Source organism: Bacillus sp. 16GRE42, assembly GCF_019837435.1.
In the GTDB taxonomy this organism is placed as follows: domain Bacteria; phylum Bacillota; class Bacilli; order Bacillales; family Bacillaceae_G; genus Bacillus_A; species Bacillus_A wiedmannii.
The window spans coordinates 288,357-346,027 of sequence record NZ_JADAXF010000003.1; the positions used below are offsets into that span (position 1 = coordinate 288,357).

The window sequence follows — 57,671 nt, forward strand, 5'->3', positions numbered from 1 at the left end:
AACTGTATAAGGATAATATTGCTCAAAAAGGTGAATTTAAAACATTACAAGAAAAAGCTAGAAAAAATAAAGAGATTGAAAAACTTTATGGTGCGGCTCATTTTTATTTTTGGAATCAAAATGGTTTGTCTGACAGTAACATAAATTGGCCGAAGATAAGAGAACAAATAAATAGTCCTGTGTTTAGTCATATAAAAGGGCTTATTCAAAAGAATAGTTCGGAGCCTGGAGAACTGAGTGTGTTTGAGCAAGTAAGTAAACAAGATTTCATTGATAAGTACCAAAAAAATGTTATTTTGCGTTATGTAAATGAAGTATTATCAATGAAGGAATTGTATAAAAAGGATATTTTCCAAAATGTTGATCAGAAGGCTAGTGAGTTATTAAACAAAGGGGTAGATCACTTATCGAAGATGGAGTTATATAACTTAAATAAGCATGTATTAAAGTCGGCGCTCGGTGATGCGGTTGAAGAAGTAAGTAAATGGGGTAAGGCAGATGGAACGGATATTATAAAGGAAATGAAAGAATCAGGAATAGACAATGCATGGATTGGGCTACCGAACTGGGAACAAGGGTATATGCAGCCTGATTTCGTGACAGAAGCTAAGAAAATAGGATATTTAGTTGGTCCGTATGATTCTTATCATTCTATTCACGAAAAAGCTGACAAAAATTGGAATACAGCTTCTTTTCAGGATTCATCGCTATATGAAGAGGCAACTGTGACGAAGAAAAATGGAGAAAAAGTGCAAGGATTTTTAGGTAGAGGGCGAAAATTAAATCCAACTTTATCTCTTCCTAGTGTAAAAGAGCGAATGAACGAGATATTACAAAATGGACCTAAATATAATTCATGGTTTATTGATTGTGATGCAACAGGTGAAATTTATGATGATTATTCGGCCAAACATATAACGACACAAGAACAAGATTTAAAAGCAAGGTTGCAACGAATGGATTATATTGCGCAAGAAAAAGGTATGGTAGTTGGCTCAGAAGGCGGAAATGACTTTGCAAGTAGCACGATTGCATTTGCTCACGGCATTGAAACGCCTGTTATTAAATGGGACGATGAAGATATGAGGAAAAATAAAACAAGTCCGTATTATGTGGGCGGATATTGGTCGCCGAATCAAAATGTTCCAGAAAAATATGCAAAACAAGTACCGTTAAAAGAAGAATATAAACAAGTATATTTAAATCCAGTATATTCGGTACCGTTATATAAATTAGTATACAACGATTCTGTAATTACAACGCACCACTGGGAATGGGGAAGTTTGAAAGTAAAAGATGAGGTAGGAAACCGAATGTTATATGAGTTATTGTATAATGTGCCTCCGTTGTACCATTTAGATGAAGTAGAGTGGAATAAACATAAACAAGAAATTACGCAGCATCTAAAAGTTTGGAATGAAGTTCATGAAAAGGCAGTAAAAGAAGAAATGACGAACTTTGCATATTTGTCAGAAGATAAATTAGTCCAATCTGCCTCATATGGAAAAGATATTAAAATTATTGTGAATTTCTCAAATGAAGAGATAGAAATAGATAAGGTGAAACTAAAAGCAAAATCCGCTTTCATTTATAATCATGGGAAGAAAACAATGTATACACCGTTCGAGAAAAAATAAAATGCAATGTATTGTTGCATTGCTGATTTTTTAGGTGAAAATTGAAGGATTCGAAACGGATAAATTTATAAATCTGTAATTTCGGATGTTGCGAAGTGTTAAATATTTGAAGTTGGAAAATAGTGACTTGCCAAAAATAAGCACGAGAGTATAATGTGAAATGGAATACATATTGGATTCATCATGTAACCTTACAAAAATGTAAGGTGTTTGAAAGGAAATTCAATATGAAGAATACTAGACATACATTATACTAGGGAAAGAGAAAGAGAGGCGAATGAAGATGAGCTCTGAATTAGAACAAAATACGAGAAGTAATAAAAAACGTTCTAAAAGAAGGTCAATAAAATGGTTCATTTTAATTCCATTTTTCCTACTTATTTTTGGAGGAGTAGGATATGGATCATTAATATATAATAAAGCAAAAGCTGTTGTAAGTGATGCGTATGCACAAATTGATAAGTCATCGAAGCGTGATAAAGAAGTTGAACCTTTAAAGGATAACATTTCAATTTTAATCATGGGTGTAGATGGTAGTGAAATGCGAAAAAGTCAATATGGTGAAGCTGTTCGCACAGATGCACTTTTATTAGCAACAATTAATAAAGATGATAAATCAGTTAAATTAGTAAGTATTCCGCGTGATTCACGTGTATATATCCCATCTAGAAAGAAATTAGATAAAATTACACACGCACACGTATTTGGTGGTGTTGAAAGTACACGAGATACAGTGGAAAGATTTTTAAATGTTCCTGTTGATTATTATGTGAAGTTTAACTTTGAATCATTCGTACAAATTGTCGATTCACTTGGTGGTATTGATATTGATGTACCTGTTACTTTCACAGAGCAAGATAGTAAAGACCAAGCGGGTATGATTCATTTAGAAAAAGGCTTCCAACATTTAAATGGAGAACAAGCACTTGCACTTGCAAGAACGCGTAAAATTGATAGTGACGCAATGCGTGGACAAAGACAACAACTTGTAATAGAAGCAATTGCAAAAAAAGCGATGTCTGTGCAATCAATTAGCAAAATGGGCTCTTTACTTGATGCGGTTGATAAAAATATGAAAACGAACTTAACTTTCGATGATATGCTTGCAATTACAAAAAATATGGCAGGATCTAATTTGGAAATGGAAAAAATGCAAATAGAAGGTACGGATAAACGTATCGGAGGTATTTATTATTACATTCCAAACGAAAAAAACGTAAAAGATATTTCGAAAAAATTAAATGAGCATTTAGGTGTAACGCCAAAACCAGTTCGAAATGAATAATAAAAAAAGATTGGCTTTCGCCAATCTTTTTTTATCGGAATGGATTTGTAACTTTTCTGTAACGATTTTTTATTTTAGAAAAATTATACTCATATGTATGAGAATATTGGAGAAGCAAAAAGTAAAGAGAAATAATGAAAATCTGTAATAAGGAAAGATATCATATGCAGAAATGGATAGGCATTATGGGAATCATTTTTATGTTGACTGGATGTAAAATGTCTGAAGCTCCAACAAGTTTAATGAGTGCTCCCGCCAATGAAAAATGGATTAATGAACTAAAAGAGCAAATAGATAAAGATTTGCCTGTTAATTATCGATTGCTTACTCCAATGTCTAATAAAGATAAACAGATGATTTGGTCAATGGATTTTAAACAAGATAATAAGAAAGAAGCCATCTTATTTTATAAATTACCGAATGAAGATCATAGCGTATATTTAGCTGTCTATGAAGAAATTGGAAATTGCTGGAAAGTAAAGTCCACGCATAGATTTGATGGTGGAGATGTAGATATCGTTGAAGTCGGTGATTTTACAGGGAACGGGAAGCGAGAGTTATTAATCGGAATTTCTGTAAGTCGTGAATCGTTAGAACATGTTATGTATGTTTTTTCGGAAGAAAATGAAGATATGAAGGAAATATATAATCGAAGTTATACGAAGTTATTCATAGAGGATTTAAATAAAAATGGACTGAAAGATATAAGCCTTGTTACGTATGAAAAAGATGAGAAGTTGACAGTTGAGTTTATGGAACAATTTAAAACTTTATCTGAAGCATCATTCGATCCATTTATAAATAGCATTCAAAGAATACAAATGGGCCGCATTTCTGAATCACTAAAGGCGGTTGTAATTGACGCAGGTGTTGGCGCTCATTCAGGGATAACATATGTAGCAAAATTTGATAAGGGTCATTATGAGGTATTGCCTATAGATGGGAAAGAAGATTTGTTCAATGAATATGTTGTAGAAAGTAAAGATGTTAATGAAGACGGCATTATTGAATTTGTTCGTACAGTGCGTCCGCAAGGTTGGGAAGATAAATCACATGGTGATAGTCCGCTTTTTGAACGTTACATACAGTGGAGTGAATCTGGAATTAAACCAATTGAAGAAAGATATATCGATATAGAAAAAGGATATTATGTGAAAATTCCTGAAGAGTTAATTGGAAAAATTACGATACCAGATGAGCAAAAGGAATCAAATTCTCAAAAGTTTTTGGAGACAAGTACAAATGAACTATGGCTTGAAGTCCATATATTTAAGCGGAAAGAATGGTTCAAAATAAAAGGATACGAAGCAACAGTTAAAACAGCTTCTCACGTATATGCTGTACCGAAACAATCACATTTTGAAAAAGTGAAAGCATATGTAAAACCGCTAGCGGATTATCAACAAGAGTAGGGAGGTGGAAATTATGCCAACAATTTTAGTTTTAGAAGATGAAATGCCTATTCGTAGTTTTATCGTCTTGAATTTGAAACGTGCTGGATTTTATGTGTTAGAAGCTAGTACGGGAGAAGAGGCGTTACAGATTTTATGTGAACATACTGTTGATGTAGCATTACTTGATGTAATGTTACCAGGAATTGATGGTTTTCAAGTTTGTAAATCCATCCGGGAAGAAAATAAGAAAATAGGTATTATTATGTTAAGCGCACGCGTACAAAATGAAGATAAAGTACAAGGACTAGGAATTGGTGCAGATGATTATATCGCAAAGCCGTTTAGTCCAGTGGAACTAACTGCACGTATACAATCGTTACTAAGAAGAATAGAAGTACATGATGAAAAAGCGAATACGATCATATCTGGCCCGTTTTCGTTAAATGTTATAGAAGAAAGATTATATAAAAGTGGACAGTTAGTTGATTTAACCCCTACAGAGTATATGATATTACAGTATTTGATGAATCAGGCTTCAAAGCCGGTTTCACGTGATGAAATTTTAAATATGATTTGGGGAACGAATTATGTAGGTGAGACGAAAGTAGTAGATGTAAATATGAGGCGGTTACGCCAAAAGATAGAATGTAATCCATCAGAACCTGAATTTATTCTTACTGTGTGGGGAAAAGGATATGTGTGGAAGGAAAGTATAAGATGAAAAGAAAAGTGACTTTATATTTTATGACGGTCATTATACTTATGCTTGTATTATTTGAAGTCGTATTTTCAGTCTCCATTTATCGATATTATTATAATGGTATTGTGCAATATATAGAATCTCATGCGAAGACAAGTACACGATTTTTCTCTGAATACAATTCCCTATACTTTATTCGTTTGCAAGAATACAGCGGGGATATAATTGAGAGCTTTCAGTTAGAAGGAACTGAATTACAATTAATTGATCGACATGGTACGATTATACAATCGTCAAGTGGACAAAAGGTAGAAGGTAAAGTAGTTATTCCGTATTCGTTACTAGAAGGAGAAATGTATCATCAAGTGACTGCTACGAAAGAAAATGTGAAACAATTAGAAGTGATTAGTCCACTTATTCATCAAGGACAAACGATAGGTGTTTTGAAATATACGACTGTTTTAACGAGTGTAAATGCAAAGATTATTGAAATTATTATGTTTACTATTTCAGTTGGAATTGTCATTTCTGGTATCGTATTCTTAATCAGTAGACGATTAGCGAATTCGTTTGTTAAACCTATCGAATCTATTATTCATGCTTCTTCACAAATTGCAGAAGGTACATTAAAGAAGAAAATTAAAGAAGATTATCCAGGTGAATTAGGTGAGTTAGCATATAGTTTAAATCATATGTCTAATAAAATAGAAAAAGCGGAACAGATGAAAAATGAATTCATTGCTTCTATTTCTCATGAAATACGAACGCCTTTAACTGGAATTAAAGGTTGGAGTGAGACGTTAAAAACGGTAGATCATTTAACAGAAGAAGAGATAAAGCAAGGCATGGGAATTATTTCAGGTGAGACAGACCGATTGATTCATTTAGTAGAAGAATTGCTAGATTTTTCAAGATTACAATCAAATCATTTTAATTTATATAAACAAAATGTACAAATGTACGATATACTAGAGGAGACGATTTGGCAATTAACTCCTAACGCTGAAGAGAAACAAATTCAATTTATTAATACGATAGAAAGAATTGAATTGATGGGAGATCGAAATAGGCTAAAGCAAATTTTCTTGAATATCGTTCAAAATGCTATTAAATATTCACATGAAAAAGGTACAATTCATATTGAAGCGACTAAAAATGAAGGACAAGCAGTGATCAAGGTGAAAGACGAAGGGATTGGAATTGCTAAAGAGCATTTACCGTATATAGAACAGTCATTTTACCAGATTAATAACAATGCTACAGGTGCAGGTCTCGGTTTAGCCATCGTTAAAAAAATGATAGAGCTTCATGGAGGCACACTTAATTTTATAAGTAAAGAAGGAATAGGAACAACCATTTTGATAAAACTCCCACTATAATACATATATAGGTCTGTTTATATAGTGTAATAAAATAAATAGATGTATAATTATATTGGGTGATTTATATATAAGATTAATAGGGAGAGGAATTCGATAGAATGGAAAAAGCTTTTAAAATTAAACGAGTAGTAGTCGTTTTAATAGCGATTGCAGCAGTAGCTATTGGGTATTTCATGTTTCAATCCATTACTTCACCAGCAAAGGCTGTTGCAAAACAAGAAAACGTAGTACAGCTTGCAAGTGAACAACCGAAAGTAGAAATGAATAAAACGGCACCAAGTCGTTTTAATGGAAAAGAAAGAAAAGTTGCTTATCTTACATTTGATGATGGCCCAGGGAAATATACGGCTGAATTGTTAAATATGTTAAAACAGCATGATGCGAAGGCGACGTTCTTTTTAATTGGAGCGAATGTAAAAGAATTTCCGGATTTAGTGAAACGTGAAAATGCAGAGGGTCATTATGTAGGTATGCATAGTATGACACATAATTTTGCGAAGTTATATAAAAATGGCGAGTATGTAAATGAAATGAAAGAAAATCAAAGCTTAATCGCAAATATTATTGGAAAATCACCTAAATTAACACGTCCACCATACGGTTCGAAGCCTGGATTAAATGAAGGTCTTCGAAATAAAGTGGTAGAGGGCGGTTTTAAAGTATGGGATTGGACAATTGATTCATTAGATTGGAAATATAACAAAATGCAAGTTGATGCAGCGGCAGCACAAATTGCTCAAAACGTATTAACAAATGCAACAAAACCACAGGAAGTTATTTTAATGCATGACATTCACCCACAATCAGTTGCTGCTGTGCCAGCAATTTTAAAAGGGTTAAAAGAAAAGGGTTATGAGTTTGAAGCTTATCATGAAGAGAGTCACTTTCCAGTGAATCTTTGGCATGATAACCGTATGTAATGGAGGAATGAACGTTGAAGTATGGAAAAGTAGCAGTAGTTGGAGCACTATCAGTAGGACTATTAACAGGTTGTTTCGGTGAAAAACCAGAAGAAAATCTATACACAGCTTTTGAAACAGCAGCGACACAAGAAAAATCATTAGTTGATGAAGCGAAGAAATTAGAGAAATTAGAGAATGAAGGTCAAGAGCTATATTCTCAAATTTTACAAGAAGGTAAAGATCATAATGACGCTGTTATGAAGAAAATAGAGCAAGCTACTGCAAATGTAGATGACCGTGAAAAAGTATTGAAAAATGAGAAAGAAATGCTAGAAAAAGCTCAGAAAGAAACAAAATCTGTTCAAGGAAATATAGAGAAGCTTGAAGATAAGAAGTTACAAAAACAAGCGAAAGCGGTAGAAGAGTCGTATAAAAAACGTTATGATGCATTCCAAAAGATGAATGAAAATTATACGAAGGCGTTAGCGACTGAAAAAGAACTGTATGAAAAATTAAAAGTAAAAGAAACGAAATTAAAAGAGATTGGTGAAAAAGTTAAGGCTGTTAATGAATTAACTGTGGAAGCACAAAAATCAAAAGAGCAATTTAACAATTTTACAAAAGAGTATAATGACAGTAAATTAGCATTCTACAAAGATGCAGAGATTAAGATTAAAGATCAGAAATAAAGAAGAATCTTAAGCATAATAAAAAGCCGGAGAAACATCGTTACAAATGTTTTTTCGGTTTTTTACGTTGAATGAATAGAAAAGACTGGAATTGATATCATAAAAGAGTTATAGTGAATTATTCCAAGGGAAATATTGTAAAGTAAGGAGAATGGAAATATGTCATATGAATTTTTACTCAAATTAGGTTTAGCACTCTTTTTAGGATTATTCATCGGGATAGATAGGCAGCTAAAGAATAAACCGCTTGGTGTGAAAACAAGTATGGTTATTTCTGTAGCAAGTTGTTTAATTACGATGGTTTCAATTGAAGCCGTACATGTATATTCTGTTCCAGGGCATACAAATATGGATCCAATGCGTCTAGCTGCTCAAATTGTGAGTGGGATTGGTTTTCTTGGGGCAGGTGTTATTTTACGAAGAAGTAATGATGTTATTTCTGGATTAACGACAGCTTCTATGGTGTGGGCTGCTTCAGCTTTAGGTATAGCAATTGGGGCAGGCTTTTATTTACAAGCGACGGTTGCTATGATTTTAATTATTTTAGCAATTAACGTACTTCCACAACTTGTGAAAATTGCAGGTCCGTATTCATTAAGACAAAAAGATTTATCTATAAAAATTACTGTAAAAGAGCATCATGAGTTAGATGGTATATTTAAGCAAATTAAAAATTTAGGTATGCATGTGAAACGCGTAAAAATTAAAGATATAGATAGTGGAGCATTTCAGCAACTGGAAATGGTTATTTTAGCTCCAGAAGATTTATATACAACAGAGTTATATAGTTCCCTGAAAGAGATTGATCGTGTTGTTTCAGTTGAAGTGGAAAGTAGATAATTATGATAAAAAAGAGTGAAGTGCATTCGCTCTTTTTTATTTGGATTTTTAAGGAAAAAAATTGATATAATGATGAATAACAAGGGGGGAGCAATGATGGAAATACATATTAGAAGAGCGATAAAAGATGATATACGAGGTATAGCAAAGGTGCATGTTGATAGCTGGAAAACAACGTATAAAGGGATATTTGCTGACGAATTTTTAGAAAATATAACATATGAGCAACGAGAAAAACAATGGGAAAACATTTTTCAACAAGAAGATAAATACCAATATAGATTTGTAGCAGAGACGTCAGATGAAACAATAATCGGATTCATTGACGGGGGAGTGGAAAGAAGTGGTGCATATAATTGTGATGGGGAATTATATGCGATCTACCTTTTACAAGAGTATCAAGGAATGAAAATAGGACAAAAGTTATTTCAATCTCTATTATCAGAATGTATAAATAATGATATGCAATCACTTTTAGTATGGGTTGTTACGAATAATCCTTCTAAAAATTTTTATGAAAAATTTAATCCAGAAAAAATTGATACAAAATTTTTAGAGCGAGTACAGGTAGAAGAGACAGCCTATTGTTGGAGAGATATAAATAATATTATTATGTAAACTTATTCTTTGAAAGAGGTATGCCAATTAAGGTATATCTCTTTTGTTTAACTATTTTGGATGGATTACTAATGAAAAATAGTAAGTATGTAGTTTGAAATTGAGTATTTTTTTCGTGAATTTTTAACTAGATTAAAGAAAAGAGAGAAAACAAGAAAAATTAAATTAGATAAAAAAATTCTGAAATATACTATTGAATTGAATATCGTTATCAATTAGAATCATAATTGATAACGATATTCAATTGTTGTTTATTATATAAAATTTCGATAGCTTTAATATAAAGAGGAGGACCAATATGCAGCATGCGAAACAAATCGCAGAACATGCAACATTACAAAGTTTTTTAAACTGTTATTTAAGAGAAACAGGGAGTGGAGAATGGATTATAGAGGATGAAAAAATGAAAAGTATCTTCAGTAATACGTTGAATAGAGATATAGTCCCCACATATTTATATTGTCGGCTATCGGCACAACACATTACTTTGTATGGAGAAGTTATATATAAATCAGCAACAGATCGCCATTTGTTTGGAGAACAATTTTATTATCAAATGGGAGAAAATAAGAATGTTATAAAAGCAGATTATGTTACAGTTATTACGTTCTTAATAAAAGAGATGTCTATCAACTACGGAGAAGGGACGAATCCTGCTGAACTTATGCTTCGAGTTATCCGTAGTTGTCAAAATATTGAAGAATTTACAAGGGAGAGAATAGAAGATACATCTGCATTATACGGTTTCCATACATCCTTTATAGAAGCGGAGCAATCTTTATTATTTGGACATTTAACGCATCCAACTCCAAAGAGTAGACAAGGTATTTTGGAATGGAAAAGTGCCATGTATTCTCCAGAATTAAAAGGAGAATGTCAGCTTCATTATTTTAGGGCACATAAAAGTATAGTAAATGAAAAATCATTATTGTTAGATTCTACAACAATAATTCTAAAAGAAGAGTTACGTAATGATGAGATGGTTAGTAAAGAATTTATATCGAAGTATTGTAATGAAGATGAATATTCATTACTTCCAATTCATCCGCTTCAGGCAGAATGGCTATTACACCAATCATACGTACAGGATTGGATAGATCAAGGAGTACTTGAATATATCGGTCCTGTCGGTAAGTATTATATGGCAACATCATCACTTAGGACGTTATATCATCCCCAATCAAAATATATGCTTAAGTTTTCATTTCCAGTAAAAGTAACAAATTCAATGCGTATTAATAAATTGAAGGAACTAGAGAGTGGTCTTGAAGGAAAGGAAATGCTAAATACAGCAATTGGTGAAGTGTTAGAGAAGTTTCCAGGTTTTGATTTTATTTGTGATCCAGCATTTATTACATTAAATTACGGGGCAAAAGAATCTGGATTTGAAGTAATTATACGAGAGAATCCTTTTTATGGTGAACATGCAAATGACGCTACTTTAATTGCTGGATTAGTGCAAGATGCTATACCTGGGGAACGTACTCGTTTATCGAATATTATTCATCGACTAGCAGATTTAGAAGGTAGAAGCTGTGAAGAAGTAAGTTTAGATTGGTTTAGACGATATATGAATATTTCTTTAAAGCCGATGGTATGGATGTACTTACGTTATGGTGTTGCATTAGAAGCGCATCAGCAAAATAGCGTTGTTCAGCTAAAGAATGGTTATCCGGTCAAATATTATTTCCGTGATAATCAAGGGTTTTATTTCTGTAATTCAATGAAAGAGATGCTTAATAATGAGTTGGCTGGCATTGGAGAGCGTACTGGAAATTTATATGACGATTATATTGTAGATGAGAGATTTCGTTACTACTTAATTTTCAATCATATGTTTGGTCTCATTAACGGTTTTGGCACAGCAGGATTAATTAAGGAGGAAATTCTTCTCTCTGAATTAAGATCTGTACTTGAATCGTTCCTTCCGTATAACCGTGAACCTTCTACCTTTTTAAGAGAATTGTTAGAAGAGCATAAGTTGGCATGTAAAGCAAATTTATTAACGAGATTTTTCGATGTCGATGAGTTAAGTAATCCTTTAGAACAAGCAATTTACGTACAGGTACAGAATCCGCTCGTTAGAGAAGTGGCTGTACGTTCATAAATAACGTTAAAATTTCACGTAATACAAATAATGGTATTTTTTCGTAAGGCGGGGGAGTTATGAGAGTGGACATGTATCATACGAGAATATTGAAAGCGCTTGAATCAGAAGATTACATTTCAGTACGAAGAAGAGTGTTACGTCAATTAGTAGAGTCGTTAATTTATGAGGGAATTATTACGCCAATTCGCATAGAAAACGAAGAACAAATTCTTTTTCTTATACAAGGATTTGATGAGGACAACAAAAGTGTCACGTACGAATGTTACGGAAGAGAACGAATGACATTTGGACGTATCTCTATAGATTCATTAGTAATAAGAGTTCAAGAAGAAAAACAAGAAATACAATCAGTTTCGCAATTTTTGGAAGAAGTTTTTCGGATTGTTAACGTGGAAAAAACGAAATTAGATTCTTTTATTCATGAATTAGAACAAACGATATTTAAAGATACAATTGCACAATATGAAAGACATAATAAGGTGAAATATACTCAAAAATCGTACGATGACTTTGAAAGCCATTTAATAGACGGTCATCCATATCATCCTAGCTATAAAGCGCGCATTGGATTTCAATATCGTGACAATTTTCAATATGGATATGAATTTATGAGATCAATAAAAATTATATGGATTGCAGCGCATAAGAAATATGCGGCTGTAGGTTATGAAAATGAAGTGATTTATGACAATATTTTAAAAGGTGAGATAGGCGAGCATACATTAGAAGTGTATATGGAACAAATTCACAGTGCGGGATGCGATTCAAAGCAGTACGTGTTTATACCTGTTCATCCGTGGCAGTGGGAGAATTTCATCATTCCCAATTACGCTGATCATTTACAGGATAAAAATATTATTTATTTAGGAAAATCAGAGGATGATTATTGCGCGCAACAATCGATGAGGACGTTAAGAAATGTTACGAATCCAAAGAGACCATATGTGAAGTTATCGCTGAACATACTTAACACTTCAACACTCCGTACGCTGAAACCATATTCAGTTGTGAGTGCACCAGCTATATCGAATTGGTTAAGTGATGTCGTAAGTCAGGATTCTTATTTAAGGGATAAATCGCGCATTATTTTGCTAAAGGAATTTTCGAGTGTAACGTATGATACGAATAAGAAAGCCACATATGGTTCATTAGGATGCATTTGGCGTGAAAGCGTTCATAAATATTTAAATGAGAAAGAGGATGCGGTTCCCTTTAACGGCTTATATGCAAAAGAGAAAGACGGGACACCAGTTATTGATGCATGGTTAAACAAATATGGGATAGAAAATTGGCTACGATTACTGATTCAAAAAGCGATCATGCCAGTTATACATCTTGTTGTAGAGCATGGAATCGCATTAGAATCACACGGACAAAATATGATTTTAGTTCATAAAGAAGGGCTACCTGTCCGTATTGCATTAAAGGATTTCCATGAAGGACTTGAGTTTTATCGTCCATTCTTAAAAGAAATGAATAAATGTCCAGACTTTACTAAAATGCATAAAACGTATGCGGATGGAAAAATGAATGATTTCTTTGAAATGGATCGTATTGAATGTTTACAAGAGATGGTATTAGATGCACTGTTCTTATTTAATGTAGGAGAATTAGCTTTCGTACTTGCAGACGAATATGATTGGAAAGAAGAAAGTTTTTGGATAATAGTTGTCGAAGAAATTGAAAATCATTTTAGAAAATATCCACACTTGAAAGATAGATTTGAAAGTATTCAGCTATACACTCCTACATTCTATGCTGAGCAATTAACGAAGCGTCGATTATATATGGATGTGGAATCGCTTGTTCATGAAGTTCCAAATCCATTGTATAGAGCAAGACAACTTATGAAACAAAAATCAGTTGTTACAGGGGGAAATTATGCTAATCGTTAATAAACAAGAGTATAGCAAAAGTGATTTTGATTTGAGATTACAAGTTTATGAGGAAATGGAACAATTTAAAGAAGCAGAAGGAAATAGATTTGCGCTTTGTCTGAAAGATCCATTCGATATTATTACGCTTGTGTTTTTCTTAAAAGAAAAGAAATTATCAGTATTGCTTATACATGAAGATACGCCAAAAGAAACGGCTATTGAAATGGCAAAGCGTGCAAATTGTATCGGGATATTATATGGAGAATATGGCGATTTTACGAAATTAGAAGTAGTGAACGCTTTACTCGAAGAGCCTTCTTTATTGCAATATAGTTCTGGAACTACGGGAGAACCAAAACTGATTCGTAGAGCATGGGCGGAAGTGGATACAGAAATTACGGCTTATAATGAAGCTTTAAACTGTGAAGTAGATGAAGTGCCGATTGTTATGGCTCCTGTTTCACATTCATACGGACTAATATGTGGTACGTTATCTGCAATTACGCGGGGAAGCAAACCTATCATCATTACAAATAAAAACCCTAAATTCGCCTTAAATATAGTTCGCAATACAGAAAAACATATCATATATTCAGTACCACTTATGTTACATATTATGGGGAGTTTCCCGCAAGGAACGTTTCAGTTTCATAAAATTATGACATCCGGAGCGCCTTTGCCAGAAGCATTGTTTTATAAACTAAAAGAAACGACAACATATATGATGCAGCAATACGGTTGTTCTGAAGCAGGTTGTATTAGTATATGTCATGATATGAAAAGCCATTTAGATTTAGGAAATCCACTACCTCATGCGAGTATAAGCATAGGTTCAGATGAAAATATGCCTGAAGAAATCGTAGTGAAAATGAACGATAAGGAAATTTTCACGAAAGATTTGGGGTATAAATCTGAGCGCGGCCTTCATTTTATGGGGCGCATGGATGATGTGATTAACGTTTCAGGATTAAAAGTCTTTCCTATAGAGGTAGAAGAAACGATGCTTCGACTAGAAGGTGTTAAAGAGGCAATTGTATATCGAGGGAAACATCCTGTGATGGGCGAAATAGTTAAAGCGAAAGTAATCTCTCATATTGATCCGGTTCGAATAAGAGAATGGTGTATACAGCATTTACCAGCTTATAAAGTTCCACATGAGATTGAAAGTGTAACTGAAATTCCGAAAAATAAAACTGGAAAAGTAAGTAGAAAGTTACTAGAGATGGGAGAGGTTACAACATGAGACGTGAAACATTAAAAAATGAAGTATTGAAAATTATGAAAGAAAAAATGGAACTAAAAAATGTAACGCATTTAGAAGAAACGATGCGTTTAAACCAAGATTTATATATAGATTCGGTAATGATGTTACAACTCATAGTTTACATAGAAATGGATGTAAAGCTATGCGTTCCAGAGGATGAGGTAGATCCAAAGGCATTTCTTACTGTAGGATCTTTACTTGATTTTATGGAGGAGCTACAGCCGGTATAAGAAGTAAATGTGAATAATTAACCTTTAGGAAAGTGGATGAGAATATGACTTCAATTAAAGTTCACTGTTTAGTGAGTTGTTTTTGTGAAATTATAAAAAGGCGTAGCGATATAGATTTCCGTCCATTTTATTTTGGATTATGGGACGGCGATTTTGATATAACAGAAGGCGGAATTATTTCGTATCACTCTGAAAACATTAACCATGATAATTACTTACTATGGTATGAAAAATTGTATGGTATGAAAGTGAACGAATGGTATGATCATGCAAAAGATAAAGATAGCAATGTAGAGACGTTTTTACAATTAGTAGAAAACAAGCCAGAAAATCGCTATGTCATTGTAATGGTTGATATGTCTCTATTGCCAGAGAGGGAAAATAAATTCCATCAAAAACCGTTTCCGCATTATTTAATGATATCGAAGACAGAGAAAGAAGAAGAATGGTTCATGCTAGACCCTGATTTTCGTTGGGAAGGGAATATGGAAAGAGAAAAAGTGCTTCACTCTGTTCAAGATAACCCATTTGGTGGAGGGTATTTCATTGATGTAGAAGAAATTCAGGAGCCAACAGAAGAAATGGTAGCGAGTTATTTCATAGAAACTTTCAAAAGAAATGACAATGAACTGACTATGGAGCTGAAAAATTTAATTATAAAAATGGCAAATGAAGAAGATGGGTATTCGCTTTCTGGTCTTGTAGCGGCAGTCAAACAAATACCAGTACTTGCGATTCGTAAATATAGTTATGAACATGCCTTTGCATACTTCCGTGAAACGTTGCAATATTCGGAGCAAGAGTTTGATTATTGGTGTGATCGGGTAGAGGATATTGTACAAGGATCTACAAATGTACAGTATCGAGCAATTAAAATGGCAATGACGAATAATAAAGGTATGTTATTATCAATTGTTGAAAAGTTGGATGAAATGAATGCAATTGAACTGCAAATTAAGGCTGAATTAGAGAGACAGTTTTTATCATGGAAAGAAATGAAAACAAACCAGTCTGTCTTAGCATTTTAAAAACCTAACTGAATTTAAGATAAGGGAGTTCAAACCTATGAAATATTCATTATGTACTATTTCCTTTCGTCATCAATTAATTTCATTTACTGATATTGTTCAATTTGCATATGAAAACGGTTTTGAAGGAATTGAATTGTGGGGGACTCATGCACAAAATTTGTATATGCAAGAGTATGAAACGACAGAACGAGAATTGAATTGTTTAAAGGATAAAAACTTGGGAATTACGATGATAAGTGATTACTTAGACATATCACTATCGGCAGATTTTGAAAAAACGATAGAGAAATGTGAACAACTTGCAATATTAGCTAATTGGTTTAAAACGAACAAAATTCGTACGTTTGCTGGACAAAAAGGTAGCGAAGATTTCTCGGAACAGGAGAGAAAAGAGTATGTGAATCGTATTCGCATCATTTGTGAAGTATTTGCTCAGCATAATATGTATGTACTTTTAGAAACACATCCAAATACGTTAACGGATACGCTGCCTTCTACTTTGGAATTATTAGGAGAAGTAGATCATCCGAATTTGAAAATAAACCTTGATTTTCTTCATATATGGGAGTCTGGTGCAGATCCAATAGACAGCTTCCATCGACTAAAGCCGTGGATACAACATTACCATTTTAAGAATATATCGTCAGCAGATTATTTGCATGTGTTTGAACCACATAATGTATATGCAGCAGCGGGAAGTCGAATTGGTATGGTTCCATTATTTGAAGGTGTGGTAAATTATGATGAGATTATTCAGGAAGTGAGAGATACTGACCATTTTGCTTCACTCGAATGGTTTGGACATCATGCGAAAGATATATTAAAAGAAGAAATGAAAGTATTAACAAATAGAAATTTAGAAGTAGTAACTTCTTAATATAAAATGATGTAAGAGTCTCTCATTGAAGAGACTCTTTTTTAAAAAATATAAATAACCAAAAATTACCATGTATTTAAATTGAAATTTAACACAATTTATATATAAATAAGGAGGTGATTGGTAATGGCTAGAAATCGTAATTCTAATCAATTAGCATCACATGGAGCACAAGCAGCTTTAGATCAAATGAAATATGAAATTGCACAAGAATTTGGTGTACAACTTGGAGCTGACACTTCTTCACGTGCAAACGGTTCTGTAGGCGGTGAAATTACAAAACGTCTAGTAGCGATGGCAGAACAACAACTTGGTGGCGGATATACTCGCTAATTGTAGAAGGTTATAGGAGAAAGGAAGGATTCTTCCTTTCTTTTTTTTTCAATTAATTGGTATGAATATATTGCGAACTGAATTCAAAGAATAGGAATAATACTATATTTTCCCCAATTTCTTTTGTTGTAAATGGGAAGTAGTAAAGATGTAATAGCCCTGGTGGAATGAAAAATTACGTTCCAGCAGGGCTATTATATGGTCAGAAATATACGATGAAAGGGTTCCGAAGCCAACATGTTAAAAAAAGAAAACTGTTGTTTAATTGCGCTTGCATCAGTTCCACTTGTTATGACATTAGGGAATTCAATGCTCATTCCAATCCTACCGACTATCGAAAAGGAATTACATATTTCATCGTTTCAAGTATCCATGATTATTACAATTTACTCTATTGTAGCCATTTTACTTATACCGATTGCTGGTTATTTATCAGATCGATGGGGACGAAAGATGATAATGGTTCCGAGTTTGCTGATTGCGGCTATAGGAGGAGCGATAACTGGTTGGGTATCATGGAAAGTTGATAATCCCTACACTTGGATATTGATTGGTAGAGCGATTCAAGGTATTGGTGCTGCTGGTGCAATGCCAGTTGTTATACCGTGTGTTGGTGATTTATACAAAGATGAAAAACAAGTTAGTACAGGTTTAGGAATCATTGAAACATCCAATACATTTGGAAAAGTGCTGAGCCCTATTTTAGGATCTGCTCTTGCTGCCATTGTATGGTTCTTACCATTTTGGGCGATTCCAGTTTTATGCGTAGTATCAATTGTTTTATTACTTGTTCTAGTAAAGGCAAAGAAACAAGAAGGAGAAGTACCGCCACTTAAAGAGTTTATAAAATCTATTATCTCTACGTTTCGAGAAAAGGGAAGATGGTTAATTGCCATTTTTGTATTAGGTGCAATTATTATGCTTATTTTATTCGGAATTCTCTTTTATTTGTCGACTATACTGGAATCAAAGTATGACATACATGGTATATGGAAAGGTTGTGTACTTGCCATCCCGTTACTTGTACTGTCACTTAGTTCATATATGGCGGGTAAAAAAATTGGAGATAATCAAAATGTAATGAAGAAGTGTATTTATATTGGTTTTTTAATGGCAGCTGCATCAGTCATCATTCCTTTATTTATAAAAGGGATCTATTTACTACTTCTTTGTCTTGTTATTATGGGGATAGGAATTGGTATGGCACTCCCATGTTTAGACGCCCTAATTACACAAGGAATTGAAAAGGAGCAAAGGGGGACAGTTACGTCATTTTATAGTTCAATGCGATTTATCGGTGTAGCAGCTGGACCACCTCTATATTCTTTTTTCATGAAGGGTGCTGACCATGAAGTGTTTTATGTAACTAGTATTTTCGCTGGTATTGGTGCTGTTATAGCAATGATTTGGATTAAACCAGCAAAAGATGCAAAGACGGTAAAACAGAAAACGGAACCTACTTCATAATCTGTAAGAGAATTGCATGGTGTTTTAAGGAACATGCAATTCTCTTTCGTTCATTAAGAATACATAACTTGTTTTAACATATAAAGCGCGACGCCCCAAATGATGAGACCCGAAAACTTATTTAATAATACGATTGTCTTTCCAGTTGAGTCTATTCTTTTTAGAAATTTCCCCGCTAAGGCTAAGCTTATAAACCAAATCCAAGAAACGATAATAGTTGCAAGTGTGAAAGCCCATTTTTCACTTCCTATGTATTGAATAGAATTTGTTCCGATTACACCGATTGTATCTAAAATTGCATGTGGATTTAATAACGAAACCGATGCAGCAAAAAGGATTTGCTTTTTTAATGGCATACTGTTTTCTTTTTTTATATCGTTGGAAGGGTTACTTCTCCAAATAACAAAGCCCATATATAGGAGAAAGAAAAATCCAATTATATATAACGTGTTAGTTAGCCAAGAAAAAGTAAGGAGTATAAGGGAGACACCCTGCACTGCAATCAATATGAGTAACGTATCACATATAGAGGCAGTTAATACTACAGGGGCTGCCCTCCAAATGTTTGGTTGGCTCGCACCTTGGTTAAAGACGAAAACATTTTGGACACCTAATGGAATGATAAGACCAAATGCAAGAATGATACCATGAATAATTGCTTCACTCATCATATTACCTCCTATTTTAATTCAGTATGATAGTGTATATTGTATAGAAGAAATGAAAATTTGTATCCATCCATATGGTTGGAGAGGTTACCAACCAAAAAGAATATAAGGTGATATGATGGAAAGATTCGTTTGGAAACCGAATATGTCTCTAGCGACTCCTCTGTATAAACAAATAGAAACGTATATAAAAGAAAGAATCGTTAATGGAGAATGGACTGTTGGAACGAAATTACCTTCACAAAGAGATTTGGCACATACATTCGGTGTGAACCGGAGTACAATTGTAATGGCTTTCGATGAACTAGTGGCAAAGGGATACATTGAAGGAAATGGCAGGAAAGGAACAATTGTTGTAAATAATAATGAGAATGCTTCAACGTACGCGCCCCCACCTAATTGGCAGTCTTATGTAGAAACAGGACTTCATTATCCGAATCTGCCTGCTATTCAAGAGATTAATCAAGCTGAATTTTATCCGCATGTAATTCGTTTAGGAACCGGGGAGCTCGCGCCAAGTCTTTTACCTGAAAAAAAGATGAAAGAGATTATGAATAAGCTTTTAGCATCAAAGGTGACACTTGGCTATGAAGAGCCGAAAGGAAGTCTCTCTTTAAGGGAAAAGATTGCGGACTATTTAAAAGGACATGGTATAGATGTAACTCCTGATTCTATATTAATTGTTTCAGGAGCGATTCAAGCGTTGCAACTTATTTCTATGGGGCTTCTTCCAAAAGGGGCATCCATCTTATTAGAAAAACCATCTTATTTATATTCTCTTAATGTTTTTCAATCAGCAGGAATGCGTTTAATTGGTATACCAATGGATGAGAACGGTTTACATGCATCATATATTACGAAATATAAGAAGCAATTTAATGCATCTATTTTATATACAATCCCGTCTTTTCATAATCCGACGAACTTTAGTATGAATGCGAAGAAACGAATAGAAGTGATGGAAATATGTAACGAAATTGGTTTGCCTATTATAGAAGACGCGGTGTACCAAGACTTATGGTTTGATGAGCCTGTTTCAAAGCCTTTAAAAGCATATGATAAAAACGGAATTGTACTACATATTGGGAGTATGTCTAAAGTTATTAGTCCAGGGTTAAGAATTGGATGGATTGTTGGATCTGAGCCAGTCATTCAAAGATTGGCAGACATAAAAATGCAAACAGATTATGGTTCAAGTTCTATATCCCAGCAAATTGCAGCGGAATGGTTTGCAGATGGATTGTATGATGAACATTTACAGTTTGTAAGAACTAAGTTGAAAAAACGTAGAGATTTTATGTTGCAAATGTTAGAGAAATATTGTCGTGATATAGCAACATGGTATGAACCGACAGGTGGTTTTTATATTTGGTTACATATGAATGTACCCGTTTCGAACCGTAGCTTATTCGACAAAGCTTTGAAAGAAAAGATTTTATTAAATCCAGGTACTTTGTATGATAGAAGTGCAAACCAATTTTTGCGTCTATCCTATTCATACGCAACGTTAGAAGAAATTGAAATAGGTATCAAAAAACTTGCACAACTAATGAAAAAGTAAGAGGAGAAAATAATGAAACAATACGTAATTTGCCAAATTATCAATGGAGAAAAATATTTAGCTGCTTATGCGGAGTCGAAGCAGGATGCAATTGAAAAAGCAGAATTGTTAGGATTACGAACGGGAAATCGATACACAGTTATTACTGCGGAAGAAGCTGAAGGGTTAACGTATCCTTAAGCAACGAATAATAATGATGAAGCAGGAAGTAAATAAGCCTAGTAATCTATGATATTACTAGGCTTATTTTTTTTGAAAGCGTTACGTGTTCTCGTATGAAAAATAATAGTATTATGAGTCAAGTTGACGGAAATACCGATTTGTTTTTCGGTCCTGATTTCCGTTTCTATAGTCATCAATATATTGTCTGAAGTTCCAAGATTGTAAAAACTTATTTGCGGCGTTATAACCAGAATTGTAAAGCCACTCTTTTTCTTCCTTTGTTAACTCAAAGTTTGTACTTGTAATGGATCCTGTTGGAATTGTAATTGTTCTTGCTTTTGATTCCTTATCTAAATGACGTAAATCATGGGCTTGCATCATTGTTTTAAAAAGTCCTTTGAACATGGAGATAGGCTCGTTATAATGGGCAGGGTCAGCTTGAATCTCATCTTTTACGAAATGAAATCCAAATGTTGGCCAGCGAGGAGAGGAAGGTGAGTCGAAAATCCAAATTGGGTAATTGCTTAAAATCCCTCCATCAACCATATAACAAGGTTGCTTCCATTTTGGGGTTCTCCATTTTACCGGTTCAAAGAAGAAAGGGATTGTACTACTCATTCTTACAGCTTTAGCAATAGAGAAGCGATAATTTAAAAATCCGTAGTTTGGTAAGTCATCAGGAAAGATAACCATTTTACCATTACTTATATCAGAAGCGATAATTTTAAGTTTATTTAAATCAGGTAAATCTGTAAATAAGTGAACTCCTTTTTTTCGAAGTAATTCTTCAATCCATTCTTCTATAAATATATTAGAGTAAATACCAAGAGTAGTCCATGCGCTTAATCCTTTTCCGATAAAGGGGATTCTGTCAATAAAGGTTCTCTTCGTAAATGTATTATAATCGATATCAGTTATAATCGTTTTTAACTCTGAACAAGAATATCCTGCTGCTAGGAGCGCAGCGATAATGGAACCAGCTGATGTTCCAGCTACACGCTCCCATTCATAGCCTTTTTCAGCTAACGCGCAAATTGCCCCTACATGTGCAATCCCGCGTACACCGCCTCCTTCAAAAACACCATCAATCTTCATCAATCATACTTCCTTTCGAATAAAAGATTTGAAAATGGAAAAAAAGCACGTATTGTACGTGCTTTTTTACAATAGTTTTTAAATTTACTAGCAGCCTACAAAGCCGCCCCAACAGCTAGCTCCGATGATGATTAGAAGGATAAATAAAACGATTAATAAAGCGAAACCTCCATAACCACATCCACCACAACTACCGCCGTAACCGTAACCGCCGCAACTATATCCGTAACCCATGTGGAATTCCTCCTTAAATTAAAAATAAAAATGGACGAGGGGAAAATGTACTGGAAGAAATAATGAACTATCGTGTTTGTAGGAACAATGTATACTATGCTTTTTTTAACTTGTTCGCGTATGAAGGAAGAGCCCGTTTTTTTGGAGGCTTGTTGTTTTTACAAAGAATGGAGTATAATTTTTGTGCGATGATACAAATAAGTATGTAAATATAAGGAGAATTTATGAATAAACAAATTGAAGTATTAATTGATAAATATGGGCTGACACATTTAAAAGAAGAACTTATTAATACTGTATTTCCTAGTGTGAAAGTTGTGCCAAAGCAGGAGGAAACAGTTGCGGTAGGTAGTTCGAAAATGGGAGGAGTTCCTGATTTACCATCTGCATTTGAATACCCAATGTACAAAGGAAACCCGTTACAGTTTATCGCTCAATTTAATTTAAATGATTTACAAAATGTTGGTATGGAGCACAATCTACCTAAGACAGGAATATTATACTTTTTCAGCGTTGAAAATTACTTTGAAGAAGATGTGAATCCAACTGAAGCGGGACGTGTACTTTATTATGATGTTCCTGTAGAGCAATTACGAAGGGCCGATGAATTGCAAACAAATTATAACCAGTGTGCAACTACTTTTGAACTGACATATAAATTGCCAGAGCTTTTCATTGAAGATGAGGCTGATTCAGATCGTTTCTTACAATTGCTTGAAGAGTTAATTCCAGATAACTACGATAACCATCAAATGTTTGGTGAGCCATTCTCTGTACAAGAGGAAGTATTATATGAGACAGGAGAATATATGGGGATCGACCCGCAGCAAATGACACTTCTATTCCAAATTGACTCAGATACTAAAAATTGTAATATGATGTGGGGAGATTTAGGGATGCTTTATTTCTGTATTGGAAATGAAGACTTGAAAAATCAACGTTTTGAAAATGCATGTTGCGTATTACAAACTTGTTAAGAAAAAAGGTTGTTCTTGTAAAAAGAACAACCTTTTTACAATGTTAAATATGCATAATCTCATATGACCTATACGAAAAAGTATTGTATACTCTGAAACTATACGATACTTTTTTCGTATAGTTATAGAATGTAAGGAGTGACGAGATGGGAAAGACAAGTAAGTATGTGACAGCTACCCTGCTTTGTTCAACAATAGTAATGGGAGGCTTACAGGCGTCATCTGTATCTTATGCAGCTACGAATTCAACTGTAGCGACATCACAATCAGATGCAAAGTTGTTAAATGATGTTAGAAAAGAATTAAAAAAACAGGTTGATAATCGAGAAGAAAATATTACAATCACATATAAATCAAAAGATAGAAATGCTAGAAATGTTATGGACCAATTGTATGGCGAGTTTAATAAAGTTGTAGACGCAGATGAGTATGTAAAATATAATGTAGCGTCTACTAAATATTCTATTAAAGGGTTACCAGGAAACTATACGTTTACACTGCAAGTGAAATACCGTGAATCAAAAGAGCAAACACAATATGTGAAATCTCAGGCAAAAGCAATTATCGGTTCAATTGTAAAACCAGGAATGGATGAGCATGAGAAAGTAAAAGCTATTCACGATTATGTTGTGAAACATGTATCTTATGATACGTCTTATAAAGCGTATACAGCATATGAAGCATTAGCGAATCGTTCTGCCGTTTGCCAAGGATATACGTTATTAACATATGAATTGCTACAAGAAGCGGGTATCCAAAATCATATTGTAACAGGTACAGGAAATGGACAAGCTCACGCATGGAATATAGTGAACATTGAAAACAAATGGTACCACCTTGATACGACATTCGATGATCCAGTACCGGATAAAGCTGGGCGCGTAACATATTCATATTTTAATATGTCTGACGAGCAATTAAGTAAAGATCATGAATGGGATCGTAGTAAATACCCGGCGGCAACTACAAGTTACTTTAATGAATTAACAAACAAAATAAAAGCGGATAGTTCAAAAACTGCTACGTATGAACAAATGTTAAAAGAAACAAATTTAAAATATTTGTCTGCACAATACGGAGCAGATAATTATAGTGAATTTAAGAAAAAATTACAGCAACAATTCGCTTCTAAACCAGAAAAGGTAGAAGTACGATATAAGCAATCTATGGATGGAACGATGCAAGATATAAAGAAAGTGTTAAATGAAATAAATTGGCCAAAAGGTGCAAAACGTGTATCTTATGAAGTAGCACCATATAGTGCAATGGCAGATTATTCATTAGCGACAATTACATTTACTTATTAATTAAGAAGAGCATCTTGGAAAGGTGCTCTTTTTATTATGTATCACTTTAAAAAACAGAATTGTGTGATAAAATATAAAAAGGAAGGATGTGGGATTTGAATGAATTTGTTCGAAAGTAATATTTTTACATTGATATATACTTGTTTAGTAATCGGACTTATCGTTTTGTTTTTCCTATCATTTACTTTGTTCCATAGAAGATTATTGCAAAACAGCGCTGCAAAAAAACAACATGTAATTAATATGAATAAGAAGCTAGATCGAATGATTGAATTGCTTGAAAAAGATAAGAAATAATGATAGAAGATGTATGAAAAGGGGAAGAGGATGGCTAATTATATAAAAGAATTACGTGAAAAAGTAGGTCACGACTGTGTTCTCATAAACTTTGCGGGTGGTTGTGTGTTGAATGAACATGGAGAAGTATTACTGCAAAAAAGAGGTGATTTTAACGCTTGGGGATTTCCTGGCGGTGCAATGGAAATTGGAGAATCTGCCGCAGAAACCGCGATTCGAGAAATAAAAGAAGAAACAGGTTATGATGTGAAAATAAATGAGCTTATCGGGGTGTATACAAAATATTTTCAAGCATATCCAAATGGAGATAATGCCCAGTCAATTTTAATATTCTTTTCATGCTCAATTGCCGGAGGAGAGCAAAAAGTAGACGGTGATGAAACGTTGGAATTGAAGTTTTTCCCGCTAAACCAAATGCCACCATTGTTTAATCAACAACATGAGGATTGTTTACAGGACTTACTAGAGAAAAGAGTAGGGGTGTATCGTTAACATAAAAAAGAAGCTAATGAGGTTAGCTTCTTTTTTTATATAATTTATTTCCACCAATCATCAAACATAGACGCTGGTACTTGTCTTTTATGTTCGCTCACTGTGTAACGTTTTTCAATTTTTTCTGCAACGTCAGCTGGAACTACTTTACCTTCTAAATAATCATCTAGTTGATCATATGTAATGCCTAACTCTGTTTCATCAGCTTGACCTGGTTTTTCATCTAATAAATCAGCTGTTGGCATTTTTAAGTAAAGTCGCTCGTCTGCATCTAATTCTTGTAATAGAGCGCGTCCTTGGCGTTTCGTTAATCCCGTTAATGGTAATAGGTCTGCACCACCATCTCCGAATTTTGTAAAGAATCCTGTAACAGCTTCTGCCGCGTGATCAGTTCCAATCACAAGTAGCCCTTGTTGACCACCGATTGCGTACTGCGTAACCATACGGATACGTGCTTTCACGTTACCTTTATTGAAATCTGTTAATGATTCACCTAGTACGTTTTCGTATTGATTTGAGAAAGTATCAACTGTTGACGCAATATCAAATGCAACAGATTGATCAGCTTGAATAAATTGTAATGCTAATTGCGCATCATCTTCGTCTTTTTGCACTTTATAAGGAAGGCGCACTGCGATAAACGTTGCGTTACCACCTTCATTACGAATTTCCTCCACTGCAAGCTGAGCTAAACGTCCAGCTAATGTAGAGTCTTGTCCGCCACTAATTCCAAGTACAAATCCTTTCGCACCCGTTTTTTTCACATAATCTTTTAAGAAATCAACACGTTTACGGATTTCTGTTTTCGGATCAATTACAGGCTGAACATGTAATGCTTTCATAATCTGTTCTTGTAATGTCATTATGTTTCCTCCTATTCGTATTAAAGCGGTAAATAAGTTTATATGTATATTGGCACATACTTCTATCCTTTATTATTTCGCAAAACTAACGAATATACAATAGGATGCGTGTATGAATATGAATGTAGTCATTATAATGAAACTGCTTCATTTAAGCAATTTTTTTGAAACCTTTCAATAATGTAAGGTTTTTGTCATTTGAATCGATGGAAGCTATTTCCGCATTTTACTAATATAAGAACATAGTTAGCAGAAGGGCGGAGAAGTAATATGAACATTAGAGAACTCGCATACCGGAATGTAACACGAAATAGACGAACATACTCAGCATATTTTTTAAGTAGTGCATTTGCAATTATGGCCTTTTTTGTGTACTCATTTTTTGCGTTTCATCCGGCATTAAGCGCTGGAGAATTGGGGCAGTATGTATTCGTAAGTATGTCTTTTGCACAGTCTATTATTTACTTATTTACGTTTTTCTTTATTTTATATTCGATGGGAATGTTTTTAAAAACGAGAAAGCGTGAATTAGGAATTTTAATGATGTTAGGTATGACGAAATATCAATTAAAGCGTCTTATCTTCTTTGAAAATATTATGATTGGAATAGGGGCCATTATTTTTGGGATACTTGCTGGAATGCTGTTTTCCGGAATGTTAATATTTGTAGCTCCGATGATATTAAAGTTAGATATTTCCTTAGCTTATTACATACCAATGAAAGCCATTGTTGTAACGAGTATTATGTTTTTCGTATTATTTATGATCATTTCATTGTTTAGTGCAGGAATGATTCGGAAAAATAAAATTATGAAATTGTTTAGAGGATCAGCAGAAGCGAAGCCGGAACCGAAAGCTTCCATTATTTCTTCTATATTAGCAGTCATATTGCTTAGTGCGGGATATGCAGGAGCGCTTCTGTCACACGGCGCAATGGTATTTGTCATGATGATTCCTGTTACAACGGTAGTCATTATTGGTACGTATTTGCTGTACAAGCAGTTGAGTGTCTTTATTATTAGACTATGTAAAAAAAGTAAACGTTTCTATTGGACACAGACAAATATTGTTACGTTATCAGATTTAGCTTACCGTATGAGAGACAACGCCAGAATGTTCTTTATTGTAACTATTATTTCAACTGTAGCATTTTCAGCAATAGGTACATTAGTTGGTTTCGCATCAATGACGAAAGGAATTATGGAGAGACCAATTGCGTTTCAGTATCATTCTAAGCAAGGAAATAGTAATGAATCACAACATTTGAAGCTGATTGACGAAGGATTAAAGAAGCATAGTATAGCAGCTGCTAAAGCTACTATTTCAACGAAAAGGACAGAGGAGCAGTCGCTAAGAAGCGTCATTTTCATAAAAGAATTAGATTATAAGGAGTATGCAAAGTTAACAGGAGAACCATTTCAAACTGTTGCAAATAAAGAAGCTTTATTTTTATCAGTCGATATACCAGGACCACCGATGAAAGAAAGAAAAGAAATTACTTTACCACATTTGAATGAATCTTTAAAAGTGAAAAAAGTTAATACTTCTTCATTAAGTAAAATACTAAGAGGTAACGTTTATGTAATCTCTAAAAATCAATATGACGCATTACAAGATGGATTTAAAGAGGAAAAAGATTATGTGTACAAAACAGAAGGAACGAAAGATGAAATAGAGGTTGGTAAAGAACTTACTCATCAAATGAAGACTTATGAAGAACATGCAACGTTTAGTGCAGAAGAGTATGAACAAAACCAAAGTTTACAAATCGCAGGACCAATTCTATTTGTAGGTTTCTTTATCGGTATAGTATTTTTCGTATGTGCAGGAAGCTTCCTTTACTTCCGTTTGTTTTCTGATTTGGAGGATGATACTCGTTTGTTTGAAATGATTCGAAAAGTAGGCTTAACGAGTGGAGAATTATCGAAAGTAGTTACAATTCGATTGGCACTTTTATTCTTCGTTCCAATAGGTGTTGCAACATTACATGGAGCAGTAGCGTTAACTGCTCTGGGACAGATGTTTGAGTACTCACTATTTAAAGAAAATGCGATTGTATTAAGTATTTTCGTAGGAATTCAAATTGGTTACTTTTTACTGATAAGATCCCGTTATTTAAAACAATTGAAAGAGAGATTACGCATTCGTTAAATGTGTTTTTTTAACTTGAGTACAAAATTTTCTAAAAAGAGACAAGTATTACCAAAAAGTGATAAAATGGAAAGAGCGAGGTGGAAAAACTAATAGAAAGTAAGGGGGAATTAATATGAAAGCAACAGGAGTTATTCGAAAAGTAGACGAATTAGGACGAATTGTTATTCCTAAAGAATTACGTGATGTATTGGGAATACAAATCAAATCACCACTTGAAATTTTCGTAGAAGAAGATAAAGTCATTTTACAAAAATATCAACCTTACAATGCTTGTCAAATAACAGGTGATGTTTCAAATCAAAACATATCATTAGCAAATGGAAACATTACTGTTAGTATAGATGGAGCGAAACATTTAATAAAAGAAATAGAGAAGTTTTTAAATAAGAGTGAGGTTTAGTCTTAATTTAATTTATTTTTAAAATTTCATATCATTCTTTAAAAACTATAAAAGGACCATTAAATTGGTTCTTTTATTTATCTCGTAATTTTTCGTGTCTAAAAATTACGAGATAAATAAAAGAGTAGTATAAAATTAGTAAGCTATATTGAGAAATATTTTTAAGGAAGGAAAACGAAACGAATAAAACGAATGTTACATTTAAACCTTTTCAAAAGTGGTCTGAAATGAAAATAATATATTTTCAGGAGGGATTACGATGAATAGTAGTACAGCGAATAAACAAAAAGGTATACAATTGATTCCTTTTACAGTAGATAAGGTGGTTGAACAAGTAAATGAAATTCCACCAGGTGTACAACTCATTCATGCTCCACAAGTATGGGAGAAGAGTGCGAAAGGAAAAGATATTGTTGTTGCCGTATTAGATACAGGTTGTGATGTGAATCATATAGATTTAAAGGATCGTATTATCGGTGGAAGAAATTTCACGAAAGATTACGAAGGGGATCCAAATATTTATCTTGATAATAACGGACACGGTACTCATGTAGCGGGGACAATTGCAGCGACTGAAAATGGGGTCGGTGTTTTAGGAGTCGCACCACTTGCTAAAATGTTAGTGTTAAAGGTTTTAGCGGGAGATGGTTCTGGAAGTTATGAGCAAATTATTGAGGCGATTCATTATGCTGTAAATTGGAGAGGACCTAATAAAGAAAGAGTTAGAGTCATTTCAATGTCACTTGGTGGCCCGCAAGACGTTCCAGAATTACATGAAGCAATTCAAAATGCGGTAAGGCAAGATGTTCTCGTCGTATGTGCTGCTGGGAATAATGGAGATTGTAATGATAACACGGAGGAACTGGATTTCCCAGGTGCGTACTCAGAAGTAATTGAAGTCGGCGCTGTTAATTTAGAACGGAAAATCACATGTTTTAGTAATTCGAATCAAGAAATTGACTTAGTGGCGCCAGGCGATGAAATTTTATCTACGTATCCTGAAGGGAAATATGCGGTATTAAGTGGAACTTCTATGGCGACACCGCATGTCGCTGGAGCGCTCGCATTGCTTATTAAGCAGTGTGAGAGAGAATATGGTAGAAAATTATCAGAGCCAGAAATATATGCACAACTTATTAAAAGAACTATACCTTTAGGGTATGAACGTACATCTGAAGGGAATGGATTAATAGATTTATTAAAAGAATAGCAAATACGAAAAAACATCTCATATGAATATGAGATGTTTTTTCGTATGGTTCTGTCGCATATACAAGGGAATCTAGTATTTAATTCTTTTTCATGCAACGTATATTAGAATGGTGGTTATCCCATACGTCTGTTCATAAAATTATAAAAGGTACATAAGAACTTGCATCGTAACAACGAAAACCGCTATAAGGTTAGAGGAGGTATATACGGATGATATATCAAGCTATCCAGCAGTTAATTGATCGTGCTATTGAAGTTCAATTGATTGAAAAAGAAGATGAAATATATACAAGAAATCAAATCCTTTCCTTACTTCGTTTAGATGACTTTGTAGTGGAAGCGTCAGCGCCCGCAAAGAAAGCAATTTCGGAGTTATTGGAAGAGTTAATTGAATATGCTTGTATGCATAAAGTCATTGAGGCAGTAATGGACGAGAAGGAGATTTTAGCAAGTGCAATTATGGATGTATTTATGTCCAAACCGTCCGTTATCAATTCTCTATTTTATGAAAAATACGAACAAAATCCGAAGGCTGCGACAAATTACTTCTATGAGTTAAGTAAAAACAGCAACTATATCCAGATGAAGCAAATTTCCAAAAATATAAATTATAAAGTAAATACGGAATATGGACCCATTGATATAACGATTAATTTATCAAAACCGGAAAAAGACCCGAAACAAATTGCTAGAGAGAGAGTATTGGAAAGTACAAATTATCCAAAATGTTTACTCTGTATTGAGAATGAAGGATATAGAGGCAGAATTGGACATCCAGCACGCTCGAATCATCGTATGATTCGTATGAATCTTACAGATGAAAGCTGGTTTCTACAGTATTCTCCGTATATATATTTCAATGAACACTGTATTGTATTGTCTTCAGAACACCGTGATATGAAAATTGACCGTCAAACATTTTTACGTTTGTTAAAATTTGTAGAAAAATTCCCACATTATTTCCTTGGTTCCAATGCAGATTTGCCAATTGTAGGAGGATCTATTCTAACACATGACCACTATCAAGGTGGAAACTATGAATTTGCTATGGCAAATGCATCAATCGACTTAATTTTTGAACTCACTAACTTTCCAGAAATGCAATGTTCTATTATTAAATGGCCTATGTCAGTTATTCGCTTAAGAAGTAACGACATAGAACAAATAGTAAATGCAGGGGAGTACATATTAGAGAGGTGGAAGGGATATAGTGATCCTTCTGTTCATACATTTGCATTTACGAATGATGTTCCACATAATACGATTACGCCGATTGCCCGCTACCGGAATAATATGTACGAATTGGACCTTGTTTTGCGAAACAATCGTATAAGTGAAGAACATCCGCTAGGTATTTTCCACCCTCATGCGGAAATACAACATATTAAAAAGGAAAATATCGGACTGATTGAAGTAATGGGGTTAGCTGTACTTCCGGCGCGTTTAAAAACAGAACTTCAGGAAGTGGAAAAATTCTTACTTAACATTCCAAGTGATATTCCAACGCCTCATATACGATGGGCAGAACAATTAAAAATCAAATATGAAAATCGGATACATGAACAAAATGTACAGGAGATTATAAGAGAAGAAGTGGGACGGAAATTTATACAGGCGCTTGAAGATGCTGGTGTTTTTAAACGAGATGACGAAGGGATATCGGCATTTAAACGTTTTATTCAGAAGTTAAATAAGGAATGAACTTAGTAGTGATGGTGATTACAAAATGACCTAATTATATGATAAGGGAGGTAATAATATGGAGGAGTGTGAGCATAAGCAACTACAGGAATTGAAACAGATAGGCGGCCCTATATTAATGATGTGTATAAAATGTAATCAAATAATTAAAGTGTCCAAAGGATCCAGTACAAAAATAAAGTGAAAAAGAATGAAGTGTGTATATTCCTAGTGTGTGATGAACAAAGTTCCTGCTGATTAAAGTTGCATTTTATTAAAAGAATAGAAAAAACTAAAAACATCTCATATGAATATGAGATGTTTTTAGTATGGTTCTGTCGCATGTAATACGACGTCTAATAAACCGGGAAATCTAGCATGTAAGTCATCTTCACGAATTGAAATGAAACGCTGTGTTCCTTCAATGCGTGTATACATAACACCGGATTCACGTAAAACCTTGAAATGGTGAGATAAAGTTGATTTCGCAATTGGAATGTTTAACGCACCACAAGATTGTTCATTTTTCTCTAATAGCATCGTTACAATTTGTAAACGAATTTGATCGCTAAGTGCGTATAAAACAGAAGAGAATTGAATTTCTTCTCGATTTGGATGATAGAGAGTACGCATTTTTTCACCTGCTTGTATAAGTTAATATAGTTTGCACTATAACATATAAAGTGGTATATTTCTATTGTTCGAATATAATCGAACAATAGAAATATAGGGGGAGAAAAAATGAAATATACCAAATTGCAAAAGGCAGGACTACATATTTCGAAGTTGGGGTTAGGAACAAACGCTGTAGGGGGACATAATTTATATGCTGATGTGAATGAGGAGGAAGGAAAACGATTAATAGAAGAAGCTATCCAGCAAGGGATTACATTTTTTGATACAGCAGATTCATATGGTTTCGGTAGATCAGAGGAATTAGTAGGAGAAGTATTGAAAGGAAGACGCCAAGAATTTGTACTTGCTACAAAAGGTGGAATACAGCCGTTATTAAATGGAGAGGTTTATATTAATAATGAACGAAGCTATTTAAGAAATGCTGTGGAAAATAGCTTAAGAAGATTACAAACTGATTATATTGATTTATATTATTTACATTTTACAAATCCAGAAACAAGTTACATAGATTCAATTGGAGAGCTTGCTCGTCTAAAAGAAGAAGGGAAAATTCGTGCAATTGGAATATCTAACGTAAACGTAGAGCAATTAAAAGAAGCGAATCAGCATGGACAGATAGATGTTGTACAAGCACCGTATAATATGTTGGATCGTGCTGTTGGGGAAGAACTTTTGCCGTATTGTATAGAATCAGGTATTTCATTTATTCCATACGGGCCTCTTGCTTTTGGGATATTAGGTGGTAAATATACAGAAGATTTTAAATTGAATGAAGGAGATTGGCGTCAAAGTGTAAGTTTATTTGAAGAAAATACATATAAGAGTAACTTTAAAAAAGTTGAGAAGTTAAAAGGCGTAGCTAGAGAAGAGAGTGTCGAAGTATCGCATTTAGCTTTAGCGTGGCTATTAAACAAAAAAGGAATTGATACTGTTATTCCTGGTGGGAAACGGGCGGAGCAAATAAGAGAAAGTGTAAGAGCGGTGGAAGTTTCATTGAATGAGAAGGTTATGAAAGAAATTGCATCTATTTTAGAAGATTAGTTGAGAAGAGGGGTACTTCCCTCTTTTTATCCCGCATTAACGGGCAGTAAGACACCCACCTCAAAATTTAGCGGAAGCAAAGAAGTTAGGTGGGGGATCAACTGCCCGTAAAAGCCCGATTGGTTCAACTAATAATCAGTGGGGGATAAATAAAACCCCCACTGATTAAAGTTTCACTTTATATAAAAGGAGAAGGTTTAAATGAAAAGAGTACTAGCTGTATTCTTTATGATAATGTTTATGATAGGTACAGATACTTTCTTAATTTCGCCACTTTTACCGACATTACAACAGGTGTATCATGTTTCAACTGAGCTATCAGGATGGATGGTGAGTTCATATGCTTTAGGATACGCTGGATTTGCGCTTATTGCTGGTCCTATATCAGATGGCTTAAATAGAAAAAAAGTGATGGTAATAGGAATGAGTTTTTTTGCGTTAAGTACGTTTTTATGTGGAATGGCACCGAGTTTTCTATGGATGCTAGCATTTAGATTTTTAGCAGGTGTAAGTGCAGCCTTTGTATCTCCACAAGTGTGGGCATCTATTCCGCTCCTTATAGAGAAGGAGCAAATTGTAAAGGCAATTGGAATTGCAACAGCAGGGTTAGCAATCTCTCAAATTTTAGGGCTGCCAGTTGGATCGTATTTGGCAATGATACACTACACAATACCATTCTTCATCATCGGTATATTATCAGCACTACTTGTCGTTCTTATCTATGTAGTATTACCAGAAATACAACCGGTTTATATAGGTGGAAGTAAAACAAACATCTTAAAGCGCTATAAACAATTACTTACAGATTCAAAGGTTTCACTTTCTTATTTTGCATATTTTGTTTTTCAAACTGGTAATTTTGCTGCATTTTCATTTTTCGGTGTATGGCTTTCCATTCAATTTGGTTTACAAGTTCATGAAATAGGAACAGCTATGCTTGTATTAGGGTTAGGAAATTTAATAGGGAATATTTTTGGCCCAAGAATCGTAAATAAAATTGGTTATAACCTTTCTTTCTATGGTGGAATTATATTTACAGCAGTGCTATATGTAGTACTTCCTCATGTAAAGAACATTATATTTGTGGAGCTATTATTCTTTGTTTTATTTTTTGTGACAGGAATTTTGTTTGTATTGATGATGAGGCACTTACAAAACCTGTCTAGTGTAGCAAGAGGAACAGGAGCCGCGCTTGCTAATGCTTCTATGTATATTGGTCAAATGATTGGAGCGGCAATAGCAGGACTGCTATTTGCAGCATCTCACAATTTTATACTTATAGGTAGTTTTACTGCGTTACTATATATAAGAGCTTTATTTTTGTTTAGAAAAAGTGAAAAGCTTAATGAAGATAGTGAAACAGGAATTGCATCATAAAGCCTGTATAAATATTTCGCAAATCAGAATTAATCAGAGTGTGAATACATGAATGTGCTTTTAATTACAGTGGTTACTAAAAGTATAGAAATAGTAGAAGAAATGTATTGTAACAATGTTATGAGGACTTCAAAAATAAAAAATCCCTACAAAGATAGGGATTTATATATCGGCATATAGTTCCTTGGAAAAGGATATATGTAGTTTAACATATAGGACTACTTATATTTGTGAAATAGATGTGAAAGTAATGTGAAAAATGCTGAAAAAAAAACTATTTAAATAGAGGATAATTTAGATGAGGATATGGATTTTACATAAATGCTGTGTTATATTTCTACTTATCTGTTAATAATTACATGTTTTAATTTTATTGGGGATAAAAGGGAGAGATTTAAATGCAATGGTATTTGAAAGCTCTAAAGGATTATGGGAATTTTAGTGGTAGAGCTACGCGAAAAGAGTACTGGACTTTTAGTTTATCGAATATCGTAATTTTTTGGTTATTGGTATTTTTCTCATCATTTTCAGAGGTGTTAGTTGCTATTATTGCGTTGCTATTTATGTTAGTAATGATTATACCAAGTTTTTCGGTTGGTGCACGACGATTGCATGATATTGGGAAAACAGGATGGTGGCAACTATTAAATTTTGTACCGTTTGGTAGCATTGTTTTACTTGTATTTTTTATCATTGAAAGTGAAGAAAATGACAATCAATACGGACCAAATCCGCATTCAGATTTAAAAGAAGCGATTTAATAAACCTATTATTAAAATGGTTTGCACGGGCTAATATTATATAGCATGGCAAGAAGAAAAAATTCTAAATAAAAAGCACTGTTTTAGTTAATGTAACTAAAACAGTGCTTTTCTCTTTGATTGAACTGTTGCTGCATTTTCATCATGTATGCCTGCATCTTTAATAATTCGTTGTTTTGCTTTATTTAATAGATGGTCTACTGCTTCACCAAAATAATTAGCTTCGCTTTTTGTGCGGGCTTCTCGTAAACATTTATAGTTTTCTAGCAGTTCCTCTTTTTCAGTGTTTGTTAAGAAATCTTCTATTTTCTTTTTTGTCATACGAAACACCCTTTCTTCTGACAAACGACGCAATAGAAAATATTTATTGTTTATTATAGCAATAATTTTTAAAGAAAGTATAGACTAACGTCGTAATAATTTGTCAATTTCTTGAATCTTCTCATCAGCTTTCCCAATTTGTGTATTTTTAGCCTGCTCACCACCAAGCGCTTGGTGCAGTAAGAAAGTCTGACCGGAAATAGCAGTCACAATGGATACTTTTATAATTTCTTTTATTAAGGTGACATCGAATAGAACGAGTCCAAGAAGTGCAGCTAAGCTACCAGTGAAAATATCAGTCAAAAACCCAAAGTGAAAAAAAGTTTTCAAACGGCGTGGAAGCAATAACTTGCCTTGGTTATTGATAAGATGGGAAACGAAACCAGTAATGCCACCAACGAGAACAGCAGTTAGCCATTGATACATTTCCATCGAATCCACTCCTTTTAGTGAATAAGATTCGATTCTTTTATATTGATTCCTTTTAATATTTCATAGAAGCATATTGAGAAAGTTTGTTTGGGTTTATTACGTATTCAATTTAATTATAACAGAAAAATCTGATATTTTTCAGTCTATTATATGAAGCGGTTATTCCTTAATATGAATATAAATTATCGAATAAGAAGTGTAGATGGTTATACAAAAAATATAGGGGAATTAGTAAGGATGCTGGAGCATACGAGGGCTGTAACATTACAGGAAATAAACGATCTATCTGTTGAGCAATTAGATTTCATTATGACGAGTGGAGGGAATTCCATCGGAGCGTTACTAAAGCATATAGCAGCTATAGAAAAAGCCCATCAACTTATTTCATTTCAAGAGCGCGACTTTACAAAAGAAGAATTAGAAATATGGGAAGACGCACTATATTTAGGGAAAGCGGGGAGAATAATCCGTAGTCATGAAATACAGTATTATGTACAACTTCTACAAAGTGTTCGAGAAGAATCTCTGAAGTATTTGAATGAACAAGATGATGAATGGCTTATGTCAGAAGGAAAGTGGCCTAACGGTGTAGCGTATAACCAGCACTATCTGTGGTTTCATGTGCTAGAAGATGAGGTTAGTCACTGTGGACAAATTAGAATGATGAAAAATGAAATATTTGAAAATTGTGTTAAATAAGGTAGCTTTTTAAATGGATATTCCATATAATGAGAGTAATTAAAATGAGAACGGAGTGATGTATTATGGCGAAAATAACGTATATGAATAATAAACCAAATACAAAGGTGGATGGAAAGGGCGAGACTGTATAAGTGAGCGCACGATCCTTCCGCTTAGCTTAAACTAGGGAGGATATCAATTTGAATCAAAATATTTTAGAATCATTCGGCTGGGATTCTTTTTTTGAAGAACAAGCTGTAGAGAACTTTGAAGTAGGGCGTATTTTACTTGAGCATAAACATATATATCGAATTATTTGTAATGATGGTGAATATATGGCAGAGCTGTCTGGAAAGTTTCGGCATGAAGTAGTAACGAAGGGAGATTATCCAGCGGTTGGTGATTGGGTGTATATAAAGAAAATAGAGAATGAAAAGAAAGCAATTATTCATCGTATTTTTCAAAGAAGAAGCTCTTTTTCTAGACAAGAGGCTGGTAATCGAACGGAAGAACAAGTAATAGCAGCAAATGTAGATTATCTATTTTTAGTAAATGCACTTAACCATGATTTTAACGTAAGAAGAATAGAACGTTATTTACTATTAGCGTATGAAAGTGGTGCAATGCCTGTTATTGTTTTAACAAAGAGTAGCTTATGTGAAGACGTGGAACAGAAAATTGTTGAAACGGAAGCTGTGGCAATTGGTGTTCCGATTTTCGTCGTTGATAGTTTAGAGCATACTGGTATTGAATCGTTGCAGCAATTTGTTTCTTCTGGGAAAACAATTGCTCTAGTCGGATCATCGGGGGTTGGAAAATCGACTTTGCTAAATGCACTTATAGGAATTGAAGTAGCAAAAATGGGAGATATTCGTGAGGAAGATAGTAAAGGAAGGCATACGACAACTCATCGTGAATTGTTCCGATTACCGAGTGGTAGTTTAGTTATTGATACTCCGGGTATGAGGGAACTGCAGCTTTGGGAAGGTAGCGATGCAATTCAAACAACATTTTCTGATATTGAAAAATTAGCAAAAACGTGCCGTTTTAGGGACTGTAAGCATGAAAATGAGCCAGGATGCGCAGTGCATCATGCAATTGATAACGGAATTGTTACGATAAATCGTTTGCAAAGCTATAAAAAATTACAAAAAGAACTGGCGTATTTTATGAGAAAACAAGATGCTGTTCTTGCAAGAGCAGAGCGTGATAAGTGGAAAAAGATTTCTAAACAGCATAAAAAAATGTAAAAAGCCAAAGGGTGGTTCCCTTTGGCTTTTTTTTGTATTTGTAAATTTTATAATAATATTATTCAAATATATAGACAAAGGGAATTTAATTGTTTAAACTTTACAAAGTATTCATCGTAATAGATTATGAAAATAATAATTTAGGGATGGGAAATGTTTAGAACTCGCTAGATTTAACTTTTGAAATTGAAAAGCAGGAGGTTTGTAATGGGTAGACTATTAAATTGGTTTCGTGATATGAAAGTAGCAAAAAAACTACTAATTTCGTTTTTTATCATTTTAATTGCGGCTGTCTCTATTATTGGAGGTATGTCTTATCAAACAGCTAAAAAGAATTTTGAATCACAAATTACGAGCAGTGCTCACGACAATATAAAAATATTAGATAATTTAATCAATCAAATGATTGAGGCGAAATTTAATGATGTGAATAACTTTGCACGGGTGATTCAAGGTAATATGTATCAAGGGGATAATCAAGAAGAATTAAGAAAGATGTTATCTCAATATATCAATTTGAATAAAGATATTGAACAAGTATACGTTGCTGGGAATGATAAGAAATTTGTGCAAGAACCAAATATACAAATGGCAGCAGACTATGATCCAACAGAACGTTCTTGGTATAAAGATGCAGTGGCAAAACAAGGTGGTATTGTAATTACTGAGCCCTACAAAGCGAAGGGGAATGGACATATTGTCGTAACGATTGCAAAACAAGTAGAAGATAAAAACGGTGTTGTAGCGGTAGATTTAAGTTTAGAGAATTTATTAAAAACAACAAAGTTAATCAATATTGGTAAAAAGGGATATGCTTTCATTTTAGATGGGCAACAAAAAATAATTGCACATCCTCAAGAAAAATCAGGGGGAAAAGCAGCTGATTCTTGGGCGAAGAAAATTTATGAAGATAATCATGGCGCTTTTTCATATATGTATGATGGCAGCGAAAAACAAATGGTATTTGCTACAAATGTAAAAACAGGTTGGAAAATCGGTGGGACGATGTACTCAAATGAAGTAATTGAAGCTGCGCAGCCTGTATTTTACAATATGTTAATCGTTATGTTCATTTCATTAGTTATAGGTGGGTCACTTATTTATTTTGTGACACTTTCTATAACGAAGCCATTAAAGAGATTAGTTATTACTTCTAAAGAAATAAGTGAGGGAGATTTAACGCAAACAATCGAAATTCATTCTAATGATGAAATTGGCCAACTTGCAAAAGGATTTAATGAGATGACAGATGCATTGCGAACGTTAATTGGAAGAATTAATACTTCGGCCGGGCATGTTGCAGCAGCATCAGAAGAGCTAACGGCAAGTGTAAGACAAGCGAGTGAAGCGACTGAGCAAATTACAATGGCAATGGATGAAATATCGAGTGGGGCAACTACGCAAACGACAAGTGTAGAAAATGGTGCAATGTTACTATTTGATGTAACAGAAGGAATTCAGCATGTAGCAAATAGTTCATCATCAATTAGTACGGCTTCTGCTCATACTCGTGAAAAAGCAGAAGATGGTGGAAAACTAGTCGGAAAAACAGTAAATCAAATGCAGTCTATTGCAGAATCTGTTTCACAATCAGATGAAGTTATACAGTTGCTAAATAATAAATCAAAACAAATTGGTGACATACTAGAAGTCATTCAAAATATTGCAGATCAAACAAATCTTCTAGCTTTGAATGCGGCAATTGAAGCTGCAAGAGCAGGAGAGCATGGAAGAGGATTTGCAATTGTTGCAGATGAAGTACGTAAATTGGCGGAGAAGTCTAGCGAATCTTCTAGTGAGATTAGTAAATTAATATGTGAAATACAAGATGACATGAGTAAGACGGTAAAATCTATGGGTCATGTAAATGAAGAAGTTCAATCTGGACTTGTTATTGCGAATGAAACGAAGCAAAACTTTACTGAGATTTTACAATCTACAAATGAAATTGCAGATCAAATTAAAACGATGGTTGAAACGGCTAATGGGATGTCAAAAGGTGCAAATGAAGTGTCTATTTCAGTAGGTCAAATTGCAATGACAGCACAGAACAATGCGACGAGTACTCAAAACGTTGCAGCATCAGCAGAAGAACAACTAGCGTCCATTGAGGAGATTAGTTCGGCGGCTGGTACATTATCTCAAATGGCTGAAGAGTTACAAGGGTTAATTGAAAGATTTAAAGTGTAACAGAGGACAGACTACTCCAAAATAGCAGTATGCGATTTTGGAGTAGTCTGTTTTTATTATGTAACATGAAATGGGATAGAGAGTATTTTTATGATGTTTAAAGGTATATCATGTATAATATTTGTCGAAAAATAGAGGTATTTGTTAACTTTGTGTATAATTATAGTCATATAAAATGCAAATAAAGGAGATTACTATGGGAGGTTATTGGGGTACCAAAAGACATTCTTGGCTTAGTTATGTCTCGTTTTGGTTAAGTATTTCATTTTTTATTGTCTTTTTAATTGAAGTGTTTATTTTAAAAACACTTTCGAATAGTTCGGTGCAAATTGTTAAATATTTTTATTTTATACTTGTACCAGTAAACATCTTTCTTAGTTTAAAGTTACTCTTTAAGAAGAATGAAAAGAAAGCATTACCTATTTTTAGTTTCATTGTATCATTATTATTTACAATTTTAATACTAGTATTAGCGTTAGCAGCTACTGGGAAATTCTTTTAAGGAGAGTGATATAAGTCACTCTTCTTTTTTGTTGTTGCAAGCAAATAATAAGTGGAGGATGGACAAAAAGTGGATTTGCTTAAGTGTGATATTATTTGAAAGCTATAGAAGAGTATTAAGAAATGAAATAGGAGATAACTCACACCGCAATGAAGAGAATCAGGTATTTTATATGCATCTATGAAGCAAATGAATACGGTAAAAACGGCGATATATGGTACAATACATATGGAAAGTGATAGAGATAAAGGGTATATAAAATACTCATCGTTTTTTAGTAAGAGAGGGGTTATCTTATGCTATACGAGGATTTGATGACATTATTTCAAGCAGCTCCGAAAGAAGAAGGTAGAGGCGGCTGGAAATATATAATCCAGGAACGAAATGATAAATATGAAATTGTTGATGAAATGTTGAAAAATCAAATGAGTGTTGAAGTGTATTTTAATGAATATGATGAGGTGAAAATCACTTTATATAAAGATGGAATGCCTATTTCTATTATGCAAAGAATTGCGATTTCAAAAGTTGAATTAGACGAAGATGAAGAAGGGATTCAATTCGTTTTAGAACGTATGCCTAGTCGGATGATTCGCTTGCAATTAAAGCCATATTTAGCACTCGAAATGGGGCCGTACTGGGAAGTATGCGATGATTGTGAATGAACATAAAAGAAGCATCCAATAACATGGATGCTTCTTTTATGTTTTTTGAAGTTGTTTAAAAGCAATAATTGGCAGTAAAATGATGCTGACCCACCCGATTATAGGGTATAGAATGTGGAGTAATTCACTGTAACCAATGTAACTAAAGCAATAACTAATTAGTAAAATGAAGAAAATAATATTGTTACTTTTCCATCCGGTGATGGATTGCATTTGTTTTGTCATTCCGAACACATTACCAACTAAAGTTGTGAACACTTCACCGAAAATGATAAGAACAAAGAAAAAGTGAAAAGTTGCATTGAATTTTCTTATGACTTCAGCCATTGGGATATTATATTGATAAAATTGATCGACTGATAAGATAGCTAAATGGCTACATAATAAAATTAAAGAAAGTCCTGCACCGCCTAAAATACCGCCCCATAAAATGGCCTTTCGATCTTTTACTTCACTGGCTAACGGGACGAGAACGCTTTGGGCGAGAGAAAGATTTAAGGCGACATATGTAATAGGACTAGTAATCCACTTCATATTCCAGCTTTCTGCAGGAATAGTGTCACTAATAGAAGTTGTACCGTGAAAAAAAGTTGTAATAGCAAGTCCGATAATAAAAATCATCATAATAGGTACGACAAGTGTATTAACTTCAAAAACCCCTTGTAACCCGCGACTACCTATAATGAGACAGGCGATCAATATAATGAAAATACCAAGTTGTCTTGGTAAACGAAGTTGCTCTTCAAATACCGCCCCCGCTCCTGATAACATAACGCTCGTTACACCAAATAATACGAGTAATAATAGTGTGTTTACAACATTGCCAAATACATCCCCAAATAAATATTTGTTAAATTCTTGCGCTGAAAATGCACCAATTTGTGATGAAAGTAACATCATCTTTGTGCCAAGCCAAATAAAAAAAAATCCACTTACACATATGCCAATTGTTCCATATAATCCGTTCACTGTGAAAAATTCAACAATTTCTCGTCCAGTAGCAAATCCAGCTCCAACGACTGTTCCAATATAAGTAGCAGCGACTTTCTTTGCCACTTGCCATTGTTGATTGTCCATGTTATCCCTCTTTCTACTACGATGAGCTTGATTTACTATTATGCATATGTATGAGCTTGGACAATTAGACGTATGAAGTGTTTGAAAACATACATGAATTAAAAGATATTAGGGAAGTATTAAAGGTGTTAAAACTTTGTTACATATGAGCCAATCGTTCGAAAGGATAGGAAATGTATGGTAACATGTAACTAGGTTATTAAAAGATAAACATTATGAAATGATAAGAGGAGTGGATTGTATGAGTACGAAAACAAATGTTGTTGAAGTATTAAACAAGCAGGTAGCAAACTGGAATGTGTTATATGTGAAACTACATAATTATCACTGGTATGTGACAGGACCACACTTCTTTACGTTACATGAAAAATTTGAAGAGTTTTACAATGAAGCTGGAACAAATATTGATGAATTAGCAGAACGTATTTTAGCGTTGGAAGGTAAACCGCTAGCGACAATGAAAGAATATCTTGCAACATCTAGTGTGAATGAAGGGACAAGCAAGGAATCTGCAGAAGAAATGGTGCAAACATTAGTGAATGATTATTCTGCACTTATTCAAGAATTAAAAGAAGGTATGGAAGTTGCTGGTGAAGCTGGCGATGAAACATCAGCGGACATGTTGTTAGCGATTCATACAACATTAGAACAACATGTATGGATGCTAAGTGCGTTCTTAAAATAAATATAAGTATATAAAGAAAAAAGGCATTGAAAAATTCTTTCAATGGCTTTTTTTGTAATTTTTCAGTTTTCTTTTATGCTATAATATAGTAAAAAGGAGGCGATGCGATGTTTCGCTTTTTCAGAACTGGAAAAGAAGAGCGTGAAATTACGAAAGATGAATTAGAACAAGCGATGGCTAAGTTTCTAGAAAAGAATGCTAATATTGTTTATACAGTATTAGTAAATGATGATTATACAGTAAATTATGATTTGTTAAAGCCGTATTTACTTGCATTTCCAACAAATAGTTTTCTTATTACGAAGGAAACGCTTGAGGTATTTGAACATACAGAAGAAAACCTAAACCTAGTTAAAGAAATTGATATCGTACAAAAAGCAGTAGATCAGTACGTAACAGAAAAAGAAATGTTTCCAATTGTTGAAGGTAGTGAAGAGCGTCTTATATGCGGGATGAAATTAGGACCGTATTTAAATCGTATATTAAAAAGAGATTTATATATTTCAGAAAAACATTATTTAGTTTCAAGTAAACCAGACAGAAAAAAACAAAAGAGTGGGTAGATGTATGGAAAACAACAATAAATATATTGTTGTCTTTTTTTGTTTATAAAAATATTGATTTTTCAGTCTATTCAATTTTATACTAAACTTATTGGACGAAGGGGAGTAATGATTAAGTATTGTTAGCTTGAGTTATATACAGTGATTACAGAATGGTATAAAGGTTTGAGAACTAAATATTATAAAAGATTACGGGGGAATGGGTGTATGAAAAATAGTATGACTTACATTCAATTATTAAATGAAACGTTACATTGTTACGCAAATAAAGGAAGTTTGGAAGCATACACTTATATAATGGAGCATGCGAAAGGCATAGTGGGGAATGAGGCGCAAATATATAATTTCAAATATGCACTAGCGAGTGCAGCGGGGCTTGAAGAAGAAGCGTTACAGTTAATGAAGGAAGCTATTATAGACAATGGATTTTGGTACGGAAATGAATATTTAATTACCGACGACGATTTAAAATCACTACATAAATTTGAAGAGTTTCATAAAATGGTTCAATTATGTAAAGAGAGAGAAGAATTAGCAAAGAAAACAGAACGAGCAGACGTGAAATTTATAGATGGTAAGAAAAAAGAAAAACTATTTATTGCAATGCACGGAGATCAAGAAAATATAGAAATAATAGAACCATATTGGAAAACTGTTTTGACACAAGATTATACGTTAGCTTTACCACAGTCTTCGCAAATTCAGTTTTCAGATGGGTTTGTTTGGGATGATATACATAGAGGGAAAGAAGAATTAAAAGAGCATTACGTTAATTTTAAAGAAAATCATACAGTAGAAAGTGTAATAATTGGTGGTTTTTCTGCTGGTGCAAGAGTAGCTTTGTATACGATTTTACAAAAAGATATAGATGTAGATGGTTTTATTTTTGTGGCGCCGTGGCTTCCAGAGATTGAAGAATGGAATGAGTTGTTAGGAGTGCTACAAGATAAAAATATAAAGGGATATATAGTGTGTGGGGAACAAGATGAAGATTGTTTCGAATGTACGCAGCAATTTGTACAATTATTAAAAGATAGGAACATTGAACATAAGTATAAAGTTGTACCTAACTTAAATCATGATTACCCTAATCATTTTGATGAGTTATTAAAAGAGGCTATTGAATATATAGAAAATGAAAACAAGAAGTAGTAAGAAAGGGAGATGCATCGTAATTGATGTATCTCCCTTTTATCATTATAAATGAAAAGCATTTGCTAGTAAGCGATAGGAATTCAATTTATCTTCAAATCGATGGGTAATTGTGACAATCATAAATTCTTCAGTATTGTACGCTTTGCTTAAGTTTACGATTTTTTCTTTCACAGAAGATGGATCACCGACGATCATACGTTGACGATTTTCTTTTATACGGAATAAATCATAAGCGCTGTATGAATAATTTTGTGCAGTTTCAATAGAAGGAGTACCAGTTGTACGCTTTCCTTGTTCTAGTAATAAGATTGATAAATCTAAACTAGAAGCGATTTTTTCTGCCTCTTCATTTGTTTCTCCGCAAATAACAAAAATAGCGACGATTGATTTTGGTTTATCTCCTAAATAGGAAGGTTGGAATTGTTCCTGATAAGCTTCCATTACTTCAGGGCCACCGTATCCGTTAATGAACTGTGCGAATGCAAAAGAAGCACCTTGTTTTGCAGCAATCATTGCACTCTCTCCGCTAGAACCGAGCATCCACATCTCAGGAGATGTTGTAATTACAGGAGTAGCCTTTAAATTTGCATAATGATGGTTTTCTGGTACTTGATCATGTAAGTACATTGCCACATCTGCAATTTGTTCTGGATATTGATCAAGTGAGACCATTTTCCCTTCTTGAAGTGCGCGAGTTGCAATTGGCATACCACCAGGTGCTCTGCCGACACCAAGGTCAATACGATTTGGATAAAGCGCTTCTAAAACGCGGAAATTCTCAGCAACTTTATATGAGCTATAGTGCGGCAACATAACACCACCTGAACCCACTCTCATACGATTTGTTTTTGCTGCAATATGAGAAATAAGTATTTCAGGACTTGAACCAGCAAGGCTGACAGAGTTGTGATGCTCCGATACCCAAAAGCGTGTATATCCGAGTTTTTCAACTTCTTGTGCAAGCGTAACTGTATGTGAAAAAGCTTGGGCTGCTGTACTACCATCTGAAATAGGTGATTGGTCTAATACACTTAATTTGATCATAGAATATACCTCTCAATCTTAATGTACATCCTATTATATATTTACTTACGAAAAATGCGTAATAAAATGCTCAAAATATAAAGTGGATAAATTCTATATTTACTTTTAACGAGAAAATCCTCGTTCATAATGATTCATTTCAACTAAATTTAAAATATATTCGTAGTTATCAATCTCAAGTTTTAGTTGTTCACGCTCTTTTTTAGATAGATGCTTACAACTAAGTTTGTTGCATAGTTGGTGCTTCTTTCCTTCTAAATATTTCTTTGTAGCGTGGTAGTCGTAAGTTTGTTTCATTTTCAACCACTCCTTCTTTGCCGTTGCTATATTATACGAAGCGTGAAGAGATGTGAAAGCTACCTCTTATGTACTTTTAGTGAATATTCCACTTGCTATGTTGTTATGTTTATAGGAATTTATGAATAAAATGCACTAAACCACTAATGCCCATTTTATGAAGTAAGGGGTGGAATTGTGCAGAAAGATATAATGTATAACATTGAGATGGATGAAGTGTTGAAAGTGATAAATCAAGGGTTAAAGAAGACGACACGTTCGAAACAAATTATAGTAGTAGGGGCCGGTATGGCTGGGTTGGTTTCGGCATCTTTATTAAAGGCTGCAGGACATGATGTGAAGATTTTTGAAGCAAACAACCGGGTAGGTGGCCGCATAGAGACGGTTAGAATGGAAGATACCGGATTATATTTAGATGTTGGGGCAATGAGAATTCCGTATTCGCACACATTAACGATGGCATATATAAGAAAATTTGGGCTACAGGTGAGCCCGTTTATTAATAGGAATGAGACGGATATCATTTTCGTAAATGGCCGGAAAACGACATTAAAACAATACGAAAAAGATCCAAGTATATTAAAGTATCCTGTAGAAATGAATGAGGTCGGAAAAACGTCTGAGGAGCTATTATTGCTAGCGGTACAGCCCATTATAAATTTTATAAAAAAGAACCCAGAGAAAAATTGGGATGTTGTAGTAAAGGATTTTGGGAGATACTCTACAGGACAATTTTTAAAGTATCATCCTTATCAATATAATACGTATTTCTCGCCAGTAACAATTGAGATGATCGGTGTTCTATTAGATTTAGAAGGTTTTTTGGAAAGGTCATTTGTTGAGACACTACGCTTTTTATACATTATGCAGGAGGAGAGTGGATTTTGTGAAATAGTAGGCGGGAATGATAGATTACCAAAGTCTTTCTTACCACAATTAGAAGAAAATATTATATATAATCAAAAATTAATGAAGCTACATCAACACAATAACGGTGTGACAGCTTTCTATCGAAACGAGGAAACTTTTGAGTATAGTAGTATTACAGGGGATTTAGTTATTATTACAATTCCATTTTCGACAATGCGCTTTGTGGAAGTAGATCCATTTGATTCTATATCTCATGAAAAATGGAAAGCAATTCGTGAATTGCATTATATGCCAGCGACAAAAATAGGAATTCAATTTAAAAGTCGATTTTGGGAAGAACAAGGACAGTTAGGTGGCAGGATTATAACGGATTTACCAATTCGTTACGCCTATTATCCAAGTCACGGAATTGGAGAAAAAGGACCCGCTATGATGTTAGGCAGCTATACATGGTCTTATGATGCATTGTTATGGGATGGGTTATCAAAAGGTGATCGTATTTATTACACATTACAAAATTTAGCGACAATATTAGGCGGTCAAGTATATGATGAGTTCATGTCTGGCATATCAAAAAGTTGGACATTGGATCCATATGCACTTGGAGGGTTTGCGCTATTTCAGGCAGGGCAAGAATCTGAGCTACAACCAGCGATTATAAAACCAGAGGGGAGATTATACTTTGCAGGTGATCATACAACGTTATATCACGGATGGATACAAGGTGCAATTGAATCTGGAGTTCGTGTAGCGGTAGAGGTAAATGGTTAAAATGTGTAAAATTCAGAAATTTCTTTACTGTATGGTTTGAGATGGATATTATTATATATAAAAGCATTAAAAGGAGTGTTGAAAGTGAATCCGTTATTATTCGATTTTCCTTCTGAATTTTATACTGATAGGCTATTTATTCGAATGCCGAAACCGGGTGACGGTAAAGCTGTATACGATGCAATTCAAGCTTCTATGAAAGAATTAAAACCATGGATGGTTTTTGCACAGAAAGAGCAAACAGAGGAAGAAGTAGAGATGAGTATTAGAAAATCGCATATTCAATTTTTGCAACGTGAGGATTTAAGATTACTAGTTTTTTCGAAAGAAACAGGTGAATTTATTGCATCAGCTGGATTGCATCGCATTAATTGGGATATACCTCAATTTGAAATTGGGTATTGGATTGATTCAAGGTTTAGTGGAAAGGGTTATATGCTAGAGGCTGCAAAAGGTATAATGGAGTTTGCTTTCACTGAATTGAAAGCAAACCGCGTAGAAATTCGATGCGATTCTTTAAATAAGAAGAGTAGAGCGATACCTGAGAAATTAGGCTTTAAGTTAGAAGGCACATTGGAAAGTGCGAGTGTAGCGGTAGATGGAAATGGATTAAGGGATATGTGTGTATTTGCCATGACTAGAAATACATATGAAAAAGAAGAGCTGTAAAGAAACAGCTCTTCTTTTTGTGTATTATGGTACAGGATGTCCATTAGAGCTTTCGAAAATTGTAAACCATTGTTGACGATCTAAATTAACTTTTGTAGCAAGAGCGGCTGTTTTAACACGGTCTAATTTACCAGATCCAACGATTGGCATCATGTTAGCTGGATGAGCAAGCAGCCATGCATACATAACTGTATCGATGCTAGTAACATCTAGTTCAGTAGCAACCTTTTGTAACGTTTCACGTAAACGTACGGCACGTTCTGATTGACCAGTAAAGATTTCTCCGCCAGCAAGAGGCGACCAAATCATAGGATTGATTCGCTTTTCTTGGCATAAATCAATTGTCCCTTTTTCGAAATGTTCAAGCTGCATCGCAGATACTTCAATTTGATTTGTAATGAGCGGGAAATCTAAATAAGAACTTAACATATTAAACTGTGAAGGTAAAAAGTTAGATACACCGAAGTGACGGACTTTTCCTTCTTGCTTTAAGCGTGAGAACGCTTCTGCTACTTCATTTGGATCCATAAATGGATCAGGGCGATGAATGAGCAGTACATCAATATAATCAGTATGTAAGTTTCGTAATGAGTCTTCCGCGCTTTTTATTATATGTTCAGTACTCGTATTGTAGTGCGCAACATATCGCTCTGGAAATTTTGGTGATGGGGGAGCGATTCCACATTTTGTGATAATTTGCATGTCTTCGCGTAAGGAAGGCTTGAGTTGTAATGCTTCTCCAAATAATCCTTCACACGTATATCCGCCATAAATATCAGCATGATCGAAAGTAGTAATTCCCATATCCATACAAGCTTCCATAAAAGAGAGTAACTCTTGCTTTGTCATATTCCATTCTGCTAAACGCCAAAAACCTTGAATAATACGAGAAAATTCTAGTGTTTCGGCCATTTGAACTCGTTCCATTATAAGTACCTCCTTGATGAATGAATCATTTTTTGAAAAGGCTTTCTTGCTACATATTATTATATAGTTACAGTGTCGTACATACAATAAATATGTTTTGCTACAAAAACGATTTTCCCTATATGCTATAATGTAAAAACATATAGCTATAAGGAGATGTACGAAATGATTCCAGTAACGATATTAACTGGTTTTCTTGGATCAGGGAAAACGACATTATTAAATCGCATTTTATCAGAAAATCACGGTCATAAATTAGCAGTGATTGTAAATGAAATAGGGCAAATTGGTATTGATAATCAGTTGATTATGAATGTCGAAGAAGAGATTATGGAGATGACGAATGGATGTTTATGTTGTACTGTACGTGAAGATTTACTAGTCGCTTTAAAACAATTACTGGACGTAAAAGCAGAAGGTAAAATGGAATTTGATGGATTAGTAATTGAAACGACTGGTCTTGCAAATCCAGGTCCGATTATTCAAACATTCTTTTTAGATCCTGTGATTCAATCTGCATACCAAATTAACGGCGTTGTAACAGTAGTAGATAGTTACCATATACATAAACATTTTGAAAAAGGACTAGAAGCAAAGGAACAAATTGCATTTGCTGATGTCGTTTTAGTAAATAAATTAGATTTAGTGGATGAAAGTGAAAAGGAAAATCTATTGCAGGAACTGCAAGGTATTAACCCAACTGCAGAGTTAATCGAGGCGACTAACTGTGATGTAGATATTCCATCGTTACTACAAATTCAAACGTTTAAAACGAAAGATACGTTACAAATTTATCCTCATAAAGAGCATAATCATCTAGAAGGGGTAAAGTCGTTTGTACTACGCGAAGAGCGACCGTTAGATTTACAAAAACTAAATGAGTGGATGTCAGCTGTCGTTCAAGAGCTAGGGGAGTATTTATATCGCTACAAAGGAATTTTATCGATTGATGGAGTAGATAAACGTATCGTTTTCCAAGGTGTGCATACACTGTTTGCTGCATCATATGATAGAGAGTGGCAAGAGGGCGAAGAACGAGTAAGTGAAGTTGTGTTTATCGGAAAAGATATTAATAAGGAATGGTTCCAAGAACATTTCGGGGAGTGTGTGAAATAAGTCTGCATATATTGCAGGCTTATTTTTTTGACTTAACTAAGTATTTTGTAGAAAAATGCTCGATTGCAAAAAACGAAGGATAATAAAAAGCCTGTTTTCACAGGCTTGTATGTTCATCTAATAGTAACTCCATTACAACACCTACAACTGGACCATCGTCATCAATATCACCATTTAAACGGAAACCAAATGACTCGTATAACCCCATTGCGAGTTTGTTGTCTGGATGTAAACTTAAATAAATTATTTTACATTCATATTTATCTTGTAAGAATTGAATGAGTATGCGAAGGAAACGTTTTGCATATCCTTTTCCTTGATATTGTTGGTCAATCATAAATCGATCTAACCATACGCTTTTGCGTTTTTCCAAATACCATCCATACATTGCATACCCTACAAGTGTTTCTCCATCATATAAACCTACTGACGTTCCGTTTCCTTCAAATAATGATTCTGCTAGAGAAAACGCATTGCTTTCAATAAATTGCTGCTGGTCTTTTGCGACGTTTAAAGCAGCTACTGAACGCCAATTTTTTTCTGTTACTTCACGAATGTGAAGAGTCATAATTCCAACTCACCTTCTAAATTAATAAAGCTTAAAAGCTAATATGGATAATTTTACTTGTTATTTTAGTCAAGTCAAGTAAGAACAAATAAAAAAGAAGCTGAATGAAATATTCAGCTTCTTTTAAAAATTTGATTAGTTAGTAGCTTCTTTTAATGTATTTACGTTTTCTTCCATTAAAGTGAAGTAATCTTTATTGTTCTTCGCATCATCTTCAGAAATAGTAGCAAGATGATTTAAGCGTAAAATTTTTGTACCTGTCTCTTTCTGAATTACGGATGCTACCTTTGGTGTAGAGAATGTTTCAAATAAAATATATTGTAGATTATGTTCTTTTACTGTTTTTGTAATGTCAGCAAGCTGTTTTTGAGATGGTTCATTAGAAGCTGAAATACCAGCGATAGCAATTTGTTTCAGGCCATAGCGTTGTTCCCAGTATCCATAAGCCGCATGAGAAACTAAAATATCTTTCGTTTTTGCATTCGAAACAGCTGCTTTAAATTGATCATCTAAATCAGTAAATTTTGTTTGCAGTGCTGCGAAATTTTTTTCGAACTCTTGTTTATGATCAGGCTGTAATTCTACAAGTGCATTTTTTATTTTTTCTGCCTGTTTCATTGCTAGAGTAGGGTCTAACCAAATGTGTGGGTCTTTATCGTGATGATGTTCATCCTCTTTATGGCCGTCTCCGTGATCATGATGCTCTTCTTCAGTAGAAGTACGCAGTTCAATACCTTTTGATGCATTTACAATTTTAACATTTTCTTTTTGTAATGCTTTTTCCATTTTTTCAGCAAATGGTTCTAATTCAGCGCCGTTATAAACGAATAAATCGGCTTTTGCAACTTGTACTGTTTGTTTTTGACTTGGTTCAAATGTATGTGAATCTGCACCAGGTGGGTAAATCGCTTCAACAGTTACATAGTCGCCACCAATTTTTTTTGCAAAATCTGCAAGAGGAAAAATAGTAGTATAAACAGTTAGCTTTCCGTCTTTCTTGGCATTACCTTCTTTTTTATTTGAGCAGCCAGTAAAAATTAAAGTGAAAATAAGTAAGAATGAAAATATAGTCAATCTTTTAGGCATGAAGTTCTCCTCTTTTCTTTTTTTACGGATATATTTTCCCCAATTATAGAAGAAAAATATCATTTTTATACAAAACGGAATAATTACGTTTTAGTTTGCGAACTTAGTATAATACATCTTTTATAAAGTTGCAATAAATAATAATCATTCCGATTTGTTTTTGTTATAAAGTTGTCAAATTTGGATGTATTATTTTTAGGAATGCATGCATATGTGACAACGCTACGTTCATATATTTGAAAGGAGGGTGTAGAGGGGGATGAGTGTTTGGGTTACTTAATGGAAGCTATTTTATTGATATTAGCGGTAGTATTACCATTAGCCTTAGTCTTAATTTTTTTAAGAAGATTAATAAGTAATTTAGGAGATGCATCAACAGTAACAAAATTGAAAGAGAAAGATGAGAAAAAAGAGTGAGTAAAGCACTATGCGTACGCATAGTGCTTTACTTGTGGTAAAATGAGAGAAGGAAACTCCTAAAAGTTGTATTTTACTGAAGGAGAGAAAAGTAAAATAAGAGGTATATGCATATATGAATAAGCGAACAGCGTTAGTACTTGGTGCAAGTGGTTTAGTTGGACAAGAGATAACGCGTCTATTACTTGAATCAGATTACTACGATTCGGTTACTATTTTTGTAAGGGAACCAATGCAATGGCAACATGAAAAGTTACAGCAAAAGCAAATAGATTTTTCGATGTTAGAGGAATATAAAGAGTTTTTTGCTGTAGATGACGTATTTAGTTGTCTAGGAACAACAATCAAAAAAGCAAAAACAAAGGCAAATTTCAAAAAGGTAGATTATGAATATACGTTACGAGCTGCTTGTTTAGCTGAAAAACAAGGGGTACAAAATTTCCTTGTTGTGTCCTCAATGGGAGCAAAACCTAAATCGTTCTTCTTTTATTCGCAAGTTAAAGGAAGAATGGAAGAGGAATTACAAAAGTTAGTCATTGGTGGTATTCACATTTTTAGGCCATCTTTATTAGTAGGAAATCGACAAGAATTTCGTTTCGGTGAACGAATGGCTGAAAAGCTGTCTCGTATCATTCCTTTTATATTTAAAGGGGCTTTCAAAAAGTATAAACCAATTTCAGCGAAAGATGTGGCGAAAGGGATGTATATCACTGCATTGCGAGAAGAAACGGGTATTTATATTTATAACTCAAATGAAATTACAACGATAGAATAAAAAACGAAAAAATGACATGTATTTAAAAAAAGTTTGAATCTTGAATGAATAGTAAATACATGTAGTTTAACAATTATAAGAAAGTAAAAAAGGAGTGGGAAGCCCACTCCTTTTTTACGATAATTTATTATGCAAATCGCATTTTTATCCCGCTATTTGTCGACAGCAAACCCCCGCGGATTAAAGTTTCACTTTATACGCCTCCAACACTCTTGATCTTATACGACAAGTGACCTCGTTTATTGCAATGCTATTTTTAGAGTCGTATTATACAAACGGATGATTTCGTGTTATAAGAATGGTTCACCTCATTTGAAAATATACTACTATTATATATCTATTGTTTGTAATGCCAATAAATCAAATAGAATATACTTTCTATTTGGAAATAATCTGTTTTTATATCTGTTTGAGTAAAACCTGAAGGGAATTGGGTTCCGAAGATATAAAAGTCCTATATGTACTATTCCGTATTTTGGGGAGATTTGCAAAAGGAGGATATACGAATGAGTAAAAAAGAAATGGTGCAAAATGGAATTAAGCAAGTGTTTTACGAAGAAGAATGGTATCCACCTTGTTCATGGCCAGCGCATCGTTCTTATTTGTAAATGATAATTAAAATTGTTGGAGTTTCAAACTAAACACACGAATTAATATGTAGAATACTACTATATCAAAAAACAATTTCTCACTTAATCTGAGAAATTGTTTTTTTCGTAATCACGATTGTGGAATTCGATTTTTAACTCTGTCACATATTCAGAACGGGAGATAAATACATAAAAAAATAGGTGTATCAAGCAAAATGTTGATTCACCTTAAAACGATATTATGAAATAACATACGTTATCTTATAGTATACTTTTTATTCTTCTAGATTCAGTAGTACATATTATTCTCGGTTTTATTTATTCGTATGGATTTTCCCCGGTGCTCGTTTGTATTGATACGGTTCTTCTAACTCAAAGCTAAGTTCATTGGCGGCTATTCTTGGGAAGTAAGGATTGCGAAGTAACTCACGTCCGATAAAAATTAAATCTGCTTCGTTATTATTTAAAATTTGTTCTGCCTGTACTCCAGTCGTAATCAAACCAACAGCCCCAGTTGCAATGTTAGCATGTTCTTTAATATGTTTAGCATATTGCACTTGATACCCGGGATATACATCAATGTGTGCCGGAACAACAGCTCCAGAACTACAATCAATTAAATCTACTCCTTGTTCTTTCATCCAGTTTGTATATGGAACGTAATCTTGAACCGTTAAACCGTCAGGATGATAATCGTTTGCTGAAATACGAACAAATAACGGTCCGTTCCAAACTTTATTTATTGAGTCAATGATTTCACGTAAGAAACGATAGCGATTTTCAGGTGAACCTCCATATTCATCAGTCCGTTTATTAGAAAGTGGAGAAAGAAATTCATTAATAAGATAACCGTGAACGCCGTGTATTTCAATAACGTCAAATCCAGCTTGTTTGGATCGTATTGCAGCCTCTTGAAAAGCTAATATGGTCTTTTTTATTTGCTGTATACTCATTTCTACTGGGATTTTCATAGTTTCATTAAACGGAATTGCGGATGGAGCGAGAGCATCCGTTTCTAATTCAGCTTTTCTTCCGGCGTGAGCAAGTTGAATGGCGGCTTTTGCGCCGTTATCATGTATAAAAGTTGTCGTTTTATGTAAGCCTTCAATTAGGCTATCATCCCATATACCTAGGTCTTTATTAGAAATTCTTCCTTCAGGTAACACGGCTGTTGCTTCGATCATAACTAAACCAACTTGACCAGCAGCTCTTGTTCCGTAATGAACGTGATGGAAATTAGTTACTTGGCCATCCTCGTTTTCTGATGAATACATGCACATAGGTGACATAACGATACGGTTTTTTAATGTAACGTCCTTAATTGTATAAGGTGAAAAAAGTTCAGAATTCATCATAGCCTCCTAGATCGAATTTTCTTACATTGTATCATTCTTGTTTTTGTTTCCCTAATAAAACGCTTATACGAAAAATTTTGTCTATTCGTGTTACAATAATTAATATGAATTGAATTGGAGGATGACATATGTACCAGGCTTATTATGAAAGTGAATTAGGCTTGCTGGAAATTACAGCGAACGATAAAGGAATTACGTCTGTTATATTTGTTGATGAGAGACAAGAAGAACATAAAAATGAAATAATAGATCAATGTATAAATGAGCTAGATGAATATTTTAAGGGGAAAAGAAAAGAGTTTACGGTCCCGCTGTCTGCGGAGGGCACATCATTTCAAAAAAATGTATGGGATGCACTTTATACTATTCCGTACGGCGTAAGTGCTTCATATTTAGATATTGCAGAGAAGGTTGGAAATACAAAAGCTGTACGGGCAATAGGAGGAGCAAATAGTCGGAATCCAATTTCAATAATCGTTCCATGTCACCGTGTAATAGGAAAGAGTGGAAAGCTTGTTGGATATGCTGGTGGTTTATGGAGGAAAGAGTGGTTATTAAAACACGAAGGTATTTTGAAATGACGTATGGATGGGAAGAGGGATTGTTTTGAAATGTATAAATTGTGGGCAACTTTGCGAGGGAGATCAGTTGAATTGTGAAAGTTGCCAGCGGACTTTGCATACTGAACAAGGTGAAGGATGCTCGCTAATAGACAAGGAATTAGAAGTATATGTAGGGAGACAATATCCGTATTACAAAAGGAAATGGGAGCTTGAGAATAAGCGGATTGCTAGGTGGAGCTGGAATGGTTGGGCTGCTATTTTCAATATAGGCTGGCTAGGATATCGTAAGTATTATGTACCAGCTGCTTTATTTATGTTGTTATTAGTAGTGTGTGATGCATTTTCGTATTATATGGGATTTAATGTAGCGTTGCCAATCATTAATATGGTGCCTCTTACGTTTTTATTACTCATTTTTATTCTGTTTGGAATGGGGATTTTTGCAAATGGATTATACTATCAATTTGCGGAAAGACGTATATACCGAATAAAAGCAAGAGAAATAAAAGATAAATCAGTTGAAAACTATCTTATCCATGATAGCGGCGGAACGAGCAAAATGGGAGCGACAATTGTTACTATTTTAGCAGTTGCTAGCATATTTTTTAGTCATTTCTTTTTTCCGACTGATCGAGACGTTATTCAAAAGGTTCGTACAAGCTCGCTTTATGAATATCCTTTCTTTTCCATAGGTGAATCTTTCGAAAATTATTTTCAAAATTCAGGTTGGATATATTATCGTGGAACGGAAGGGTTAGAATTAGTAGAATTCCAAGGATATAACGCTGGAACGCCAAGGCAAAAGGTGGCGATTCAATTTGTTGTCGATTATAAATTGGGTGAAGTGGAACCATACTCACTTACGGTTAACGGTGAATCTAAAAATGAAGAAGAGTTTTTGAAGATGATGGAAGAAATATTTAAGGTCCAAAATCCATTTGATATAGAGGATGGATTACAAGTAAATGCTATTCAACAAAGCGGCTGGAAAGAAATTTCTGACCGCTTTTTTCTATGTTTGTTAAAATAAATATTTAAAATAATCAGAATCTTTTGTATAATGAAATATATTATATAGGATTTAACTTATACATATAGATTGGGGGAAGGAAGAATGAAGAGAAAGACAACAACAATTGCTGCACTTGCGTTAACGACGAGTGTATTGGTTGCAGGATGTGGGAATGGTGAGAAGGCTTCGACAACGAAGAAAGAATCGAATAAGGGAGCAGCAGATAAGCAAGTATTAAACTTACTAGAAACAGCAGAAATCCCTTCAATGGATACGTCAAAATCAACAGACTCTGTATCATTCCGTGCCTTTGTAAATGCAATGGAAGGGTTATATCGTTTAGATAAGGATAATAAACCAACACCAGGCATGGCAAAAGATGTGAAGATTAGTGAAGATAAAAAGACATATACATTTGAATTACGTGATGCGAAATGGTCAAATGGTGATCCAGTTCGAGCACAAGATTTTGTATATGCATGGCAACGTACATTAGATAAAGCAATAGCGGCAGAATATGCATTTATTTTATTTGAT

60 protein-coding genes and 3 pseudogenes (2 of these 63 cut by a window edge) are annotated in these 57,671 nt (G+C 34.1%); 49 read left to right on the top strand and 14 right to left on the bottom strand.

The window, feature by feature from the left end; genetic code table 11:
* The 17 genes from ILS93_RS17950 to bcbE form a co-directional block, all read left to right on the top strand.
* On the top strand, window positions 1-1,637 hold the 3' portion of the coding sequence (locus tag ILS93_RS17950; RefSeq protein WP_064474234.1) for a glycoside hydrolase. It extends 670 nt beyond the left edge of the window; the window shows 1,637 of its 2,307 coding nt (coding positions 671-2,307); its start codon lies beyond the left edge, outside the window; its stop codon occupies window positions 1,635-1,637.
* A 283-nt stretch (window positions 1,638-1,920) separates the two neighbouring features.
* Window positions 1,921-2,922, top strand: a complete 1,002-nt coding sequence (locus ILS93_RS17955) for an LCP family protein (RefSeq protein WP_000093639.1) — start codon at window positions 1,921-1,923, stop codon at window positions 2,920-2,922.
* A gap of 164 nt (window positions 2,923-3,086) precedes the next feature.
* On the top strand, window positions 3,087-4,334 hold the full coding sequence (locus ILS93_RS17960) for a hypothetical protein (RefSeq protein ID WP_222661050.1): 1,248 nt from the start codon (window positions 3,087-3,089) through the stop codon (window positions 4,332-4,334).
* Window positions 4,335-4,347: 13 nt separating this feature from the next.
* The gene (locus tag ILS93_RS17965) at window positions 4,348-5,037 is read left to right on the top strand and encodes a response regulator transcription factor (RefSeq protein ID WP_064474232.1); all 690 of its coding nucleotides are present in this window, start codon (window positions 4,348-4,350) and stop codon (window positions 5,035-5,037) included.
* Window positions 5,034-6,395 (top strand): sensor histidine kinase, encoded by a 1,362-nt coding sequence (locus ILS93_RS17970; protein WP_222655390.1) that lies wholly within the window; start codon window positions 5,034-5,036, stop codon window positions 6,393-6,395. Before ILS93_RS17965 ends, ILS93_RS17970 begins: the two co-directional genes overlap by 4 nt.
* A 101-nt stretch (window positions 6,396-6,496) precedes the next feature.
* Window positions 6,497-7,318: a peptidoglycan-N-acetylglucosamine deacetylase gene (locus ILS93_RS17975; RefSeq protein ID WP_064474230.1), complete on the top strand. Its 822-nt coding sequence runs from the start codon at window positions 6,497-6,499 to the stop codon at window positions 7,316-7,318.
* Window positions 7,319-7,332: 14 nt separating this feature from the next.
* Complete coding sequence (locus tag ILS93_RS17980; RefSeq protein WP_064474229.1) at window positions 7,333-7,989, top strand: YkyA family protein; 657 nt, start codon at window positions 7,333-7,335, stop codon at window positions 7,987-7,989.
* Window positions 7,990-8,148: 159 nt separating this feature from the next.
* A complete protein-coding gene (locus ILS93_RS17985) occupies window positions 8,149-8,829 on the top strand; it encodes an MgtC/SapB family protein (RefSeq protein WP_000119503.1) in 681 nt (226 codons plus the stop codon).
* Window positions 8,830-8,925: 96 nt separating this feature from the next.
* Window positions 8,926-9,447 (top strand): GNAT family N-acetyltransferase, encoded by a 522-nt coding sequence (locus ILS93_RS17990; RefSeq protein WP_222655388.1) that lies wholly within the window; start codon window positions 8,926-8,928, stop codon window positions 9,445-9,447.
* A gap of 298 nt (window positions 9,448-9,745) precedes the next feature.
* Window positions 9,746-11,554 carry an IucA/IucC family protein gene (locus tag ILS93_RS17995; protein ID WP_222661053.1) on the top strand — a complete coding sequence of 603 codons (1,809 nt, stop codon included), beginning with the start codon at window positions 9,746-9,748 and terminating at the stop codon, window positions 11,552-11,554.
* Between the two features lie 59 nt (window positions 11,555-11,613).
* Window positions 11,614-13,452, top strand: coding sequence for an IucA/IucC family protein (locus ILS93_RS18000; protein WP_222661055.1), 1,839 nt, complete (start codon window positions 11,614-11,616; stop codon window positions 13,450-13,452).
* Window positions 13,439-14,677, top strand: coding sequence for a 3,4-dihydroxybenzoic acid-AMP ligase AsbC (gene asbC, locus ILS93_RS18005; protein ID WP_222661057.1), 1,239 nt, complete (start codon window positions 13,439-13,441; stop codon window positions 14,675-14,677). Before ILS93_RS18000 ends, asbC begins: the two co-directional genes overlap by 14 nt.
* Window positions 14,674-14,928 carry a petrobactin biosynthesis protein AsbD gene (asbD, locus tag ILS93_RS18010; protein ID WP_001250755.1) on the top strand — a complete coding sequence of 85 codons (255 nt, stop codon included), beginning with the start codon at window positions 14,674-14,676 and terminating at the stop codon, window positions 14,926-14,928. The genes asbC and asbD overlap by 4 nt, the downstream gene beginning before the upstream one ends.
* 44 nt (window positions 14,929-14,972) lie before the next feature.
* The gene (asbE, locus tag ILS93_RS18015) at window positions 14,973-15,956 is read left to right on the top strand and encodes a petrobactin biosynthesis protein AsbE (RefSeq protein WP_222661059.1); all 984 of its coding nucleotides are present in this window, start codon (window positions 14,973-14,975) and stop codon (window positions 15,954-15,956) included.
* Window positions 15,957-15,993: 37 nt separating this feature from the next.
* On the top strand, window positions 15,994-16,836 hold the full coding sequence (locus tag ILS93_RS18020; RefSeq protein ID WP_064474223.1) for a sugar phosphate isomerase/epimerase family protein: 843 nt from the start codon (window positions 15,994-15,996) through the stop codon (window positions 16,834-16,836).
* Between the two features lie 126 nt (window positions 16,837-16,962).
* A complete protein-coding gene (locus ILS93_RS18025) occupies window positions 16,963-17,169 on the top strand; it encodes an alpha/beta-type small acid-soluble spore protein (RefSeq protein WP_000113545.1) in 207 nt (68 codons plus the stop codon).
* Window positions 17,170-17,406: 237 nt separating this feature from the next.
* Window positions 17,407-18,636, top strand: coding sequence for a bacillibactin exporter BcbE (gene bcbE / locus ILS93_RS18030; RefSeq protein ID WP_098102692.1), 1,230 nt, complete (start codon window positions 17,407-17,409; stop codon window positions 18,634-18,636).
* A gap of 53 nt (window positions 18,637-18,689) precedes the next feature.
* On the opposite strand, the gene ILS93_RS18035 is transcribed toward bcbE, so the two are convergent.
* The gene (locus ILS93_RS18035) at window positions 18,690-19,304 is read right to left on the bottom strand and encodes a LysE/ArgO family amino acid transporter (protein WP_001287293.1); all 615 of its coding nucleotides are present in this window, start codon (window positions 19,302-19,304) and stop codon (window positions 18,690-18,692) included.
* Between the two features lie 118 nt (window positions 19,305-19,422).
* Between ILS93_RS18035 and pdxR the strand changes: the two genes are divergently transcribed.
* Together pdxR and ILS93_RS18045 are read left to right on the top strand one after the other, a co-directional pair.
* Window positions 19,423-20,865: a MocR-like pyridoxine biosynthesis transcription factor PdxR gene (gene pdxR / locus ILS93_RS18040; RefSeq protein WP_064474220.1), complete on the top strand. Its 1,443-nt coding sequence runs from the start codon at window positions 19,423-19,425 to the stop codon at window positions 20,863-20,865.
* A 12-nt stretch (window positions 20,866-20,877) separates the two neighbouring features.
* The gene (locus tag ILS93_RS18045; protein WP_000816376.1) at window positions 20,878-21,045 is read left to right on the top strand and encodes a DUF3933 family protein; all 168 of its coding nucleotides are present in this window, start codon (window positions 20,878-20,880) and stop codon (window positions 21,043-21,045) included.
* 111 nt (window positions 21,046-21,156) lie between these two features.
* Here ILS93_RS18045 and ILS93_RS18050 read toward each other — a convergent pair whose 3' ends face one another.
* Complete coding sequence (locus ILS93_RS18050) at window positions 21,157-22,122, bottom strand: patatin-like phospholipase family protein (protein ID WP_064474219.1); 966 nt, start codon at window positions 22,120-22,122, stop codon at window positions 21,157-21,159.
* 87 nt (window positions 22,123-22,209) lie between these two features.
* A complete protein-coding gene (locus ILS93_RS18055; RefSeq protein WP_000540425.1) occupies window positions 22,210-22,356 on the bottom strand; it encodes a YjcZ family sporulation protein in 147 nt (48 codons plus the stop codon).
* 224 nt (window positions 22,357-22,580) lie between these two features.
* On the opposite strand from ILS93_RS18055, the gene ILS93_RS18060 reads away from it, so the two are divergent.
* From ILS93_RS18060 to ILS93_RS18075, 4 genes are all read left to right on the top strand, one after another.
* Entirely contained in the window at window positions 22,581-23,333 is a 753-nt protein-coding gene (locus ILS93_RS18060) for a YwqG family protein (RefSeq protein ID WP_064474218.1), read from the top strand.
* 146 nt (window positions 23,334-23,479) lie between these two features.
* Window positions 23,480-24,640, top strand: coding sequence for a transglutaminase domain-containing protein (locus ILS93_RS18065; RefSeq protein ID WP_064474217.1), 1,161 nt, complete (start codon window positions 23,480-23,482; stop codon window positions 24,638-24,640).
* A 99-nt stretch (window positions 24,641-24,739) separates the two neighbouring features.
* Window positions 24,740-24,937, top strand: a complete 198-nt coding sequence (locus ILS93_RS18070) for a DUF4083 domain-containing protein (protein ID WP_064474216.1) — start codon at window positions 24,740-24,742, stop codon at window positions 24,935-24,937.
* Window positions 24,938-24,967: 30 nt separating this feature from the next.
* Window positions 24,968-25,429: an NUDIX hydrolase gene (locus ILS93_RS18075; RefSeq protein WP_088048528.1), complete on the top strand. Its 462-nt coding sequence runs from the start codon at window positions 24,968-24,970 to the stop codon at window positions 25,427-25,429.
* Window positions 25,430-25,473: 44 nt separating this feature from the next.
* Here the strand turns inward: ILS93_RS18075 and nadE are convergent, their stop codons facing one another.
* Window positions 25,474-26,292, bottom strand: a complete 819-nt coding sequence (gene nadE / locus ILS93_RS18080) for an ammonia-dependent NAD(+) synthetase (protein WP_064474214.1) — start codon at window positions 26,290-26,292, stop codon at window positions 25,474-25,476.
* A gap of 270 nt (window positions 26,293-26,562) precedes the next feature.
* Between nadE and ILS93_RS18085 the strand changes: the two genes are divergently transcribed.
* The 4 genes from ILS93_RS18085 to galT all read left to right on the top strand — a co-directional run bounded on the left by ILS93_RS18085 (window position 26,563) and on the right by galT (window position 31,759).
* Entirely contained in the window at window positions 26,563-28,443 is a 1,881-nt protein-coding gene (locus ILS93_RS18085) for an ABC transporter permease (RefSeq protein WP_098102694.1), read from the top strand.
* Window positions 28,444-28,558: 115 nt separating this feature from the next.
* Window positions 28,559-28,846: an AbrB/MazE/SpoVT family DNA-binding domain-containing protein gene (locus ILS93_RS18090; protein WP_064474212.1), complete on the top strand. Its 288-nt coding sequence runs from the start codon at window positions 28,559-28,561 to the stop codon at window positions 28,844-28,846.
* A 259-nt stretch (window positions 28,847-29,105) separates the two neighbouring features.
* Window positions 29,106-30,056 (top strand): serine protease, encoded by a 951-nt coding sequence (locus ILS93_RS18095; protein ID WP_064474211.1) that lies wholly within the window; start codon window positions 29,106-29,108, stop codon window positions 30,054-30,056.
* Between the two features lie 212 nt (window positions 30,057-30,268).
* Complete coding sequence (gene galT / locus ILS93_RS18100) at window positions 30,269-31,759, top strand: UDP-glucose--hexose-1-phosphate uridylyltransferase (RefSeq protein ID WP_098102695.1); 1,491 nt, start codon at window positions 30,269-30,271, stop codon at window positions 31,757-31,759.
* A gap of 303 nt (window positions 31,760-32,062) precedes the next feature.
* Here galT and ILS93_RS18105 read toward each other — a convergent pair whose 3' ends face one another.
* Complete coding sequence (locus tag ILS93_RS18105; RefSeq protein WP_064474209.1) at window positions 32,063-32,371, bottom strand: ArsR/SmtB family transcription factor; 309 nt, start codon at window positions 32,369-32,371, stop codon at window positions 32,063-32,065.
* Window positions 32,372-32,479: 108 nt separating this feature from the next.
* Here ILS93_RS18105 and ILS93_RS18110 point away from each other — a divergent pair, with 108 nt between their 5' ends.
* From ILS93_RS18110 to ILS93_RS18120, 4 genes and pseudogenes are all read left to right on the top strand, one after another.
* Window positions 32,480-33,415 carry an aldo/keto reductase gene (locus ILS93_RS18110; RefSeq protein WP_098102696.1) on the top strand — a complete coding sequence of 312 codons (936 nt, stop codon included), beginning with the start codon at window positions 32,480-32,482 and terminating at the stop codon, window positions 33,413-33,415.
* 201 nt (window positions 33,416-33,616) lie between these two features.
* Window positions 33,617-34,792, top strand: coding sequence for an MFS transporter (locus ILS93_RS18115; RefSeq protein WP_098102937.1), 1,176 nt, complete (start codon window positions 33,617-33,619; stop codon window positions 34,790-34,792).
* Window positions 34,793-34,840: 48 nt separating this feature from the next.
* A pseudogene (locus ILS93_RS28975) lies at window positions 34,841-35,048 on the top strand (hypothetical protein).
* A gap of 142 nt (window positions 35,049-35,190) precedes the next feature.
* Entirely contained in the window at window positions 35,191-35,553 is a 363-nt protein-coding gene (locus ILS93_RS18120) for a DUF805 domain-containing protein (RefSeq protein WP_064474206.1), read from the top strand.
* A gap of 96 nt (window positions 35,554-35,649) precedes the next feature.
* Here the strand turns inward: ILS93_RS18120 and ILS93_RS18125 are convergent, their stop codons facing one another.
* Window positions 35,650-35,874, bottom strand: a complete 225-nt coding sequence (locus ILS93_RS18125) for a hypothetical protein (RefSeq protein WP_000162604.1) — start codon at window positions 35,872-35,874, stop codon at window positions 35,650-35,652.
* An 84-nt stretch (window positions 35,875-35,958) separates the two neighbouring features.
* On the bottom strand, window positions 35,959-36,306 hold the full coding sequence (locus ILS93_RS18130) for a DUF4257 domain-containing protein (protein WP_000426320.1): 348 nt from the start codon (window positions 36,304-36,306) through the stop codon (window positions 35,959-35,961).
* 171 nt (window positions 36,307-36,477) lie between these two features.
* On the opposite strand from ILS93_RS18130, the gene ILS93_RS18135 reads away from it, so the two are divergent.
* From ILS93_RS18135 to ILS93_RS18155, 6 genes and pseudogenes are all read left to right on the top strand, one after another.
* A complete protein-coding gene (locus ILS93_RS18135) occupies window positions 36,478-37,005 on the top strand; it encodes a DinB family protein (RefSeq protein WP_098102938.1) in 528 nt (175 codons plus the stop codon).
* A 182-nt stretch (window positions 37,006-37,187) separates the two neighbouring features.
* Window positions 37,188-38,237 carry a ribosome small subunit-dependent GTPase A gene (rsgA, locus tag ILS93_RS18140; RefSeq protein ID WP_064474204.1) on the top strand — a complete coding sequence of 350 codons (1,050 nt, stop codon included), beginning with the start codon at window positions 37,188-37,190 and terminating at the stop codon, window positions 38,235-38,237.
* Window positions 38,238-38,546: 309 nt separating this feature from the next.
* Window positions 38,547-39,485, top strand: a pseudogene (locus tag ILS93_RS29205) (HAMP domain-containing protein); the annotation flags it as partial.
* 123 nt (window positions 39,486-39,608) lie between these two features.
* Window positions 39,609-40,427 (top strand): methyl-accepting chemotaxis protein, encoded by an 819-nt coding sequence (locus ILS93_RS29210; RefSeq protein ID WP_420707519.1) that lies wholly within the window; start codon window positions 39,609-39,611, stop codon window positions 40,425-40,427.
* Window positions 40,428-40,623: 196 nt separating this feature from the next.
* Entirely contained in the window at window positions 40,624-40,929 is a 306-nt protein-coding gene (locus ILS93_RS18150; protein WP_098102939.1) for a hypothetical protein, read from the top strand.
* Window positions 40,930-41,225: 296 nt separating this feature from the next.
* Entirely contained in the window at window positions 41,226-41,594 is a 369-nt protein-coding gene (locus ILS93_RS18155) for a DUF3979 family protein (RefSeq protein ID WP_098102940.1), read from the top strand.
* 36 nt (window positions 41,595-41,630) lie between these two features.
* Here the strand turns inward: ILS93_RS18155 and ILS93_RS18160 are convergent, their stop codons facing one another.
* Window positions 41,631-42,671 (bottom strand): YkvI family membrane protein, encoded by a 1,041-nt coding sequence (locus ILS93_RS18160; RefSeq protein ID WP_064474200.1) that lies wholly within the window; start codon window positions 42,669-42,671, stop codon window positions 41,631-41,633.
* Between the two features lie 241 nt (window positions 42,672-42,912).
* Between ILS93_RS18160 and ILS93_RS18165 the strand changes: the two genes are divergently transcribed.
* The 3 genes from ILS93_RS18165 to ILS93_RS18175 all read left to right on the top strand — a co-directional run bounded on the left by ILS93_RS18165 (window position 42,913) and on the right by ILS93_RS18175 (window position 45,071).
* A complete protein-coding gene (locus tag ILS93_RS18165) occupies window positions 42,913-43,356 on the top strand; it encodes a Dps family protein (protein ID WP_000105194.1) in 444 nt (147 codons plus the stop codon).
* Between the two features lie 107 nt (window positions 43,357-43,463).
* Window positions 43,464-43,919 carry a DUF3939 domain-containing protein gene (locus ILS93_RS18170; RefSeq protein ID WP_098102941.1) on the top strand — a complete coding sequence of 152 codons (456 nt, stop codon included), beginning with the start codon at window positions 43,464-43,466 and terminating at the stop codon, window positions 43,917-43,919.
* A gap of 207 nt (window positions 43,920-44,126) precedes the next feature.
* Window positions 44,127-45,071 carry an alpha/beta hydrolase gene (locus tag ILS93_RS18175; RefSeq protein WP_064474197.1) on the top strand — a complete coding sequence of 315 codons (945 nt, stop codon included), beginning with the start codon at window positions 44,127-44,129 and terminating at the stop codon, window positions 45,069-45,071.
* Between the two features lie 45 nt (window positions 45,072-45,116).
* Here the strand turns inward: ILS93_RS18175 and ILS93_RS18180 are convergent, their stop codons facing one another.
* On the bottom strand, window positions 45,117-46,118 hold the full coding sequence (locus ILS93_RS18180) for an LLM class flavin-dependent oxidoreductase (protein ID WP_098102942.1): 1,002 nt from the start codon (window positions 46,116-46,118) through the stop codon (window positions 45,117-45,119).
* A gap of 105 nt (window positions 46,119-46,223) precedes the next feature.
* A complete protein-coding gene (locus ILS93_RS18185) occupies window positions 46,224-46,415 on the bottom strand; it encodes a DUF3896 family protein (protein WP_064474195.1) in 192 nt (63 codons plus the stop codon).
* 177 nt (window positions 46,416-46,592) lie between these two features.
* Here ILS93_RS18185 and ILS93_RS18190 point away from each other — a divergent pair, with 177 nt between their 5' ends.
* Together ILS93_RS18190 and ILS93_RS18195 are read left to right on the top strand one after the other, a co-directional pair.
* Window positions 46,593-48,056 carry a flavin monoamine oxidase family protein gene (locus ILS93_RS18190; protein WP_064474194.1) on the top strand — a complete coding sequence of 488 codons (1,464 nt, stop codon included), beginning with the start codon at window positions 46,593-46,595 and terminating at the stop codon, window positions 48,054-48,056.
* Window positions 48,057-48,140: 84 nt separating this feature from the next.
* Window positions 48,141-48,725, top strand: a complete 585-nt coding sequence (locus tag ILS93_RS18195; protein ID WP_064474193.1) for a GNAT family N-acetyltransferase — start codon at window positions 48,141-48,143, stop codon at window positions 48,723-48,725.
* Window positions 48,726-48,749: 24 nt separating this feature from the next.
* On the opposite strand, the gene ILS93_RS18200 is transcribed toward ILS93_RS18195, so the two are convergent.
* Window positions 48,750-49,652, bottom strand: coding sequence for an aldo/keto reductase (locus tag ILS93_RS18200; protein WP_064474192.1), 903 nt, complete (start codon window positions 49,650-49,652; stop codon window positions 48,750-48,752).
* Window positions 49,653-49,817: 165 nt separating this feature from the next.
* Here ILS93_RS18200 and ILS93_RS18205 point away from each other — a divergent pair, with 165 nt between their 5' ends.
* Complete coding sequence (locus tag ILS93_RS18205; protein WP_064474191.1) at window positions 49,818-50,768, top strand: CobW family GTP-binding protein; 951 nt, start codon at window positions 49,818-49,820, stop codon at window positions 50,766-50,768.
* Between the two features lie 97 nt (window positions 50,769-50,865).
* Here the strand turns inward: ILS93_RS18205 and ILS93_RS18210 are convergent, their stop codons facing one another.
* Both ILS93_RS18210 and ILS93_RS18215 read right to left on the bottom strand, forming a co-directional pair.
* Complete coding sequence (locus ILS93_RS18210; RefSeq protein WP_064474190.1) at window positions 50,866-51,336, bottom strand: GNAT family N-acetyltransferase; 471 nt, start codon at window positions 51,334-51,336, stop codon at window positions 50,866-50,868.
* 135 nt (window positions 51,337-51,471) lie between these two features.
* The gene (locus tag ILS93_RS18215) at window positions 51,472-52,422 is read right to left on the bottom strand and encodes a metal ABC transporter substrate-binding protein (protein WP_064474189.1); all 951 of its coding nucleotides are present in this window, start codon (window positions 52,420-52,422) and stop codon (window positions 51,472-51,474) included.
* Window positions 52,423-52,689: 267 nt separating this feature from the next.
* Between ILS93_RS18215 and ILS93_RS18220 the strand changes: the two genes are divergently transcribed.
* From ILS93_RS18220 to ILS93_RS18230, 3 genes and pseudogenes are all read left to right on the top strand, one after another.
* A complete protein-coding gene (locus tag ILS93_RS18220; protein ID WP_179866091.1) occupies window positions 52,690-52,839 on the top strand; it encodes a hypothetical protein in 150 nt (49 codons plus the stop codon).
* A 115-nt stretch (window positions 52,840-52,954) separates the two neighbouring features.
* Window positions 52,955-53,614, top strand: coding sequence for an oxidoreductase (locus tag ILS93_RS18225; protein ID WP_048559679.1), 660 nt, complete (start codon window positions 52,955-52,957; stop codon window positions 53,612-53,614).
* 506 nt (window positions 53,615-54,120) lie between these two features.
* Window positions 54,121-54,195: pseudogene (locus ILS93_RS18230) on the top strand (DinB family protein); the annotation flags it as partial.
* A gap of 323 nt (window positions 54,196-54,518) precedes the next feature.
* On the opposite strand, the gene namA reads toward ILS93_RS18230, so the two are convergent.
* Window positions 54,519-55,556: an NADPH dehydrogenase NamA gene (namA, locus tag ILS93_RS18235; protein WP_222661061.1), complete on the bottom strand. Its 1,038-nt coding sequence runs from the start codon at window positions 55,554-55,556 to the stop codon at window positions 54,519-54,521.
* A 131-nt stretch (window positions 55,557-55,687) separates the two neighbouring features.
* Here namA and ILS93_RS18240 point away from each other — a divergent pair, with 131 nt between their 5' ends.
* The 3 genes from ILS93_RS18240 to ILS93_RS18250 form a co-directional block, all read left to right on the top strand.
* Complete coding sequence (locus tag ILS93_RS18240) at window positions 55,688-56,140, top strand: methylated-DNA--[protein]-cysteine S-methyltransferase (RefSeq protein WP_098102944.1); 453 nt, start codon at window positions 55,688-55,690, stop codon at window positions 56,138-56,140.
* Between the two features lie 7 nt (window positions 56,141-56,147).
* The gene (locus ILS93_RS18245) at window positions 56,148-57,152 is read left to right on the top strand and encodes a DUF2628 domain-containing protein (protein ID WP_098102945.1); all 1,005 of its coding nucleotides are present in this window, start codon (window positions 56,148-56,150) and stop codon (window positions 57,150-57,152) included.
* A gap of 84 nt (window positions 57,153-57,236) precedes the next feature.
* Window positions 57,237-57,671, top strand: the start of a protein-coding gene (locus ILS93_RS18250; RefSeq protein ID WP_000824266.1) for a peptide ABC transporter substrate-binding protein. 1,227 nt of this gene lie beyond the right edge of the window; 435 of the gene's 1,662 nt are visible here — the first part of the coding sequence; it begins with the start codon at window positions 57,237-57,239; the stop codon falls past the right edge of the window.

What these genes read in the sequence shown, in the direction of transcription:
- ILS93_RS17955 (WP_000093639.1), top strand. Translation starts at nt 1,921, where the DNA reads ATGAGCTCTGAATTAGAACAAAATACGAGAAGTAATAAAAAACGTTCT.
- ILS93_RS17960 (WP_222661050.1), top strand. Translation starts at nt 3,087, where the DNA reads ATGCAGAAATGGATAGGCATTATGGGAATCATTTTTATGTTGACTGGA.
- ILS93_RS17965 (WP_064474232.1), top strand. Translation starts at nt 4,348, where the DNA reads ATGCCAACAATTTTAGTTTTAGAAGATGAAATGCCTATTCGTAGTTTT.
- ILS93_RS17970 (WP_222655390.1), top strand. Translation starts at nt 5,034, where the DNA reads ATGAAAAGAAAAGTGACTTTATATTTTATGACGGTCATTATACTTATG.
- ILS93_RS17975 (WP_064474230.1), top strand. Translation starts at nt 6,497, where the DNA reads ATGGAAAAAGCTTTTAAAATTAAACGAGTAGTAGTCGTTTTAATAGCG.
- ILS93_RS17985 (WP_000119503.1), top strand. Translation starts at nt 8,149, where the DNA reads ATGTCATATGAATTTTTACTCAAATTAGGTTTAGCACTCTTTTTAGGA.
- ILS93_RS17990 (WP_222655388.1), top strand. Translation starts at nt 8,926, where the DNA reads ATGGAAATACATATTAGAAGAGCGATAAAAGATGATATACGAGGTATA.
- ILS93_RS17995 (WP_222661053.1), top strand. Translation starts at nt 9,746, where the DNA reads ATGCAGCATGCGAAACAAATCGCAGAACATGCAACATTACAAAGTTTT.
- ILS93_RS18000 (WP_222661055.1), top strand. Translation starts at nt 11,614, where the DNA reads ATGAGAGTGGACATGTATCATACGAGAATATTGAAAGCGCTTGAATCA.
- asbC (WP_222661057.1), top strand. Translation starts at nt 13,439, where the DNA reads ATGCTAATCGTTAATAAACAAGAGTATAGCAAAAGTGATTTTGATTTG.
- asbD (WP_001250755.1), top strand. Translation starts at nt 14,674, where the DNA reads ATGAGACGTGAAACATTAAAAAATGAAGTATTGAAAATTATGAAAGAA.
- asbE (WP_222661059.1), top strand. Translation starts at nt 14,973, where the DNA reads ATGACTTCAATTAAAGTTCACTGTTTAGTGAGTTGTTTTTGTGAAATT.
- ILS93_RS18020 (WP_064474223.1), top strand. Translation starts at nt 15,994, where the DNA reads ATGAAATATTCATTATGTACTATTTCCTTTCGTCATCAATTAATTTCA.
- ILS93_RS18025 (WP_000113545.1), top strand. Translation starts at nt 16,963, where the DNA reads ATGGCTAGAAATCGTAATTCTAATCAATTAGCATCACATGGAGCACAA.
- bcbE (WP_098102692.1), top strand. Translation starts at nt 17,407, where the DNA reads ATGTTAAAAAAAGAAAACTGTTGTTTAATTGCGCTTGCATCAGTTCCA.
- ILS93_RS18035 (WP_001287293.1), bottom strand. Translation starts at nt 19,304, where the DNA reads ATGAGTGAAGCAATTATTCATGGTATCATTCTTGCATTTGGTCTTATC.
- pdxR (WP_064474220.1), top strand. Translation starts at nt 19,423, where the DNA reads ATGGAAAGATTCGTTTGGAAACCGAATATGTCTCTAGCGACTCCTCTG.
- ILS93_RS18045 (WP_000816376.1), top strand. Translation starts at nt 20,878, where the DNA reads ATGAAACAATACGTAATTTGCCAAATTATCAATGGAGAAAAATATTTA.
- ILS93_RS18050 (WP_064474219.1), bottom strand. Translation starts at nt 22,122, where the DNA reads ATGAAGATTGATGGTGTTTTTGAAGGAGGCGGTGTACGCGGGATTGCA.
- ILS93_RS18055 (WP_000540425.1), bottom strand. Translation starts at nt 22,356, where the DNA reads ATGGGTTACGGATATAGTTGCGGCGGTTACGGTTACGGCGGTAGTTGT.
- ILS93_RS18060 (WP_064474218.1), top strand. Translation starts at nt 22,581, where the DNA reads ATGAATAAACAAATTGAAGTATTAATTGATAAATATGGGCTGACACAT.
- ILS93_RS18065 (WP_064474217.1), top strand. Translation starts at nt 23,480, where the DNA reads ATGGGAAAGACAAGTAAGTATGTGACAGCTACCCTGCTTTGTTCAACA.
- ILS93_RS18070 (WP_064474216.1), top strand. Translation starts at nt 24,740, where the DNA reads ATGAATTTGTTCGAAAGTAATATTTTTACATTGATATATACTTGTTTA.
- ILS93_RS18075 (WP_088048528.1), top strand. Translation starts at nt 24,968, where the DNA reads ATGGCTAATTATATAAAAGAATTACGTGAAAAAGTAGGTCACGACTGT.
- nadE (WP_064474214.1), bottom strand. Translation starts at nt 26,292, where the DNA reads ATGACATTACAAGAACAGATTATGAAAGCATTACATGTTCAGCCTGTA.
- ILS93_RS18085 (WP_098102694.1), top strand. Translation starts at nt 26,563, where the DNA reads ATGAACATTAGAGAACTCGCATACCGGAATGTAACACGAAATAGACGA.
- ILS93_RS18090 (WP_064474212.1), top strand. Translation starts at nt 28,559, where the DNA reads ATGAAAGCAACAGGAGTTATTCGAAAAGTAGACGAATTAGGACGAATT.
- ILS93_RS18095 (WP_064474211.1), top strand. Translation starts at nt 29,106, where the DNA reads ATGAATAGTAGTACAGCGAATAAACAAAAAGGTATACAATTGATTCCT.
- galT (WP_098102695.1), top strand. Translation starts at nt 30,269, where the DNA reads ATGATATATCAAGCTATCCAGCAGTTAATTGATCGTGCTATTGAAGTT.
- ILS93_RS18105 (WP_064474209.1), bottom strand. Translation starts at nt 32,371, where the DNA reads ATGCGTACTCTCTATCATCCAAATCGAGAAGAAATTCAATTCTCTTCT.
- ILS93_RS18110 (WP_098102696.1), top strand. Translation starts at nt 32,480, where the DNA reads ATGAAATATACCAAATTGCAAAAGGCAGGACTACATATTTCGAAGTTG.
- ILS93_RS18115 (WP_098102937.1), top strand. Translation starts at nt 33,617, where the DNA reads ATGAAAAGAGTACTAGCTGTATTCTTTATGATAATGTTTATGATAGGT.
- ILS93_RS18120 (WP_064474206.1), top strand. Translation starts at nt 35,191, where the DNA reads ATGCAATGGTATTTGAAAGCTCTAAAGGATTATGGGAATTTTAGTGGT.
- ILS93_RS18125 (WP_000162604.1), bottom strand. Translation starts at nt 35,874, where the DNA reads ATGACAAAAAAGAAAATAGAAGATTTCTTAACAAACACTGAAAAAGAG.
- ILS93_RS18130 (WP_000426320.1), bottom strand. Translation starts at nt 36,306, where the DNA reads ATGGAAATGTATCAATGGCTAACTGCTGTTCTCGTTGGTGGCATTACT.
- ILS93_RS18135 (WP_098102938.1), top strand. Translation starts at nt 36,478, where the DNA reads ATGAATATAAATTATCGAATAAGAAGTGTAGATGGTTATACAAAAAAT.
- ILS93_RS29210 (WP_420707519.1), top strand. Translation starts at nt 39,609, where the DNA reads ATGGATGAAATATCGAGTGGGGCAACTACGCAAACGACAAGTGTAGAA.
- ILS93_RS18150 (WP_098102939.1), top strand. Translation starts at nt 40,624, where the DNA reads ATGGGAGGTTATTGGGGTACCAAAAGACATTCTTGGCTTAGTTATGTC.
- ILS93_RS18155 (WP_098102940.1), top strand. Translation starts at nt 41,226, where the DNA reads ATGCTATACGAGGATTTGATGACATTATTTCAAGCAGCTCCGAAAGAA.
- ILS93_RS18160 (WP_064474200.1), bottom strand. Translation starts at nt 42,671, where the DNA reads ATGGACAATCAACAATGGCAAGTGGCAAAGAAAGTCGCTGCTACTTAT.
- ILS93_RS18165 (WP_000105194.1), top strand. Translation starts at nt 42,913, where the DNA reads ATGAGTACGAAAACAAATGTTGTTGAAGTATTAAACAAGCAGGTAGCA.
- ILS93_RS18170 (WP_098102941.1), top strand. Translation starts at nt 43,464, where the DNA reads ATGTTTCGCTTTTTCAGAACTGGAAAAGAAGAGCGTGAAATTACGAAA.
- ILS93_RS18175 (WP_064474197.1), top strand. Translation starts at nt 44,127, where the DNA reads ATGAAAAATAGTATGACTTACATTCAATTATTAAATGAAACGTTACAT.
- ILS93_RS18180 (WP_098102942.1), bottom strand. Translation starts at nt 46,118, where the DNA reads ATGATCAAATTAAGTGTATTAGACCAATCACCTATTTCAGATGGTAGT.
- ILS93_RS18185 (WP_064474195.1), bottom strand. Translation starts at nt 46,415, where the DNA reads ATGAAACAAACTTACGACTACCACGCTACAAAGAAATATTTAGAAGGA.
- ILS93_RS18200 (WP_064474192.1), bottom strand. Translation starts at nt 49,652, where the DNA reads ATGGAACGAGTTCAAATGGCCGAAACACTAGAATTTTCTCGTATTATT.
- ILS93_RS18205 (WP_064474191.1), top strand. Translation starts at nt 49,818, where the DNA reads ATGATTCCAGTAACGATATTAACTGGTTTTCTTGGATCAGGGAAAACG.
- ILS93_RS18210 (WP_064474190.1), bottom strand. Translation starts at nt 51,336, where the DNA reads ATGACTCTTCACATTCGTGAAGTAACAGAAAAAAATTGGCGTTCAGTA.
- ILS93_RS18215 (WP_064474189.1), bottom strand. Translation starts at nt 52,422, where the DNA reads ATGCCTAAAAGATTGACTATATTTTCATTCTTACTTATTTTCACTTTA.
- ILS93_RS18225 (WP_048559679.1), top strand. Translation starts at nt 52,955, where the DNA reads ATGAATAAGCGAACAGCGTTAGTACTTGGTGCAAGTGGTTTAGTTGGA.
- namA (WP_222661061.1), bottom strand. Translation starts at nt 55,556, where the DNA reads ATGAATTCTGAACTTTTTTCACCTTATACAATTAAGGACGTTACATTA.
- ILS93_RS18240 (WP_098102944.1), top strand. Translation starts at nt 55,688, where the DNA reads ATGTACCAGGCTTATTATGAAAGTGAATTAGGCTTGCTGGAAATTACA.
- ILS93_RS18245 (WP_098102945.1), top strand. Translation starts at nt 56,148, where the DNA reads ATGGGAAGAGGGATTGTTTTGAAATGTATAAATTGTGGGCAACTTTGC.